The sequence below is a fragment of the Aequorivita sp. Q41 genome, assembly GCF_039831855.1.
Lineage (GTDB): Bacteria > Bacteroidota > Bacteroidia > Flavobacteriales > Flavobacteriaceae > Aequorivita.
The window spans coordinates 345,487-403,157 of sequence record NZ_JBDPMS010000002.1; the positions used below are offsets into that span (position 1 = coordinate 345,487).

At 35.1% G+C, this 57,671-nt stretch carries 48 protein-coding genes and 4 tRNA genes (2 of these 52 only partly in view); 24 read left to right on the plus strand and 28 right to left on the minus strand.

The window, feature by feature from the left end:
- Both hutH and ABJ955_RS11040 read left to right on the plus strand, forming a co-directional pair.
- Positions 1–207, plus strand: the 3' portion of a protein-coding gene (gene hutH / locus ABJ955_RS11035; protein WP_347374681.1) for a histidine ammonia-lyase. The gene continues 1,305 nt to the left of window position 1, outside the view; 207 of the gene's 1,512 nt are visible here — the last part of the coding sequence; its start codon lies off the left edge, out of view; it ends in the stop codon at positions 205–207.
- A gap of 43 nt (positions 208–250) precedes the next feature.
- The gene (locus tag ABJ955_RS11040) at positions 251–1,114 is read left to right on the plus strand and encodes a T9SS type A sorting domain-containing protein (RefSeq protein ID WP_347374682.1); all 864 of its coding nucleotides are present in this window, start codon (positions 251–253) and stop codon (positions 1,112–1,114) included.
- Here ABJ955_RS11040 and ABJ955_RS11045 read toward each other — a convergent pair.
- Together ABJ955_RS11045 and ABJ955_RS11050 are read right to left on the minus strand one after the other, a co-directional pair.
- Positions 1,104–1,493, minus strand: coding sequence for a hypothetical protein (locus ABJ955_RS11045; RefSeq protein WP_347374683.1), 390 nt, complete (start codon positions 1,491–1,493; stop codon positions 1,104–1,106). The genes ABJ955_RS11040 and ABJ955_RS11045 overlap by 11 nt on opposite strands.
- A 128-nt stretch (positions 1,494–1,621) precedes the next feature.
- The gene (locus ABJ955_RS11050) at positions 1,622–4,174 is read right to left on the minus strand and encodes an ATP-dependent Clp protease ATP-binding subunit (RefSeq protein ID WP_347374684.1); all 2,553 of its coding nucleotides are present in this window, start codon (positions 4,172–4,174) and stop codon (positions 1,622–1,624) included.
- A 254-nt stretch (positions 4,175–4,428) separates the two neighbouring features.
- Between ABJ955_RS11050 and gyrA the strand changes: the two genes are divergently transcribed.
- Together gyrA and ABJ955_RS11060 are read left to right on the plus strand one after the other, a co-directional pair.
- The gene (gyrA, locus tag ABJ955_RS11055) at positions 4,429–6,954 is read left to right on the plus strand and encodes a DNA gyrase subunit A (RefSeq protein WP_347374685.1); all 2,526 of its coding nucleotides are present in this window, start codon (positions 4,429–4,431) and stop codon (positions 6,952–6,954) included.
- A 10-nt stretch (positions 6,955–6,964) separates the two neighbouring features.
- Positions 6,965–8,227 carry a tetratricopeptide repeat protein gene (locus ABJ955_RS11060; protein WP_347374686.1) on the plus strand — a complete coding sequence of 421 codons (1,263 nt, stop codon included), beginning with the start codon at positions 6,965–6,967 and terminating at the stop codon, positions 8,225–8,227.
- 50 nt (positions 8,228–8,277) lie between these two features.
- On the opposite strand, the gene ABJ955_RS11065 is transcribed toward ABJ955_RS11060, so the two are convergent.
- Entirely contained in the window at positions 8,278–9,027 is a 750-nt protein-coding gene (locus ABJ955_RS11065) for a C40 family peptidase (protein ID WP_347374687.1), read from the minus strand.
- Between the two features lie 30 nt (positions 9,028–9,057).
- Positions 9,058–10,236 (minus strand): acetyl-CoA C-acyltransferase, encoded by a 1,179-nt coding sequence (locus ABJ955_RS11070; protein ID WP_347374688.1) that lies wholly within the window; start codon positions 10,234–10,236, stop codon positions 9,058–9,060.
- Positions 10,237–10,365: 129 nt separating this feature from the next.
- On the opposite strand from ABJ955_RS11070, the gene ABJ955_RS11075 reads away from it, so the two are divergent.
- Positions 10,366–12,411, plus strand: coding sequence for an HDIG domain-containing metalloprotein (locus ABJ955_RS11075; RefSeq protein ID WP_347374689.1), 2,046 nt, complete (start codon positions 10,366–10,368; stop codon positions 12,409–12,411).
- Positions 12,412–12,455: 44 nt separating this feature from the next.
- Here ABJ955_RS11075 and ABJ955_RS11080 read toward each other — a convergent pair.
- The 11 genes from ABJ955_RS11080 to tsaD all read right to left on the minus strand — a co-directional run bounded on the left by ABJ955_RS11080 (position 12,456) and on the right by tsaD (position 19,434).
- Positions 12,456–12,520: transfer RNA gene (locus ABJ955_RS11080), tRNA-Lys, on the minus strand.
- Positions 12,506–12,760 carry a GIY-YIG nuclease family protein gene (locus tag ABJ955_RS11085; RefSeq protein WP_347374690.1) on the minus strand — a complete coding sequence of 85 codons (255 nt, stop codon included), beginning with the start codon at positions 12,758–12,760 and terminating at the stop codon, positions 12,506–12,508. Before ABJ955_RS11085 ends, ABJ955_RS11080 begins: the two co-directional genes overlap by 15 nt.
- Positions 12,761–12,791: 31 nt before the next feature.
- Positions 12,792–12,865, minus strand: a tRNA-Arg gene (locus ABJ955_RS11090).
- 123 nt (positions 12,866–12,988) lie between these two features.
- Positions 12,989–13,063 (minus strand) — tRNA-Pro (locus ABJ955_RS11095).
- A 54-nt stretch (positions 13,064–13,117) separates the two neighbouring features.
- Positions 13,118–13,201: transfer RNA gene (locus tag ABJ955_RS11100), tRNA-Ser, on the minus strand.
- A gap of 147 nt (positions 13,202–13,348) precedes the next feature.
- A complete protein-coding gene (locus ABJ955_RS11105) occupies positions 13,349–14,518 on the minus strand; it encodes a class I SAM-dependent methyltransferase (protein ID WP_347374691.1) in 1,170 nt (389 codons plus the stop codon).
- Between the two features lie 3 nt (positions 14,519–14,521).
- Positions 14,522–15,616: an AI-2E family transporter gene (locus ABJ955_RS11110; protein WP_347374692.1), complete on the minus strand. Its 1,095-nt coding sequence runs from the start codon at positions 15,614–15,616 to the stop codon at positions 14,522–14,524.
- A gap of 422 nt (positions 15,617–16,038) precedes the next feature.
- A complete protein-coding gene (locus tag ABJ955_RS11115; protein WP_347374693.1) occupies positions 16,039–16,683 on the minus strand; it encodes a DUF4159 domain-containing protein in 645 nt (214 codons plus the stop codon).
- Between the two features lie 50 nt (positions 16,684–16,733).
- Positions 16,734–17,444 (minus strand): 16S rRNA (uracil(1498)-N(3))-methyltransferase, encoded by a 711-nt coding sequence (locus ABJ955_RS11120; protein ID WP_347374694.1) that lies wholly within the window; start codon positions 17,442–17,444, stop codon positions 16,734–16,736.
- 33 nt (positions 17,445–17,477) lie between these two features.
- Positions 17,478–18,356 carry a bile acid:sodium symporter family protein gene (locus ABJ955_RS11125; protein WP_347374695.1) on the minus strand — a complete coding sequence of 293 codons (879 nt, stop codon included), beginning with the start codon at positions 18,354–18,356 and terminating at the stop codon, positions 17,478–17,480.
- Between the two features lie 55 nt (positions 18,357–18,411).
- The gene (tsaD, locus tag ABJ955_RS11130) at positions 18,412–19,434 is read right to left on the minus strand and encodes a tRNA (adenosine(37)-N6)-threonylcarbamoyltransferase complex transferase subunit TsaD (protein ID WP_347374696.1); all 1,023 of its coding nucleotides are present in this window, start codon (positions 19,432–19,434) and stop codon (positions 18,412–18,414) included.
- Positions 19,435–19,540: 106 nt separating this feature from the next.
- Here tsaD and ABJ955_RS11135 point away from each other — a divergent pair, with 106 nt between their 5' ends.
- Positions 19,541–23,923 carry a translocation/assembly module TamB domain-containing protein gene (locus tag ABJ955_RS11135; protein WP_347374697.1) on the plus strand — a complete coding sequence of 1,461 codons (4,383 nt, stop codon included), beginning with the start codon at positions 19,541–19,543 and terminating at the stop codon, positions 23,921–23,923.
- A gap of 22 nt (positions 23,924–23,945) precedes the next feature.
- Here ABJ955_RS11135 and ABJ955_RS11140 read toward each other — a convergent pair whose 3' ends face one another.
- Both ABJ955_RS11140 and ABJ955_RS11145 read right to left on the minus strand, forming a co-directional pair.
- Complete coding sequence (locus ABJ955_RS11140; RefSeq protein WP_347374698.1) at positions 23,946–24,326, minus strand: Rid family detoxifying hydrolase; 381 nt, start codon at positions 24,324–24,326, stop codon at positions 23,946–23,948.
- Positions 24,327–24,374: 48 nt separating this feature from the next.
- Positions 24,375–27,137, minus strand: coding sequence for a putative LPS assembly protein LptD (locus ABJ955_RS11145; RefSeq protein WP_347374699.1), 2,763 nt, complete (start codon positions 27,135–27,137; stop codon positions 24,375–24,377).
- Between the two features lie 79 nt (positions 27,138–27,216).
- Between ABJ955_RS11145 and ABJ955_RS11150 the strand changes: the two genes are divergently transcribed.
- From ABJ955_RS11150 to bshA, 8 genes are read left to right on the plus strand one after another with little or no spacing between them, the layout of a single operon-like run.
- A complete protein-coding gene (locus tag ABJ955_RS11150; protein WP_347374700.1) occupies positions 27,217–28,338 on the plus strand; it encodes an N-acetylmuramoyl-L-alanine amidase in 1,122 nt (373 codons plus the stop codon).
- A gap of 54 nt (positions 28,339–28,392) precedes the next feature.
- Positions 28,393–29,343 (plus strand): MlaD family protein, encoded by a 951-nt coding sequence (locus tag ABJ955_RS11155; RefSeq protein ID WP_347374701.1) that lies wholly within the window; start codon positions 28,393–28,395, stop codon positions 29,341–29,343.
- A gap of 3 nt (positions 29,344–29,346) precedes the next feature.
- Positions 29,347–30,678 (plus strand): (Fe-S)-binding protein, encoded by a 1,332-nt coding sequence (locus ABJ955_RS11160; RefSeq protein ID WP_347374702.1) that lies wholly within the window; start codon positions 29,347–29,349, stop codon positions 30,676–30,678.
- A gap of 53 nt (positions 30,679–30,731) precedes the next feature.
- Positions 30,732–31,166 (plus strand): phosphoheptose isomerase, encoded by a 435-nt coding sequence (locus ABJ955_RS11165; RefSeq protein ID WP_347374703.1) that lies wholly within the window; start codon positions 30,732–30,734, stop codon positions 31,164–31,166.
- 58 nt (positions 31,167–31,224) lie between these two features.
- Positions 31,225–32,016, plus strand: coding sequence for a (Fe-S)-binding protein (locus tag ABJ955_RS11170; RefSeq protein WP_347374704.1), 792 nt, complete (start codon positions 31,225–31,227; stop codon positions 32,014–32,016).
- 3 nt (positions 32,017–32,019) lie between these two features.
- Positions 32,020–32,505, plus strand: coding sequence for an ABC transporter ATPase (locus ABJ955_RS11175; protein WP_347374705.1), 486 nt, complete (start codon positions 32,020–32,022; stop codon positions 32,503–32,505).
- Between the two features lie 16 nt (positions 32,506–32,521).
- Positions 32,522–35,440: a glycoside hydrolase family 3 N-terminal domain-containing protein gene (locus tag ABJ955_RS11180; protein ID WP_347374706.1), complete on the plus strand. Its 2,919-nt coding sequence runs from the start codon at positions 32,522–32,524 to the stop codon at positions 35,438–35,440.
- A 47-nt stretch (positions 35,441–35,487) separates the two neighbouring features.
- Positions 35,488–36,624: an N-acetyl-alpha-D-glucosaminyl L-malate synthase BshA gene (gene bshA / locus ABJ955_RS11185; protein ID WP_347374707.1), complete on the plus strand. Its 1,137-nt coding sequence runs from the start codon at positions 35,488–35,490 to the stop codon at positions 36,622–36,624.
- Between the two features lie 16 nt (positions 36,625–36,640).
- Here the strand turns inward: bshA and ABJ955_RS11190 are convergent, their stop codons facing one another.
- Entirely contained in the window at positions 36,641–37,138 is a 498-nt protein-coding gene (locus ABJ955_RS11190) for a hypothetical protein (protein ID WP_347374708.1), read from the minus strand.
- Between the two features lie 134 nt (positions 37,139–37,272).
- On the opposite strand from ABJ955_RS11190, the gene ABJ955_RS11195 reads away from it, so the two are divergent.
- Entirely contained in the window at positions 37,273–40,215 is a 2,943-nt protein-coding gene (locus tag ABJ955_RS11195; RefSeq protein ID WP_347374709.1) for an FAD-linked oxidase C-terminal domain-containing protein, read from the plus strand.
- On the opposite strand, the gene ABJ955_RS11200 is transcribed toward ABJ955_RS11195, so the two are convergent.
- Complete coding sequence (locus ABJ955_RS11200; RefSeq protein ID WP_347374710.1) at positions 40,212–41,048, minus strand: UDP-2,3-diacylglucosamine diphosphatase; 837 nt, start codon at positions 41,046–41,048, stop codon at positions 40,212–40,214. The two genes, ABJ955_RS11195 and ABJ955_RS11200, sit on opposite strands and share 4 nt — an antisense overlap.
- 173 nt (positions 41,049–41,221) lie before the next feature.
- Here ABJ955_RS11200 and aroC point away from each other — a divergent pair, with 173 nt between their 5' ends.
- The 3 genes from aroC (at position 41,222) to ABJ955_RS11215 (ending at position 44,708) form a co-directional block, all read left to right on the plus strand.
- Positions 41,222–42,298 (plus strand): chorismate synthase, encoded by a 1,077-nt coding sequence (gene aroC, locus ABJ955_RS11205; protein ID WP_347374711.1) that lies wholly within the window; start codon positions 41,222–41,224, stop codon positions 42,296–42,298.
- Positions 42,299–42,302: 4 nt separating this feature from the next.
- Positions 42,303–43,748 carry a dicarboxylate/amino acid:cation symporter gene (locus ABJ955_RS11210; protein WP_347374712.1) on the plus strand — a complete coding sequence of 482 codons (1,446 nt, stop codon included), beginning with the start codon at positions 42,303–42,305 and terminating at the stop codon, positions 43,746–43,748.
- A gap of 171 nt (positions 43,749–43,919) precedes the next feature.
- Positions 43,920–44,708, plus strand: a complete 789-nt coding sequence (locus ABJ955_RS11215) for a hypothetical protein (RefSeq protein WP_347374713.1) — start codon at positions 43,920–43,922, stop codon at positions 44,706–44,708.
- 24 nt (positions 44,709–44,732) lie between these two features.
- Here ABJ955_RS11215 and ABJ955_RS11220 read toward each other — a convergent pair whose 3' ends face one another.
- Together ABJ955_RS11220 and ABJ955_RS11225 are read right to left on the minus strand one after the other, a co-directional pair.
- Entirely contained in the window at positions 44,733–45,140 is a 408-nt protein-coding gene (locus tag ABJ955_RS11220) for a thiol-disulfide oxidoreductase DCC family protein (RefSeq protein WP_347374714.1), read from the minus strand.
- Entirely contained in the window at positions 45,140–47,314 is a 2,175-nt protein-coding gene (locus ABJ955_RS11225; RefSeq protein WP_347374715.1) for a DNA mismatch repair protein MutS, read from the minus strand. Before ABJ955_RS11225 ends, ABJ955_RS11220 begins: the two co-directional genes overlap by 1 nt.
- 39 nt (positions 47,315–47,353) lie before the next feature.
- Here ABJ955_RS11225 and ABJ955_RS11230 point away from each other — a divergent pair, with 39 nt between their 5' ends.
- Positions 47,354–48,031, plus strand: a complete 678-nt coding sequence (locus tag ABJ955_RS11230) for a uracil-DNA glycosylase (RefSeq protein ID WP_347374716.1) — start codon at positions 47,354–47,356, stop codon at positions 48,029–48,031.
- A gap of 245 nt (positions 48,032–48,276) precedes the next feature.
- On the opposite strand, the gene ABJ955_RS11235 is transcribed toward ABJ955_RS11230, so the two are convergent.
- The 4 genes from ABJ955_RS11235 to ABJ955_RS11250 are packed head-to-tail and all read right to left on the minus strand — an operon-like array spanning position 48,277 to position 51,321.
- Positions 48,277–49,125: a substrate-binding domain-containing protein gene (locus tag ABJ955_RS11235; protein ID WP_347374717.1), complete on the minus strand. Its 849-nt coding sequence runs from the start codon at positions 49,123–49,125 to the stop codon at positions 48,277–48,279.
- Complete coding sequence (locus ABJ955_RS11240; RefSeq protein ID WP_347374718.1) at positions 49,122–49,994, minus strand: nucleoside phosphorylase; 873 nt, start codon at positions 49,992–49,994, stop codon at positions 49,122–49,124. The genes ABJ955_RS11235 and ABJ955_RS11240 overlap by 4 nt, the downstream gene beginning before the upstream one ends.
- A 6-nt stretch (positions 49,995–50,000) precedes the next feature.
- Complete coding sequence (locus ABJ955_RS11245) at positions 50,001–50,330, minus strand: translation initiation factor (RefSeq protein ID WP_347374719.1); 330 nt, start codon at positions 50,328–50,330, stop codon at positions 50,001–50,003.
- A gap of 40 nt (positions 50,331–50,370) precedes the next feature.
- Positions 50,371–51,321 (minus strand): 2-oxoglutarate and iron-dependent oxygenase domain-containing protein, encoded by a 951-nt coding sequence (locus ABJ955_RS11250; protein ID WP_347374720.1) that lies wholly within the window; start codon positions 51,319–51,321, stop codon positions 50,371–50,373.
- A 124-nt stretch (positions 51,322–51,445) separates the two neighbouring features.
- On the opposite strand from ABJ955_RS11250, the gene ABJ955_RS11255 reads away from it, so the two are divergent.
- From ABJ955_RS11255 to ABJ955_RS11270, 4 genes are all read left to right on the plus strand, one after another.
- Positions 51,446–53,452 (plus strand): dehydrogenase E1 component subunit alpha/beta, encoded by a 2,007-nt coding sequence (locus ABJ955_RS11255; RefSeq protein WP_347374721.1) that lies wholly within the window; start codon positions 51,446–51,448, stop codon positions 53,450–53,452.
- A 100-nt stretch (positions 53,453–53,552) separates the two neighbouring features.
- The gene (locus ABJ955_RS11260; protein WP_347374722.1) at positions 53,553–53,714 is read left to right on the plus strand and encodes a DUF1328 domain-containing protein; all 162 of its coding nucleotides are present in this window, start codon (positions 53,553–53,555) and stop codon (positions 53,712–53,714) included.
- Positions 53,715–53,751: 37 nt separating this feature from the next.
- On the plus strand, positions 53,752–54,231 hold the full coding sequence (locus ABJ955_RS11265; protein WP_347374723.1) for a lipocalin: 480 nt from the start codon (positions 53,752–53,754) through the stop codon (positions 54,229–54,231).
- A gap of 5 nt (positions 54,232–54,236) precedes the next feature.
- Positions 54,237–54,944, plus strand: coding sequence for an OmpA family protein (locus tag ABJ955_RS11270; RefSeq protein ID WP_347374724.1), 708 nt, complete (start codon positions 54,237–54,239; stop codon positions 54,942–54,944).
- Positions 54,945–55,078: 134 nt separating this feature from the next.
- On the opposite strand, the gene ABJ955_RS11275 is transcribed toward ABJ955_RS11270, so the two are convergent.
- The 3 genes from ABJ955_RS11275 to ABJ955_RS11285 form a co-directional block, all read right to left on the minus strand.
- On the minus strand, positions 55,079–55,501 hold the full coding sequence (locus ABJ955_RS11275; RefSeq protein WP_347374725.1) for a hypothetical protein: 423 nt from the start codon (positions 55,499–55,501) through the stop codon (positions 55,079–55,081).
- A gap of 2 nt (positions 55,502–55,503) precedes the next feature.
- Positions 55,504–55,806, minus strand: a complete 303-nt coding sequence (gene raiA, locus ABJ955_RS11280) for a ribosome-associated translation inhibitor RaiA (RefSeq protein ID WP_347374726.1) — start codon at positions 55,804–55,806, stop codon at positions 55,504–55,506.
- 81 nt (positions 55,807–55,887) lie between these two features.
- A complete protein-coding gene (locus tag ABJ955_RS11285) occupies positions 55,888–56,847 on the minus strand; it encodes a TerC family protein (protein WP_347374727.1) in 960 nt (319 codons plus the stop codon).
- A 206-nt stretch (positions 56,848–57,053) separates the two neighbouring features.
- Here ABJ955_RS11285 and ABJ955_RS11290 point away from each other — a divergent pair, with 206 nt between their 5' ends.
- A protein-coding gene (locus tag ABJ955_RS11290; RefSeq protein WP_347374728.1) for an NAD(P)-binding domain-containing protein crosses the window boundary here: on the plus strand, positions 57,054–57,671 show its 5' portion. It continues 12 nt past the right edge of the window; only the first 618 of its 630 coding nucleotides appear in the window; the start codon lies at positions 57,054–57,056; its stop codon lies beyond the right edge, outside the window.

Sequence of the window (57,671 nt, forward strand, 5' to 3'; positions counted from 1 at the left end):
ATTTTAGCGATCGAATTGATGAATGCTTCGCAGGCACTTAGTTTTAGGCAACCTAAAAAATCTTCACCCTTTGTGGAGTCTTTTTTAAAACCCTACCGTTCTATAGTTACTTTTATTGAAAACGACAGATTATTAGCAGACGATATACATGCAAGTGTTGCTTTTTTGCAATCTTTAGATGTGGATAGTGAGATTCTTTTTGGATAGATTATTAAACTAAAATAAAGTTATGAGAAGTAAATTGTTTTCAATGATATTAATATTTGTTGGGTTCTCAATCTATTCTCAGGATTATAAACCTTTGCTGGATAATTTGAATGAATGGCATTATACAAGTTGTTATTCAGGTTGTTTAACGGATGTGTATTATACCGATGGCGACACCATTGTAGCTGGAAAAAACTATAAAATCTTAGATGGTTTTCATTTTATTTCGCGTAGCTTTTTGCTGCGTGAAGATGTTGCAAATAAAAAGGTCTATTTAAACTTTATATCCGCAGGTTCTAGTGAAGAATTTTTATTGTATGATTTTTCCTTAAATGAAGGAGATACCTTCAATATGCTAAACCCCGTTTCTCCTTTTCCAAGTGATGGCGGTCCTTTTATTTTAGATGCTATTTTTGAAGAAACCCTTGCAGACGGTAATGATTATAGGCATTTTTATTTTTCTCCAGCTCCAGGAAATACCGTAAGCACAGAAAATGCTGTTTGGGTTGAAGGTGCTGGTTCACTATCTTTAATTAATGCGCCTGGAGGACACCCTAATATCAATAAAGCGGGACATTTAAGTTGTTTTTTTAAGAATACAGAGCTGTTTTATACGAACTTAGATTCAATAAGTAATTGCATTCCAGTTCATTTAGAAGTTGAAAAATACAATCTAACTAATGTTACGCTAACCAAAGCCATAAACCAAGCTGTTTGTGTTTTAAACAACACTAAGAATATTAAAAATATAAGTGTTTATGATGTTTCTGGAAAAAAACTAAATAGTATAAATAATGTTGCTGAAAACTCCCTAAACGTTGATTTGTCAAGCTATAAAAACGGCTTGTATATTCTTTTGGTGACCGCCGTTAATTCAAGTAGAAAATCCTTTAAAGTTATAAAGTAGTTTTATTTTCATTTTGGGCTATTATCTCGTATACCCATGTTTTAGCATCATTTAAATTATTGAAATGTCTAAAAGGTTTTGCATAAAACCGCTTCTCTAATTCCACATTAGTAGATTTAATTCCATTGGAAGAAACAACAGCAAGAGCAACCAAGGTCTCAATTTTTGAAGTTTTTAAATAAACCAAAGGGTCAACAGCGTATGAGTTTTTACGAAATGATATGTATCCAAATAATTTATCTGAATAATATTTTTCTGAAATATTTTTTACAACCCTATAATATTCATTTTTTATACTTACGCCTTCATTCATTACGGCAACAACGAAATTGCTAAATATGCGAACTTCTCCAAATTCAGTATATAATGTGTCAATCATAACTGTGTGTATTTATAATGTAATTTACGATTATTTTATGTGTATACGCTGTGTTTATATTAGGATTAAATGCTAAATAAAAAAATCCTCAAGAATACTTGAGGATTTTTTACTCTCAATTCAAAATTTTACGATTCAGTTGTTTTTTTTTGTTTTCTTATTTTAATAGTGAGTTCATTGGTCTTTTCATCCAAATCCATTGTAATAACGTCGCCTTCTTGAAGACTACTATTTATTATTTCCTCAGCCAATGCATCTTCAATATACTTTTGAATAGCTCTGTTTAAGGGTCTTGCGCCGTATTGTTTGTCAAAACCTTTATCTGCAATATAATCTTTCGCTTTCTCAGAAAGTATAAGCTCGTAACCCAAATCTGAAATACGAAGGAATAACTTATCCAGTTCAATATCAATAATTTTGTGGATATCTTCTCTTTCAAGTGGGTTGAAGACCATTACATCGTCAATTCTATTTAAAAATTCTGGCGCAAAAGTTTTCTTTAATGCATTTTCAATCACACTTTTTGTGTGTGATTCTTCTTGATTTTTCTTGGCAGTAGTACCAAAACCAACACCTTGACCAAAGTCTTTAATTTGTCGGGCGCCAATATTGGAAGTCATAATGATAATTGTATTTCTAAAATCAATTTTTCTACCAAGACTATCCGTTAAATATCCATCATCTAGAACTTGAAGTAACATATTAAAAACATCTGGATGTGCTTTTTCTATTTCATCAAGAAGGACAACGGCATAAGGTTTTCTTCTAATTTTTTCCGTTAGCTGTCCGCCTTCCTCATAGCCTACATATCCTGGAGGTGCTCCTACTAAGCGTGAAATGGCAAATTTTTCCATATACTCACTCATATCAATCCGAACCAAAGCAGTATCCGAATCAAAAAGTTCACGAGCTAAAACTTTTGCAAGTTGTGTTTTTCCAACTCCAGTTTGCCCTAAGAAAATAAAGGAGCCAATCGGTTTGTTAGGATCTTTTAAGCCTGCACGGTTTCTTTGAATAGCTTTTACTACTTTGGCAACAGCTTCATCTTGCCCAATTACTTTTCCTTTAATTCGATCTGGCAGTGCTGCTAATTTTGTACTTTCAGTTTGAGCAATTCTATTTACCGGAACACCTGTCATCATAGAAACAACTTCAGCAACATTTTCTTCTGAAACGGTTTCCCTATGAAGTTTTGAATCTGCTTCCCACTTTTCTTGTTCGATAGCGAGTTCTTTTTCTAGATTTTTTTCATCATCTCGAAGTTTTGCAGCTTCTTCATATTTCTGTTTTTTAACTACAGTGTTTTTTAATTCGCGCACATCTTCCAGTTGTTTTTCAATCTCTAAAATTCTATCTGGCACATGAATATTTGTAATGTGAACACGCGACCCAGCTTCGTCTAAAGCATCGATAGCTTTGTCTGGAAGAAACCGTTCCGTCATATACCTGTTTGTTAATTGCACACAGGCTTTTATAGCTTCATCTGTATAAATTACATTATGGTGAGCTTCGTATTTATCTTTAATATTAGTCAAAATTTCTATGGTTTCTTCAACCGTGGTAGGTTCTACCAATACTTTTTGAAAACGTCTTTCAAGCGCGCCATCTTTTTCAATATACTGACGGTATTCATCTAAAGTTGTTGCTCCAATACATTGTATTTCACCTCTTGCTAACGCAGGTTTAAACATATTTGATGCATCTAATGAGCCTGTAGCACCTCCAGCGCCAACAATAGTGTGAATTTCATCTATAAATAGAATTATATCATCATTTTTTTCAAGCTCGTTCATTACCGCTTTCATGCGTTCTTCAAACTGTCCACGGTATTTAGTGCCAGCAACCAAACTTGCCAAATCTAAGGTGACAACTCTTTTGTCATATAGAATCCGTGAAACTTTTCGTTGAATTATACGCAAAGCGAGTCCTTCAGCAATAGCAGATTTACCAACACCCGGTTCGCCAATTAGTAATGGGTTGTTCTTCTTTCTTCTACTTAATATTTGTGAAACACGTTGTATTTCGCTTTCACGACCCACCACAGGATCTAGTTTTCCTTCTTCAGCTAGGGCAGTAAGATCTCTTCCAAAGTTGTCTAAAACAGGAGTTTTAGACTTCTTATTTGTTTTTGAAGTTGCACCAGAAAATAAGTTGTCTTTGCCAGCATCTTCGGCAGAAGTGTCATCATCATTTGGGAATGCTTCTGCATTTGGGGTGTCAATATAATCGTCGTCGTTTGTTATCATGAGTTTAAATTGGTCTTTAACCGCGTCATAATCTACCTTCATTTTGTTCAACAATTTTGTGGTAGGGTCATTTTCATTTCGAAGAATACATAAAAGCAAATGTGCGGTATTTATCGAATTACTTTGAAAAAGTTTGGCTTCCAAAAAAGTTGTCTTCAACGCTCTTTCCGCCTGGCGGGTAAGGTGAAGATTTTTTTTGTCGTTTGTATTTGTAATAATTCCCGGGTTTGCGGGACTTAAAATTTCTACTTTTCTTCTTAAATGATTTAAGTCTATTGTAAGTGCACTCAGTATGGTTACTGCTTTGCCGTTACCACCTCTTAAAAGTCCAAGCATTAGATGCTCGGTGCCAATAAAATCGTGGCCTAAGCGCAGTGCTTCTTCTTTGCTGTATGCAATTACATCTTTTACTCTCGGGGAAAAATTATCATCCATATCTTAATATCCTATCTTCTTAAACTACTAAATTAACCAAAAAGGGACAAAAACTGTTCCTCTTTATAATCATTTTAGTAAAAGGACAAAATATATATAGTAATTCAAAGTATAATCTATGATACTTATTAACGATTTAAACCCTAAAATTTGTTAATAAATTATTGAATAAGCGCTCGCAAAAACCCCTGTTAAACCTACAAAAATGTGTATCTTGCTCGTTAGTTTAACAACGATAAATAATCCAATTTTTTATGGCTGAAGGTGAGAAGTTAATCCCTATAAACATTGAAGATGAAATGAAATCTGCCTACATCGATTACTCGATGTCGGTCATAGTGTCACGTGCGCTGCCAGATGTTCGCGATGGAATGAAACCTGTACACAGAAGGGTATTGTTCGGAATGCACGAACTTGGAATTAGAGCTACAGGTGCGCATAAAAAATCCGCAAGAATTGTGGGTGAAGTACTCGGTAAATACCATCCACACGGAGATACCTCTGTTTATGATGCTATGGTGCGTATGGCTCAGGAATGGAGCTTGCGGTATTTGCTAGTAGACGGTCAAGGTAACTTTGGTTCTGTTGATGGAGATAGCCCAGCAGCAATGCGATATACGGAAGCAAGAATGCATAAAATATCTGAAGATATGCTTGCTGATATCGATAAAGAAACCGTTGACCATAAATTGAATTTTGACGATACTCTTAAGGAACCAACTGTGCTTCCTACACGGGTTCCAGGTCTTCTTATTAATGGTGCTTCAGGAATTGCTGTAGGTATGGCTACCAATATGCCACCGCATAATATTACTGAAGTAATTAATGGTACTATAGCCTACATTGAAGATAATGATATCGATATCGATGGGCTTATGCAGCACATTAAGGCACCAGATTTTCCTACTGGGGGAACAATCTATGGTTATGAAGGGGTTCGTGAAGCTTTTCATACAGGTCGCGGCCGTGTGGTAATGCGTGCAAAAGCAACTTTTGAAGAAGTTCAAGGACGTGAGTGTATCGTTGTTACTGAAATTCCATATCAAGTGAATAAAGCGGATATGATTAAGAAAACCGCTGATATGGTAAACGATAAGAAAATCGAAGGCATATCAAACATCCGTGATGAGAGTGATAGAAATGGAATGCGTATCGTTTATATTTTAAAGCGTGATGCAATTCCAAACATTGTTTTAAATACCTTATTTAAATATACAGCATTGCAATCCAGTTTTAGCGTAAATAATATTGCGTTGGTAAAGGGAAGGCCGCAAATGCTAAATTTAAAGGAGTTAATTCATTATTTTGTAGAGCATCGCCATGAAGTAGTAGTGCGTCGTACAGAATATTTACTTCGAAAAGCTGAAGAACGCGCGCATATTTTAGAAGGACTTATTATTGCTTCAGATAATATAGACGAAGTTATTCGCCTTATACGTTCCTCTTCAAATGCAGATCAAGCAAGAGAAAGATTGATGGAATCCTTCAAGCTTACTGAAATTCAAGCTAAGGCTATTGTTGAAATGCGTTTACGCCAATTAACAGGTCTAGAGCAAGATAAACTTAGAAGTGAGTATGAAGAATTGATGAAAACTATTGGTGATTATAAAGACATTCTTGCTAGTAAAGAGCGTAGAATGCAAATAATAACAGAAGAACTTGAAGAAATTCGCGCAAAATATGGTGATGAACGTCGTTCTACCATTGAATATGCAGGAGGAGATGTAAGCATCACAGATTTAATTGCTGACGAGCAAGTAGTTTTAACGATTTCACATGCCGGGTATATTAAGCGTACCTCACTTTCTGAATACAAAACACAAAATAGAGGCGGAGTAGGACAAAAAGCTTCTGCTACGCGAAATGAAGATTTCTTAGAACATCTTTTTGTTGGTACCAATCACCAATATATGTTGTTCTTCACCCAAAAAGGAAAATGTTTCTGGATGCGTGTTTTTGAAATTCCAGAAGGAACAAGAACTTCAAAAGGAAGAGCTATTCAGAATTTAATAAATATTGAGCCAGATGATAAAGTAAAAGCTTTTATCTGTACGCAAGATTTAAAAGATGAAGAGTATATAAATAGTCATTATGTTATTATGGCTACTAAAAAAGGTCAGGTTAAAAAAACAGCTTTAGAGCAATATTCAAGACCAAGAACAAATGGTATTAACGCGATAACAATCCGTGAGGATGATGAGCTCTTAGAAGCAAAACTTACTACCGGTAACAGTCAAGTAATGCTAGCTGTAAAATCTGGAAAAGCGATTCGTTTTGAAGAAGAAAAGACCAGACCTATGGGAAGAAATGCTTCCGGAGTTCGTGGAATTTCTCTTGGAGATAAAAACGATGAAGTTGTGGGGATGATTGCCGTAAACGAAAACGATTCAGAAATATTAGTTGTTTCAGAAAATGGATATGGCAAAAGATCTTCTATTGATGATTATCGAATTACCAACCGTGGTGGTAAAGGTGTAAAAACTATTAATATAACTGAAAAAACAGGTAAATTAGTGGCAATCAAAAATGTAACAGATGAAGATGATTTAATGATCATTAACAAATCTGGAATTGCAATTCGTATGGCTGTTGCAGATCTTCGTGTTATGGGGCGTGCCACACAAGGGGTCCGACTTATTAAAGTTCGTGAAGACGATGCCATTGCTGCTGTTGCAAAAGCAATGAAGGATGAGGAAGAATTAAATCTGGATCTAATTGATGAAAATAATCCTGGCACTGCTCTTGATACTAATGAAAATCACACCGAAAATAACGAATAAACTTTAACACATGAAAACACGAATTTTAATAACAGGACTGGCTTTTGTGTCTGCTATTTCATTTGGACAAAAAAAAGAACTAAAAAAAGCTGAAAAAGCTATAAAGTCAAATGAATACAGTGAAGCTTTAACCTACCTAACTGAAGCAGAACCATTAATTGGCGCTGCCAATGATGAAATAAAAGCGCAATTTTATGCTGCAAGAGGAGAAGCACTTTTAGGCTCTGGAAGTACTGATTTCGCTAAGTTAAAAGGTGCCGCGGAAGCATTTGGACAAGCACTTAGCTTAAATCCAGCTATCGAAGCACAAATAGCTGCTCCATTGCAAAATGTTAGAGCGGGCTTGGTTAATAGCGCAAGAACAGATTATACTTCTCAGAAGTATTTAGTGGCTTCAGATAAGCTATACACCTGTTATATGATTGATAAAAATGAATTAGAATATCTTTATTTTGCAGGACTTTATGCTCATGAAGGAAAAGATTATGACAAAGCACTTTCGTACTACCAAATATTACTTGATGCTGGTTACACAGGAGAGTCTAAAGAATTTGTTGCTACTAATAAAGCGAATGGAGAAGTAGAAGCTTTCGAGAACGAAAAACTTAGAGATTTTGCTGTAAAATCAGGTGAGTATATCAAACCTGAGGTTAAAGTTTTGGATTCTAGAAAAACAGACATTCTTGGAAACATGGCGCGAATCTACCTAGAGAAAGATGAAACTCCAAAAGCTATTGAAATACTAGAAGCTGCTCGTGCTGAAAGCCCGGATGATGTAGATTTAATGCGTTTAGAAGCTGATATTAGTAATAGGATTGGTGATTACGATAAGTACGATAAAATTATGAATAAAATTATCGCTACAGATCCATCAAACCCAGCAATATATACAAACTTAGGGGTGGCAAATGCAGAATTAGGAAAGAAAGAAAAGGCGATTGGTTATTATGAAAAAGCTTTAGAAATAGACCCTAATTACGAAGCTGCTCTAATTAACATATCAGTTGTTAAGCTTTCTTACGAAGATGCGATAAGAGAGACAATGAATAACTTAGGAACATCTAGAGCGGATAATGCAAAGTTTGACACCCTTAAAAAAGAATTAAATGAAGTGTATCGTAATGCTTTACCATATTTAGAAAAAGCATATCGAATTAGCCCTTCAAATGTAGGTGTGGTTCAAACCTTAAGTAATATTTACAGCCAACTTGGTGAGGATGCTAAGTTTAAAGAGATGAAAGCAAAGCTTGATGCTTTAAAAGCACAAGAGTAATCTACTCTTAAATAGTATATAAAAAAACCTCCGAAATTTCGGAGGTTTTTTTATACAATACGTTTAATTACGCGGAGTTTATGAGTGTGGTTTCGCATTTCGTAATTAAAAATACCACTATGATCCAATCTGTCGATACGAACTTTTCCGTGGGCGTGAATTATATAATTATCCTTCATAATAATACCCACATGGGTAATTTTTCCTTCGTCATTATCAAAAAAGGCTAAATCTCCAGGTTCGCTTTCTTCAATAAAACTTAAAGGTTCTCCTTGGCTAGCTTGTTGGCTTGCATCGCGAAGCAATTTATAACCATTTAGTTTATATACCATTTGGGTAAAACCGCTACAATCTATCCCGAAAGGTGTTTTCCCTCCCCACAAATACGGTGAATTTAAGTAGAGTAGGGCGGTTTCTATTAAATGTTCTTTCGGAAGTTTTTCAGAAACTGATTTTCCTTCAAAAACTTGTTTTAAATATTCTGAGGCAGAGACATTGCTTCCTAGGCAAATTGAAAATAATTGATTGTCTGGCGCAGAAACAAAATCAACCAAATCTGAAGAAAGGCAAAGTTTGTTTTTTTCAAAATCTGAATAATCTTCTTCCGCAATATTAAGGTATTGTTTGTTGTCTATCCAGCCTTCATAGCTATCGAAAGCCAAGCGAATACGGCTCCATTTTTTACGAGTTTCCAGTATTTTAAAATGCTCCCCATAAAGAACCTGCGTAACCAGTTCGCTTACATCAGTAGCTTCAGCTCGAAGTGGAACAATACTTAAATTGCAGATGCCGTAATCCATTCAGAAATTATTGAAGTTATTACGGCGTTTTTAGATTCTTTCAATTACCATTGCTGACGCACCACCACCGCCATTACAGATTGCTGCAGCACCGATTTTTGCATTATTTTGTTTTAAAACATGTAAGAGTGTAATTAAAATACGAACTCCGCTACATCCTAATGGATGACCCAATGAAACTGCGCCTCCATTTACGTTTGTGTTACTGTCGTTTAAGCCTAAAATTTTCATATTGGCAAGTCCAACCACTGAAAAAGCTTCGTTAAACTCAAAATAATCTACATCGCTAAGAGTTATACCTGCTTTAGCAATAGCTTTTGGAATTGCTTTTGAAGGTGCAGTTGTAAACCATTTTGGTTCTTGTGCAGCATCTGCATAACTTTTAATGAAAGCTAATGGAGTAAGCCCTAATTCCTTTGCTTTTGCTTCACTCATTAAAACCATAGCACCAGCACCATCATTAATTGTGGAAGCATTTGCTGCGGTAACGGTTCCATCTTTCGTAAAAGCTGGACGTAAGGATGCGATTTTATCCATCTTTACGTTTTTGTATTCTTCATCTTCTGAAACGATAATTGGTTCGCCACGGCGTTGAGGTACTTCAACAGGAATTACTTCATCCTTAAATTTTCCTTCTGCCCAAGCTTTTGCGGAACGTTTGTATGATTGCATAGCGAAAGCATCTTGGTCTTCACGTGAAAAATTATATTCGGTTGCGCAAAGATCTGCACAAGTTCCCATTGCCTTTTGATCGTATGCGTCCACTAATCCATCTTTTTGCATACCATCAAGTAAAGTGGCTGGGCCAAATTTTGTGCCACTACGCATATGTACATAATGAGGAATATTACTCATGCTTTCCATACCTCCAGCAACCACAATATCAGTATCACCAAGGGCGATTGATTGTGCTGCTTGCATTACGGCTTTCATTCCTGAAGCGCATACTTTATTGATAGTTGTAGCAGGAACGGTATCAGATAGCCCCGCACCCAAAGCAGCTTGCCTTGCAGGCGCTTGCCCAACTCCAGCTTGAACCACATTCCCCATATAAACTTCTTCAACTAATGTAGGGTCTAGGTTTATTTTTTCTAAGGCCCCTTTTATTGCTGCAGCCCCCAGCTGGGTTGCGGTGAGTGAAGAAAGACTTCCCATAAAACTTCCAATAGGGGTTCTAACTGCGGATACGATAACTACTTTAGTGCTCATGCTATTATTTTTTAATTTAAAATAAGGACTGCGAAATTACGGATTTCTAACTTAAATATCAATCTTTGTAAGTATTGGTTTTGGGATAACTCATTCCTTATTTATACCTTTACTTTAAGATATAAGTATATGAAAAACCTGTTTTCTTTTTTTGCTAAAAACCAGTCCCTTATTTATAAGGTTTTTCTTTTTGTAACCGCCACATTTTTAGTTATTTACTTTCTCCCAAAAGGCGGTCAGTTTAAATATAATTTTCAAAAAGGGAAACCCTGGCAATACGAAAACTTATATGCCCCCTTTAGCTTTACAATAAAAAAAGATGAAGATACGCTAAAGAAAGAGCGTGAGAAAATTCGGGCTAATTCAATTCCTTACTTTGAGTATGATAGTGATTTAGAATCAGATGTTTTAGAAAGTTTTAAAAATAACCTTCATGCAAAATATGTAGATAGCCTTTTTAAAACTGAAAAAAACACCGTTGAAAGATTAGGAAATATCTTTATTTCAAATATATATAAGAATGGGGTTACTAATGAAATTCATGCGTATAATGACGACAGACTTATTTATCTAAAAAAAGGCAATGAAATAGAGGAGCGAGTTTATTCGCAAATATTTAAAGAGGATCAATTAAATAAAAGAGTTAGAGAATTAGTTGAAAAAAACGAAGTTGAAGATATTCAAGCACTTATTTATAGTGTTTTAAGTGAAGTTATTGAGCCAAACGTTAAATTGAATGCAAAATTAACCGAATCAGCTATAGAGTCTGAAATTAAAGCCCTAAATCCAAACCGTGGGATTATTGAAAAAGGAGGAAGAATTATAGCGAAAGGGGAGGTGGTGGAAGGTGATAAGTTTCAGATATTAAACTCATTAAAAGCAGAATTTGATAGTCAGATATGGAGTAAAAACAATTACTTATGGCTAATTGTTGGGTATTCTATGCTTGTTTCATTAGTGTTTTTAATGCTTTTCCTTTTTCTAAAAAACTACCGCCCCTATATTTATAACAATAATACAAAGGTTACATTTATATTTTTCAACATCTTTTTGATGGTTTTCTTAACAACGCTAGTTTTGAAAGTACATGCAGACTATGTATATGTTGTTCCAATATGTATTTTACCTTTAATACTTAAAGCTTTTTTTGACCCTAGAGTTGGACTTTTTGTACATGTTTTAACGATTTTATTACTAGGTTTTATCGTCCCAAATAGTTTTGAGTATATGTTTTTGCAATTTATTGCTGGAATTGTAACAATTTTGACTGTTTCAGAATTATATAAAAGAGCGAATTTATTTATTTCAGTAGGACAAATTACACTGATTTATATTTTGGGATACTTTGCTTTTTTTGTTATCCAAGAAGGGAATATACAAACCATGGAATGGCAGAATTTCCAATATTTTATTCTCTGTGGTTTGGCAACTCTTTTCGCGCATCCCTTGATTTATTTTTATGAAAAAATTTTCGGGTTAGTTTCAGATGTATCATTGTTAGAGCTTAGCGATACGAATTCAAAATTACTTAAAGAACTTTCAAATAAAGCCCCAGGCACATTTCACCATTCCTTAAACGTTGCAAATTTAGCGGAAGCTGCTGCAAATGAAATTGGCGCAAACAGCATGCTTGTTAGAGTTGGAGCACTCTATCATGATATTGGAAAGATGTTGAATCCTACTATGTTTACAGAGAATCAGGTTAATTCAGTTAATTCACATAATGAATTAGATCCAAAGGAAAGTGCGCAAATAATTATAGACCATGTTATAAAAGGGATCGAAATAGCAAGAAAAAACAACCTTCCAGACCGTGTGATAGATTTTATTAGAACACACCATGGGACAAGTTTGGTATATTATTTTTATAAGAAAGAAAAAGAATTGCATGGCGAAGCTGTTGGGGATGATTTTTCATATCCAGGACCTATTCCTTTCTCAAAAGAAACCGCAATATTAATGATGGCTGACAGTGTAGAAGCTGCAAGTAAGAGTTTAAAAGAACCTTCATCGTCAATAATTGATGAGTTTGTTGAAAAAATAATCAACAATCAAATGGCGCAAGGTCAATTTTTGAATGCAAACATTACTTTTAAAGAAATTGAAACTATAAAAAAAGTGCTTAAGAAAAAGCTAAATAATATTTATCACCTTCGCGTTGAGTACCCAGAGTAAAAGCTAAGAAACAAAAAATCCCCTAAAAAGGGGATTGGATGTGATCGCAGAAGGATTCGAACCTTCGACCGTCCCGATTAAAAATCGGGATGCGCTATCCAGCTGAGCTGATAAGGTCTTGAATGAATTTGATTGATTTTTTCTTTTTGATAGCCAATTCTCTTGCATAAGCTTCTCTTTTGGTTGGATAAGATTCAGTGTATTTTACAACCCAATCTTTCGCTTTAGAGGTGTATCCTGAATGATTAGAAAGGTGTTTTCGTAGGCGTTCTGAAATAGGCTCACTTGTATGACCAATATAATATCGGTTCAATTCTTCAGAATACACTATGTATACAAAATAGTTCATACAAAAAATCCCCTAAAAAGGGGATTGGATGTGATCGCAGAAGGATTCGAACCTTCGACCGCCTGCTTAGAAGGCAGGTGCTCTATCCAGCTGAGCTATGCGACCATTTATTTTAGTTTCAAACTCTGCTACGTCCGTCCCGATTAGAAATCGGAATGCGCTATCCAGCTGAGTTTAAGGATAATTAAAAATAAAAAAGCCGAACAATATTACTTGTCCGGCTTTTTGTCGGGGTGGCAGGATTCGAACCTGCGACCTCCTGCTCCCAAAGCAGGCGCGATGACCGGGCTACGCTACACCCCGTAAACAGCAATTATATTGTTTACTGTAATTTTGGAGTTTTAAAACTCTATAATGCGGAGAGACAGGGACTCGAACCCTGGCGACGGTTACCCGTCGACAGATTAGCAATCTGCTCCGTTACCACTCCGGCACCTCTCCAGTTTTTTTATGAACTTAACATCCTAAAATGCGGTTGCAAATGTAAGTCTTCAGATGGAATATCGCAAACAAAAATCACGCTTTTTTTAATAAAAATTTTAAACCTGTTTAAATCAAGCAAATGGTTTTCAAAAATAATTGAAAAAATTACAATTTCGAACAGATTAACATCACTTTTTTGTCTTCTGAATTTGTAATAAAGAATAAATAAACTGCTCCACCATCAGTAATTTTCCATTTTTTACGAAGCACATCTACAGACTCGGAAAAATTTCGAGTAGTAATATTTGCTTTTTTAAAGGTGATTGCTGCTCGAATTTCAGATTTTGTATATGGAACTACTTTTTTAATGATAAAGCTTCTCCCGGGAAAGTTAATTAGTGTATCATTGGTATATAGATGGGTATGTTTTTGTAATTTTTTAATTTTTAACCTTTCTGAAAGTAAATTGAAAGCACCACTTTTTAATATCGCCGCATTGGGTTCATAAAGATATTTTTGCGGTAAACTGTATGTTGTTTCTAAAGTTTCATTCCAGGTAAAATTAAATGTCTCAATTTCGGGTTTTGTAAAATTTATGGTTTTAATGTATGGCGCGGATACTACATCTTTTTTTAATACCCAAAGCAATTCTTTTACTTCATTATTAACCGCCACAATATGAATTTCAGAAACATTTTTTAATTCGTTTAATCCAACCGATATATCGAGCATTGGTGAAGTTTTTATCAATAGCTTCTTACAATTAGTTAATAATGCATGAATGTTTTCTGGAACATTCGGCTCACAATCTTTTAAAAAAAACACTTTTCCTTTGCTTTCATGCCGGCGGGAAGGGTCTATGTAGATAACATCATATTTCGTGTTTAAAACAGCTTTCATTCCATCACTAGCAAAGCATTCAATAGTTTGTTTGCCGAATACCTTAAAATTATTTTTCACTACCTCTGAAAGCGCTGTGTTGATTTCAAAATGATGAATAGCAGCAATTTTTTCTGAAAAATAAAAGCTATCTACGCCAAAACCACCAGTTACATCTGCTAAGGTATTTCCTGAAACAAGAGAAGCTTTGTATTTCGCGGTAATTTCAGAAGAAGTTTGTTCAAGATTTAGCTTGGGAGGAAAAAAAATATTTAAAGTTTTAAACCATCTCGGAAGTTTTTTTTCAATCTTTTTTCTACTTTCTATTTGCTGAATTAATTCTTGAACTGAAATAGTTTTAAAAGGGCTGCCTGCGAAAGCGAGCTTTGAAACTTCGTGCTTGTAATTTCGAATAAAATCTTGGACTTCGTTATTTAAAAGTTTTTTGTTGTACAAGGATTACATATTTCGGGTGAGACGTTTTACAACTTTGTATTCAGAAAGAAATTCTTTTGCAATTACTTTTAAAGCGGTGTAAGTAGGGACAGCAAGGACCATTCCTGGAATGTTAAAAACAAACCCGCCAATCAAAATAACCATAAAAATTTCTAAAGGGTGGGAGCGAACACTATGCCCAAAAATAACAGGCTGTGATATAAAATTATCAAAAATTTGCGCTAGCGAATAGCCTGCAGTAGCAATTAAAAGTAATGGAAGTAGCCCAGATGAAAAATCTGCCCCTAAATTATTTGAAACCACAACAAGCAACACCAATACCCAACCAATAACTGGGCCTAAGTACGGAACTATATTTAGAAATGCACAAATTAAGGCAACTGCCACGGCGTCATTTATATCTAAATATAGTAATAAGACAGAATAAAATAATGAGAGAATAAAAATCTGTATTAAAAGCCCGATGAAATAGCGCGACAGCAATTCTTTAATTTTAATTAAGATTCTTTTAAATTTTTCTTCATCACCAGTTTTGGCAAAAGCGAGTACCGACCGCGCAATAAGACTTTCATCTTTTAAAAGAAAAAAGGAAATAAATAATACGGAGAAAACTCCAATAATCGTGCTTGCAAGGTTTCCGAAGAAAATATCTATAAAGCTTGGTATTATTTCAACGTTTAGGTTTTGAATATAGGTAGTTCTTTTTATGGCTTCAACCAATTGAAAATGTTCTACACCAAGGTAATCGCTAGCTTGGATATTTAGTTCATTCAAATCTTGTTTAACTTGCTCAAAATCTATTTGTGAAATGTGCTTTCCTTGTTCAATAATTATTGGAATAAAAATGCTAAGTAATAAACTGAAAGTTCCAATTATCATTAGAAGTGTTATCACAGAAGCAAAAGTATTCCTAAATTTCAGTCTTCTTTTTAAAAAAAGCACAACAGGTCTTCCGATTAGTGATAAAACAACCGCAAGGCCAATGTAGAGAATTAGCGCTTGAATTTCGAAAAGAAACCATATAAAAACAAAAACAGCCGCCAAGACAGCGAGTGCTTTTAATATGCCAATAGTTATAGCTTTTGCAGTGGTTTTCACTTAGTAAATATACTATTTTCCATTGTAGGAAAAACCAAAGTTTTGTTAAGGAATGAAACTGTTAGGCGTCAAAATTGCGCTATTTTTTTCTTGGAATCATTATTTTATTGAAGTCACTAGCTTTTTTATAAGCGTCAAAGTAAAGCCAAATAGGGATAGTGATTGTTAGTGTAGCTATAAAACCAAAGACAAAAATAGTTCCTGTAAGTAATACTGCTAAAATAAAAGATAATACACCTACACTTTTTGAGGGCTCCGCAAAGATTCGATTGATGTGTTTTTTTTTCTAAAATCCCACAACTTGTACATCGATTATTAATCTCGTCGCCAACTTCTTTTTGAAGTTCAAACCTGTTCTTGGCGGTTGTTTTTATGAAATTTTTCTTTTTGCAAGATTTACAATAGTAACTAAGTTTCATTGGTTAATTTTCAAACACATACTTAATAATATTGGCGCCCATTTGGAGTGCTTTTAGTCTAACATCTTGTGGGTCGTTATGAACTTCTGGGTTTTCCCAGCCATCGCCAAGGTCGGTTTCAAAAGTGTAAAGGAGTACCAATCTATCTTCCGCATAAATACCAAAAGCCTGTGGGCGTGCGCCATCGTGTTCGTGAATTTTTGGTATTCCTTGCGGGAATTTATAAAAATATCCAAATATAGGATGATTTGCGGGAAGCTCTTTTAGTTCTGCATTTGGAAAAATTTTTACGATTTCTTTTCGGATATATTGGTCAATCCCATAATTATCATCAATATGAAGAAAACCACCGCTAATAAGGTAATTTCGCAGGTTTAGAGCTTCTTCAGCAGAAAAGTAAACATTTCCATGCCCCGTCATATGTATAAATGGATAATCAAAAATATCAACACTTCCAGGGGTAACAGTTTTTGTCTTTTCCTTTAGTGCGGTACCTATAGTTTCATTGCAAAATTTTGCAAGGTTGGGAAGGGAGGTAGGGTTGGAATACCAATCGCCACCACCGCCATATTGCAGTAAAGCTATTTCTTGAGCAGCAATATTTCCGATGAAAAATGAAAAGAAAACTAAATAAAGTGTGATTCGCATAACTTCAAAAGTACAATTTCAAAAAAGAATTATTAATACGGTTTGTTTTTTTATTCATTGATAAAAGCTACGCTATGGCAGGCAACAACGGCAGCGGTTTCAGTGCGTAAACGACTTTCTCCTAAAGTAACTGGAATAAAGCCTGCTTTTTTTGCTATTTCGATTTCATTTGAAGAAAAATCACCTTCAGGACCAATAAGAATAGTTGTTTTCTGGTTTTTATTTAATACAGATTTTAGTGATTTTTTATCGGTTTCCTCACAATGCGCAATGTATTTTAAAGCTTCAGATGTTTTTTCGGTATTTATAAAATCTTTAAACGAAATAGCTTCCTTTAAAATTGGTAGGTATGCCTTTAAGGATTGTTTCATTGCACTTTGAAGTATTTTTTCGTACCGTTCTGGTTTTATTATTTTTCGTTCGCTATGGTCGCAAATTATTGGACTTATTTGAGTTATTCCTATTTCAGTAGCTTTTTCTAAAAACCATTCATACCGATCGTTCAATTTTGTGGGGGCAACGGCCAAATGAAGTTGGTAGGATAGTGGTGACTGTTTTTCTTCAGAAAGAATTTTCACCAAACATGCTTTTGGGTTTGCATTGGTGATTTCTGCATCAAAAAAAGAACCTTTTCCATTTGTAATTTTAAAAGTATCACCTTCATTCATCCTTAAAACCTTAACAATATGACGGCTTTCTTCCTTATCGAAAATTATTTCGTTAGCAATTTCTGAAATATTTGGATTGTAGAAAAGTTGCATTTATTTTTTTATTAATTGAGCTTTAGATATTACTTAATTAGACGCTAATTCTGGTCTTTTTCCAAGCTGCCACATTAAAATGCCACCAGTTATAAACATCCATATAGCATATGCTGCAGTGGGAATTCCCATTTCCACATTGTTTAATATGGTTGTTGCAATTACAATTGCTAAAGTTCCGTTTTGTATGCCGCTTTCAATAGTAATGGAAATTGCGCTTTTAAAATCCAATTTAAATACGCTAGCCGTTAAGTATCCCAAGCCCATAGTTAGTAAATTTAGTAACAAAGTAACCAATCCAACTTCTTTCATAGCTTTCCCGATGATGTTAAAATTTGCGGCAACCACGGCTAGGAAAACTAAAATAAAAATAACTGTAGAAGCAATTCGCATTGGTTTTTCCATTCGTTTTGCAAAGTTTGTTTTGAATTTACGAATGCTCATTCCGATAGCAATAGGAATGATTGTAATTACCATTATTTGAAGAATTGTATCTAAAATGGGTAATTGGATGGTGACATTGGTAGCTGCACCAAAAAATTGTAATGTGTATGATAAAATAAACGGTATTGTAAGTACACTAACAATACTAGCAATTGCAGTTAGGGTGACGGACAACGCGATATTTCCCCTGCAAACTTGTGTGATCAAGTTACTCGTTGGGCCTCCAGGACAGGAGGCTAAAATCATTAACCCTACGGCCATTATTGGTTCTAAATTAAAGATTATTGCTAATGAAAAACCAATGATTGGCAAAAATAAAAGTTGATTGGTTAGTCCAATTAAAATGGTTTTTGGGTTTTTTAGAATTCTAGTAAAATCGGAAGTTAATAAAGTCATTCCCATGCCAAGCATAATAATAGCAAGCGATATGGGTAAAAATACTTTGCCTATTAATTCAGCTGTTGTCATAGGGTGATTGATTAGTTAGTTGAAATATATAAATTTTATTTTCAATCGTAATTTTTTAAAACTTCATCCGCGCTGAAGCAATCACATTATTTTCAGCAAAAGTATTGGTTTTGTATTTTAATTCGCCCACAATGGCAATCATGGCAGCATTGTCTGTGCAAAATTCAAATTTTGGGATATGAGTCTTCCAGCCATACTTTTTTTCAGCTTCTTGAAGGGCTTTTCTAATACCACTATTTGCTGAAACCCCACCGCCAATAGCAATTTCCTTGATTCCCGTTTTTTTTACGGCATTTTTTAATTTATCCATCAAATAATCGACGATTGTATATTGAAGGCTGGCACAAATATCTTCTATATTTTCTAAGATAAAAGTGGGGTTTTTTTCAACTTCTTTTTGCACGAAATAAAGCACAGAAGTTTTAAGACCACTAAAACTAAAGTCAAGGGGATTCACTTTTGGTTTCGGAAAATTAAAGGCTTTTGGGTTTCCTTGTTGCGCGTATTTATCTACCAAAGGGCCGCCAGGATAGGGAAGTCCAAGTATTTTAGCGCTTTTATCGAATGCTTCACCCACGGCATCATCAATGGTTTGACCAATAATTTCCATTTCAAAATAAGCAGTCACTTTTACTATTTGCGTATGCCCCCCGCTAATTGTCATAGCCAAAAAAGGAAAGCTTGGTGCTGTTTGTCCTTCTGCCTTAATAAAATGTGCTAATATATGTGCTTGCATATGGTTAACATCTATCAATGGAATGTTCAATCCCATAGCCAAAGATTTTGAAAATGAGGTGCCTACAAGTAGCGAACCCATTAAGCCAGGACCGCGGGTAAAAGCAATGGCAGATAACTGATTTTTGTCGATATTTGCTTTGCGTAATGCCTGATGAACTACAGGAACAATATTTTGTTGATGTGCTCGTGAAGCAAGTTCAGGTACTACGCCGCCGTATTGTTCATGAATAGCCTGTGTGGCAACAACATTACTAAGTATAGTGCCGTTGTTGATTACTGCGGCTGCAGTATCGTCGCAGGAAGATTCAATGCCAAGAATGTAACAATTTTTTTGTGTCAAAGCAAAAAGGGTATATTTATTGACTGTAAAATTAAAACTTTAAAAGCGTATCAAAAAACTTCGGAAAATAATAGTTCGCACCTTTGTAATCATTGTATTGCTTCTTGTGCTCATTATCATTATTTTTTCTATTCCTGCGGTGCAAACTTGGGCCGCAAAGAAAGTTACAACCAATCTTAACGAAACGTACGGTACAGATATTCAAATAAACCGCTTAGGGCTTAACTGGAAAGGGGAAGTGGATGTTCGAGAGGTGTTTATTGCCGATCATCATCAAGATACTTTAATTTATAGTAAAGAGCTACAAACAAACATTGTTAGTTTTAAAGATTTAATACAAGGAGATTTGGGTTTTGGTAGTATTGCCCTTAATTATGCCAAATTGTATGTTAAAACATACCATGGTGAAAATACAGATAACTTATCCATATTCGCTGAAAAGTTTAATACAGGAAAACCAAGTACTTCTCCTTTTACTATGTATAGCGATAAGGTGAGTTTGGCCAATAGCCGGGTGAAAATTGTTGATGAAAACCTTGAGAGTCCTGAGGTTTTTGTCCTTGATACTGTAAATATTACTGCTTCAAATTTAAAAATCCTCGGGGCAGATGTTACAACGGATATTGAAAGCCTTTCTTTAATTGCTGCTCGAGGCATTGAAATTAAAGATTTACAGGCTGATTTTTCATATACTTCTACAAATATTTCATTTAAAAATTTAAATCTTGAAACCTTAGAATCCCAAATTATTGGCGCTATAGATTTAGATTACGCAAAGAATGGAATGGCAGATTTTGTCAACGATGTTTTAATTACGGCCGATTTTAAAGACTCCAAAGTTTCAACAAACGATTTGAATGTTTTTTACAATGAATTTGGCCCTAATCAAACAATTGTTTTTGAATCGGAATTGAAGGGAACTTTAAACAGCTTTAAAGCAACTAAATTAAAGCTGGCCACTGACGATACCAATATTGAAGGTGATTTTACTTTTCAGAATATCCTAGCTGCTGAAAAAGCATATGCTATATCAGCATCAAACCATACTATTAGCACTAATTATTATGATTTACGTCGGTTTATGCCACGCGTTTTAGGCGAAGTTATTCCTGAAGAATTAAAGGAATTAAGCAATTTTAAGCTCAGTGGTACCACTTCCATAATTGGAAGTGAACTCAATACAAAGAGTGTTTTAAAAAGTGGAATAGGGCAGGCGAATATAGACCTTAATATGGGTAATATTACCGATATCGACAATGCGTATTACAAAGGTAGTGTTGTGCTTAAGGATTTTAATCTTGGGAAAATTTCAAAAACAACTTCCCTTGGCAACATGACTGCCGACCTTGATTTTGATGGCCGTGGGTTAAATAAAAACACCGTAAATGCAGAAGTTTCAGGCACGGTTTCTTCTTTTAATTTTAAAGGATATAATTATCAAAACATAGAGGTTTCAGGACTTTTAAAAAACCCTCTTTTTAATGGAGAGCTTTCCATAGATGATCCTAATTTAAAGCTAACTTTTAAAGGCTTAATAAATGCTTCATCAGATACCAATCAATTAGATTTTGAAGCAGATGTGGAATATGCTGAGCTTAATAAGTTAAACTTAATAACACGGGATAGTATATCGGTTTTTACTGGAAAAGTGGTTGTCGCTATGGAGGGAAAAACCATTGATGATGTAGCGGGAACGATTAATTTCAACCAAACTTTCTATCAAAATGAACGTGATTACTATTATTTTGATGATTTTACAGTTACTTCATCTTTTAATGGGCCAGTACGAACCATAGATATAAATTCGCCAGATATTATAAACGGGGCTATTTCGGGGGAGTTTCTAATTGCAGATATCCCAAATCTTTTTCAGAATGGAATAGCTAGTATTTATGCTAACTATATACCGCAGGAGGTAACTACAAACCAGTATATAGATTATGAATTTGTAGTTTATAATAAGATTGTTGATGTTTTCGTGCCACAATTAAAACTTGGTGATAATACGCGTATTAAGGGCTCAGTTTATTCAGATGAATCTAAGTTTGAGCTAGATTTTCGTTCTCCTGAAATATTGCTTTTCGACACTTATATAGGCAAACTAAACGTTCAGGTGGATAATGATAACCCACTATACAACACCTATATAGCTGCTGACTCTGTTTATACAGGTTTTTATAATTTAAAAGACCTTAGCGTTATAAACAAAACATTAAACGATACGATGTATGTACGTTCAGAATTTAAGGGAGGTACAAAAAAAGAAGACCTATTTAACCTTTCTCTTTACCATACAATTAACCCTGCGGGGAAATCTGTTATCGGGGTAAAAAAGTCTGATATCACCTATAAAGGAAACGTTTGGTACTTAAATGAAACCAACAACCGTTTAAATAAAGTTGTTTTTGATGATAATTTTAATGAAGTTAGAATCGACTCATTGGTATTAAGTCATAATGAGGAATTAATACAAATGGCTGGAGTAATCCGTGATTCCACATATAAAGATTTAAAAGTTCGTTTTAAAGATGTAAATGTTGGAAATATAACTCCCGAAATTGATAGTCTTCGCCTTAAAGGAAATGTGAACGGTAAGTTTGATTTTATGCAAAAAAATGGTGCGTATTATCCAAATAGTGCCGTGACTATTGATAAAGTGATGATTAATGAAATTCCGTTTGGAGATTTAATTTTAAACATTGACGGTAACGAAGATTTAACCAAATATAGAATTAACACCACTCTCACTAATAACGAAGTAAAATCTATTAATGCCGTTGGTGAAATCGATGTTTCTCCTCAAAATCCACAAATATTATTAAATGTAGCACTTAATCAATTTAATATGCAGGCATTTAGCCCATTTGGAGCCGATGTTATTACAGATATTCGCGGGTTAATTTCTGGTAGTGCTAAAGTTTCAGGAAGCTATAAATCGCCTGATATACTTGGGCGTTTCACCTTGGAAAACAGTGGGTTAAAAATACCGTATTTGAATACAGATTTTGATATTGAAAATAACGCACAAATTATAGTAACAAAGAATAAATTTCAACTAGGATATACAGAAATTATAGATACAAAGTATAAAACAGAAGGATTGCTTTCGGGGAATGCAACGCATACTAATTTTGGCGATTGGGCGCTAAACTTAATGATAGATGCCCCTGAAAGATTATTAGTTTTAGACACACCACCAGAGGAAGATGCACTGTATTACGGTACAGCTTTTATTAGCGGTAGCGCCAAAATTAATGGACCTATTGATGAATTAGAGATAAATGTAGATGCAACAACTGAAAAAGGAACGAGTTTTAAAATCCCAATTAGTGAAACGGAGTCCATCAGCGATGATTCATTCGTGCATTTTCTTTCCCCTAAAGAAAAAGAAGCGCGTATTAATGGCGAGCCTATTACTGAAGAAGCTGCAAAAGGCCTAACGCTTAATTTTGATCTAAACATAAATAAAAACGCAGAAGTTGAAGTTGTTGTTGATAAAGTAAACAACTCGACATTAAAAGGTCGCGGGGCAGGAATTCTTTTAATTGAAATTAATACCAATGGAAAATTTCAGATGTATGGTGACTTTCAAGTGTTTGAAGGTCAGTATGATTTTCGCTATGGGGGTATAATTCAACGAAATATTGAAGTTGTTCCTGGGGGAAACATAACCTGGGATGGTGCTCCAGAAAAGGCGAATCTTAATTTGAGTGCAATGTATAAAACTAAAGCAAATCCTTCGGTTTTATTAGACAATCCTTCAGCAAATGCTAAAATAGATGTGGATGTTTCTGTGGGCTTAAAAGGGGAGCTTGCGCAACCAGAATTGTCGTTTAATATTGATTTTCCTTCTGCAAGTTCTACATTAAAAAGTGAATTACAATACAAGCTTCAAAACCAAGAACAGATGCAGAATCAAGCACTTTTCCTATTGGCTTCAAACTCTTTTGTAAATGATAATTATGCCGGTTCTAATGCGTTTGCAGGCACACTGGCAGATAGAGTTTCTGGTTTGGTAAATGATCTTTTCTCAGATCAAGATGGAAAGTATACCTTAGGACTCGATTATTCTGTGGGCGATAGAACACCAAATCAAGAAACAGCAGACCGTTTAGGGATTACGCTATCAACACAGATTAACGAACGGATTCTTATTAATGGAAAGGTTGGTGTGCCGGTGGGTGGTGCTAATGAAACTGCTGTTGCAGGAGACATTGAAGTACAATGGCTAATTAATGAAGATGGTAGTTTGCGTATGAAATTCTTCAACCGGCAAGCAGATATACAATTTATAGGGGAGGATCAAATTTTTGAGCAAGGTGCAGGTATTTCGTATTCTGTAGATTTTAATACTTTTCGCGAACTCTATCAAAAGCTTTTTAATAAGAAATTGACCTTGGAGTCTGAACAACCAATCATACCACCTGACAATGATTTCCCAGTTGATTTTAAACCACATGGGACTAAAAGTGAGGAAGATGGTGAGTAGTGGAATTTGAAAGTTAAGCTTCTTAGAGTGAGGCTATAACGGAGATTTCAACATTTACAAATTTAGGTAGGTTTGCTACTTCAACGGTTTCACGAGCTGGGGCAGTGGTTTCATCAAAATAGGTGCTGTATACTTCATTAATAGCTGCAAAATTGTGCATATCACTAATAAAAATTGTGCTTTTCAATACATTTTCAAAAGTCATTCCTGCTTCAGTTAGAATTGCTTTTAAATTTTCCATTACTAATTTTGTTTCAGATTTGATGTCATCAAGAACTAATTCGCCAGTTTTTGGGTCAATTGCTATTTGTCCAGAAGTATAAAGAATAGTACCATTAAGTATCGCTTGGTTGTATGGGCCAATTGGTGCGGGAGCATTTGGAGTAGTAATTATTTTTTTCATATTCTTCAAAAATTGATTTCCTTTTTTAAATTTGTGTCATTCAGTAAGTTACAACCTCTTGTCGCTTTCTCTACGTTTATCGTATTTAATATCACTAAGTACTGACGATTTTATTCCAACGAAGAAATACCAGGCTGTATTAATGCTTCCTATTGGTGTCCAATTAAAGCTCATTTGCCAGCTTTCTAAATCTCGCTGAAATCGAAATTGTGTTAGTGTAACACCTTTATTTTTAAAATCATACCCAGAAGACACCCCTACAGTCCACCGTGGTGCAAGCTCAAGGTTGGTGCTCATCATAAACGATTGACTGGAAATTTCATTTTGGCGTTGGTTGTTCCCATACGTAATGGTGTAGGCAAAACGCACATCCCAGGGAATGGTGTAATTATACCATTCCACATCCGTTTTATCTGTGTCATTTTCATCGTTCTCTTTATAGATTCGGCCATCATAAATATCTGAAGATTCTCCAAACAAATCATCGGGTCTACCGCCATTTCGGAAGGTTTCATTAGCTACGCTAGTATCTTTTCCTGAGCTTTCAAGATCTTTGCTTGAAAAAGAGTAGTTGATGCTCACGTTTGCATTTGTTAACCTAAACAGACTTCCGCCATTGTCTATATTAAATACATCTATCTTTTTATTGGTATTATCCAGTGCATATGGATCTAAGGTTCCACTGAAGTTTAAATCAAGTTTATTTACAATAGGTATACTTCCTGTAAAGCGTAAAGGGCTCCAGTTTAACGAATCGCCTGCTAAGTTATAGGCTGTTGAAAAGTTTAAATTATTAAGTAGAATTACCTTTTTAGGTTCTTTAGCAAGCGTATCACGATCGCGTACTTTGGCTTCAAAAGTATTGCTTAGGGAAAAACCTATATTACTGGAATACACTTTTCCTGGTGCTCCGTACAGCGTGTTTTCAAAACGAGAATACGAAACAGTTTCCCCCGCAGCTTCTTCAGCTGTTAGCGGAATTTGGAACTCATCGTAATACCTATCAAAAGCTGGGTTGATGTTGTAACTTATGGAGGGACGGACAACATGGCGGAGGGCTTGTATTTTTTTCTCTTTTCCAAAGTTAAAAAGTCCGTAAAGTGTAGTTCCTAAGCTGGTTGAGAAATTATAGGTACGGTAGCTTTCAAAGCCAGAAACAGTATCCTGAACCACAGCTCCAATTCCATCTAAAGCAGTTTCATCATAGCGTTTTCGTGTACTTTTAAGCACCCATGTTTCCTTAAAATTTGTTCCGGCGGAAGCGCTTAAATATTTTAAAATTTTAAAGTTAGTAGTAATGGGTATATTGTGTTGCGCGCCAATCTGTGCGTCATTAAACATTTCCGACTTAAAGAAAAGTGAATCGGTGGTTTCAATTCTATTTTCTGCAGCTACATCATACTGAAAGTTAATATTCTGAAAAATTCCTTTTTTAATTCCGTTTTTTGGGGCGAATGGATAAATTCTTGAAACACTTACATTCATATTTGGCAAGGACATTGAAATAGCATTTGTTTGCGTATTCTGTCTGTGTGTAGCAGCAAGAGTAAGGTTTATTTGCGGATCCCCTTCAAAGGTTTTGGCATATGAAATTGATGAACTTAAGGTGTTTACCAGCGCACTGGCATTGTTGGTTTGGTTAATAGATTCATTAAAATACTGACTACTTCCTAAGTTTACCGAAGCAGAAAAGCGTGAATTTGGGTTGCTTTTTGGATCTTGCGTATGCGTCCATCGAATGTTATAAACACTACTTTCACTAAAGTTAGGAAAACCTCTCTCTTCTTCTACAAGGCTCTCAAACCGTGCGCTTATATTTCCTCTAAATTTATATTTTAAAACATAGGCAGATTCCCCACGAAGGGCATAACTCCCATTGGTGTAATAATCGCCTAAAAGTGTTAAATCTATATAATCGTTAATAGCGAAATAATAGCCACCATTTTGAAAGAAAAACCCCCGATTGTTATTTTGTCCAAAAGATGGGATAATAAACCCAGAAGTGCGTTCTTCAGTTAGCGGAAAGTATGCAAATGGCAACCCAATTGGAGTAGGCACATCGGCAATGTACATATTTGTAAGTCCTGTAACGATTTTCTTTTTAGGAACAAACTTGGCTTTTCGTGTGTAAAAATAGTATTCAGGATCGTCTATGTTTTTTGAAGTAGTAAACTTTACATTTCGAAGGTAAACTACAGAATCGTTAACTTTCTTCGTTACTTCAGCAATTACATTAAATCCATTTTGTTCAGTCCGGCTATTAAAGACCAAGGCTTTTTCTGAATCAAAATTATACCGAATGGAATCTGGCTCTACTTTATTGGCCCCTTGCACAAAAATAGGACGTTGGCTATAGGTTCCTGCACTGTCTATACCTTTAGCGTAGACTTCATTTTTATTGTAATCTAAAATTATTAAACCTGCGTCTATACGCATATCTTCATAAATTATATATGCATTATTGTACATATATACTTTGTTTTCTTTTCTATTGAGAAGCACATAATCTTCCCCGTAATAATCCACAATATTTGTTAGTGTTTCCTTGGGTGGTTTTATTGAATCAGCTTTTATAGTGTCTTGGGTTTTTTCATTAATTTCTGCAACAATAGGTTTTAGGTTTACTGAAAGCGTATCATCTTTTGTGGTTTTTAAAATAGGAGTTTCATTCTTTGGAGGAATGTCCTGTGCGTGCAAAACACTACCGCTAATAAGCAGAAATGTTAAGAAGATTGTTAAGTAATGCCTATGTGTCTGCAATGCTACGATGCTATTATTTTGTAGATTTGGCTCAATATTTGAAACGGTCAAAAATAAACATATTTTTTCGGGTACGTTTTTTTAAATCATTTTTTTAAAACATCAAATTTTATTAATCATTAACAGATATATGAAAACGAATAATTTTTCTTCTTTCGTATTAATAATTAGTCTTTTACTAGCTACACATAATTCCTTAGCTGCTGAAAAACCAACAAAACCTTTTGTTGTTGTCTTAGATGCAGGACATGGAGGCCATGATCATGGTAACAAAGGTAATGGCTATAAAGAATCTGAAATAGCTCTTAACATAGTTTTAAAGATAGGTGCGGAACTTGAGAAACTTCCAAACATAAAAGTTATATATACACGTAAAACGGATGTTTTTATAGAACTACGTGAACGTGCCGCAATAGCAAATAGGGCAGATGCCGATCTTTTTGTTTCAGTACACTGTAATGCACACCATTCTGATGCGTATGGTGCGGAAACCTTTGTACTTGGACTTCATAAAAGTCAAGCAAACTTTGAAGTTGCTAAAAAAGAAAACGAAGTAATTTATCTGGAAGAAAACTATCAGGAAAAGTATGGTGGGTTCGACCCTAATGCTCCAGAATCGTTAATCGGTATGGTGCTGATGCAAGAAGAGTATTTAGACCAAAGTATTTTATTAGCAAGTTTGGTACAAAATAATGTTATAAATAATTTAAAACGAAAAGACCGAAGTGTAAAACAAGCTGGTTTTTGGGTGCTTCATAATACATACATGCCGAGTGTTTTAATTGAAACAGGTTTTTTGACTAATAAAAGTGAGGGAGCGTATTTAAATTCTGCCAAAGGGCAAACAGAAATGGCACGTGAAATTGAAAATGCAATAGAAAGCTATATTAAAAGTATTTCTGTAAGCATTGAAAAGCTTAAAGATCCAGAGATAGCGCATATTCAGGTTGAGAAAGTAATAGAAACTACCAAAGAAAATATTTTTGATGGCGTAATATTTAAGGTGCAATTGGCCGCTAGCAGTAGGAAGTTGGACCCTAAGCCGAGTAATTTTAAAGGTTTAAAAGAAGTTACACGAGACAAAGAAGATGGACTTTTTAAATATTATTACGGTGAAACATCCGATTATAATAAAATTCAAGTAATGAAAACTTTTGTACAGCAAAAAGGCTATCCATCTGCATATATTGTTGCTTTTAAAAAGGGAAAAAAAGTTAATCTTCCTGAAGTGTTAAAATCGAAAGGCATTTAATGTGCTTTCTTTATATTTATCATTTAAATTTGTTTAAAATCTAAAATCAAACACTTGAAACTATCAAAGGAAGTAAAAACTGGGATTCTTGCTATTGGAGCCATATTATTATTAATATTTGGCTACAGTTTTTTGAAAGGCACGAATTTATTAGACAAAAATCGTGAGTTTTTTGTGAAATATGATAACGTTGAAGGATTGGCGCAAGCTGCTCCTGTAACTATTAACGGACTTAGAGTAGGGAAGGTTCAGGAAATTTCATTTGCTAATTCCAAAGGGGGATTAATTGTGAAGTTTTCAGTAGAAAAAGATTTCGATTTTTCAAAAAATAGTGTGGTAAGAATATATAGTACAGGACTTATTGGCGGAAAGTCATTAGGAATTTTTCCAGAATACGATATCAATAACATTGCTAAAAATGGCGATACCCTTCGTGGTGATGTTGAAGATGGAATGCTTACTGCCGTTACAAAAGCATTAGGCCCATTAGAAAAAAAAGTAAACAACACGTTGGCCACTGTAGATACCCTTCTACTAAATGTAAACGCGATTGTTGACGAAAAAACGCGCCAGAATTTAAAAGAAGCGATAGAGAACCTCAATAAAACCCTGAATTCCTTTTCAGGAGTTTCTGAAAACCTAAACCATATTCTTGCAACAAATACAGGAAAATTAGATAATACATTTACAAATTTAGATAAGACCGCAGGAAACCTTTCCAAGCTTACAGATTCCTTGGCACAGCTTGAAACCGGAAAATTGGTTACAAACCTTCAAAACGTTGTCGATAAAATGGACAATATAGTTTCAGGTATTGATAATGGCGATGGTTCAATTGGAAAGCTTTTAAAAGATGATAAACTATATGAAAATTTAGAAGGAGCTTCTAGACAATTAGAACAACTTCTTCAAGATGTTAAGTTAAACCCGAAACGATACGTCCATATTTCAGTTTTTGGTAAAAAAAATAAAGAATACGAAACTCCAGACAACCCAGAAAAATAAACCATGCAGTACATCCCGAATATACTTTTTACAATAGCACTTGCAGCGGGTATTGGTTATTTTACCAGCAACATCCGAAAAATAATTCGCAACATTAAGTTGGGGCAGGAAGTAGATGCTTCCGATAACACAGCCCAACGATGGAAAAATGTAGCGCTTATAGCCCTAGGACAATCAAAAATGGTTGTAAGACCCGTTCCTGGCTTATTACATATTATAGTATATCTAGGGTTTATAATAATAAACATTGAAGTAATCGAAATTATTATCGATGGAGTTTTTGGTACGCACCGCGTACTTTCTGGAATACTTCCGCTTGGAGTATATAATTTTTTAATCGCTTCCTTTGAAATATTAGCATTGCTTGTTTTACTAGGAGTAATCGTCTTCTGGACACGAAGAAATATTCAAAAATTAAAACGATTTTGGGCAAACGAAATGAAAGGTTGGCCAAAAAACGATGGAAATATTATTTTATATTTTGAAATGGTCTTAATGATTTTATTCCTTACAATGAATGCTGCTGACCAATCGTTACAAACCATGGGGGCTGCACATTATGTAGAAGCGGGATCATTTCCTATAAGTCAATATATAGTACCATTTTTTAGTAGTTTTTCAGAAGGAACATTAATACTCATTGAACGTAGCGCGTGGTGGCTTCATATATTAGGAATACTGGCTTTTCTTAATTATTTATATTTTTCAAAACACCTTCATATTATGTTGGCTTTTCCAAATGTTTATTACGGAAAAGTAGTTCCAAAAGGGCAATTCAAAAACCTTGATTCTGTTACAAATGAAGTGAAAATGATGATGGATCCAAGTATAGATCCGTTTGCTACTCCAGCCGAAGGCGCTACAGCAGCCCCAGCAAAATTTGGAGCAAGCGATGTAATGGATTTAAATAGAGTTCAATTACTAAATGCGTATACCTGTACCGAATGTGGTCGTTGTACTAGTGAATGCCCCGCAAACCTAACCGGCAAGAAGCTATCGCCTAGAAAAATAATGATGGATACCCGCGACCGTTTGGAAGAAATTGGGAATAACATCACTAAAAATGGGGAATTTAAACCTGATGGAAAACAACTATTAGACGATTATATTACGCGGGAAGAACTTTGGGCATGTACAAGCTGTAATGCCTGTGTGGAAGCTTGCCCCGTAAGTATTGACCCTTTGAGTATTATTATGGATATGCGCCAGTATTTGGTGATGGAACAGTCTGCGGCACCAACCGAATTGAATGTTTCAATGACAAATATTGAAAACAATGGCGCGCCATGGCCCTACAACCAAATGGATCGTTTAAATTGGAAAGATGAGAATTAAAGAGTAATTCTTTGCATTGAAATTTTGTTTAATAATAGCAGTAATAAAGGACCATGAAAAAAGAACAAGTTGATAGAATGCTGCACAATAAAGTAGAAAAAGGCGAACATGTTAGCCCAATTCTTCCCGAAGGAATAAAAAACTACTTAATTGATATTGATGGTACCATTACAGATGATGTTCCCAACGAGGAACCAGAAAGAATGGTGAGCTGTGAACCGTTTCCTGATGCTCTTAAAACATTGAATAAATGGTATGATGAAGGTCATATTATTTGTTTTTTTACATCACGAACAGAAGCACATCGTGAAGTAACTGAAGCCTGGCTTACTAAGCATGGGTTTAAGTATCACAGTATGTTAATGGGAAAACCGCGTGGAGGAAATTATCATTGGATTGATAACCATTTGGTTAAAGCAACCCGTTATAAAGGTAAATTTACCGATTTAATAGAAAAACAAGTAAAAATAAAAGTATTTGAAGATTAAGAATAGAATTTCAAAGCGCTGAAATTAACACCTTCAATTAAAATTTGAACTATAAAATATGAGTGAAGCAATAAAAGTCCCAACAATGGCCGAATATATGGCACAAGGCAAAAAGCCTGAAGTGCTTTTTTGGGTAGGTTGCGCAGGGAGTTTTGACGACCGTGCAAAAAAAATAACCAAAGCCTTTGTAAAATTACTCAACAAGGCAAATATAGATTTCGCTGTTTTAGGAACTGAAGAAAGTTGTACTGGAGATCCCGCAAAAAGAGCAGGAAATGAGTTTTTGTTTCAAATGCAAGCAATGACGAATATCGAAGTACTAAATGGGTACGAAATAAAAAAAATTGTTACCGCCTGCCCACATTGCTTTAATACTATAAAAAATGAATATCCTGGCCTTGGTGGTACTTATGAAGTTGTACACCATACACAATTCCTAAAATCTTTAGTAGAAGAAGGAAGGCTAAAAATAGAAGGAGGAAAATTCAAAGGAAAAAGAATCACTTTTCACGATCCATGTTATTTAGGACGGGCAAATGGTGAATACGAAGCACCGCGTGAACTACTTAGAAAACTGGAGGTAGAGCTCATAGAAATGAAACGTTGTAAAACCCGTGGCCTTTGTTGTGGCGCTGGGGGAGCACAAATGTTTAAAGAACCAGAAACGGGAGATAAAGATATAAATGTGGAAAGAACGGAAGAGGCTTTGGAAATTGCTCCAAAAATTATTGCTGCCGGATGTCCTTTTTGCAATACAATGCTAACCGATGGCGTTAAAGCTAAACATGCCGAAGACAATGTTCAAGTTTTGGATGTTGCAGAAATGATTGCAAATGCAGAAGATTTATAAATAATGCTGACAGATTTTAAAAATTTACCCGATGATTCTAGAGTATGGATCTATCAAGCCAATAGAAAACTTAGTGACGATGAAGTTGCTAAAATTAACGAATTAACAAACGAGTTTTTAACAAAATGGACTGCCCACGGTGCTGAACTTGAAGCAGGGGTGGAGTTAAAATACAACCGTTTTATTGTTATTGGCCTCAATCAAGCAAATGCTTCGGCTTCAGGCTGTAGTATTGATGCTTCAGTACATTTTATACAATCGCTTCAAGACAAATTTGACGTAGATTTATTGGATAAAATGAACGTTACATTCTACTCAGGAGACTATATTGCCTATAAACCCTTGGCTGATTTTAGAAAAATGGCAAAAGATAAATCGGTTTCAAAAAATACAATCGTCTTTAATAATTTAGTAAACACAAAAGCAGAATATCTTGAAAACTGGGAAGTACCCGCCACAGAAAGCTGGCATAATCGATTTTTATCCTAATCCCATTTCTGCTGTTATGAAGAATCTTTTGCTTATTTGCATTTTCGCATCTATATATTTTCCAAGCTTAGCGCAGGAAAACAATCCATTAATTGTTAAAAGTGATTTTCAAAATCAAAAAAAATGGGTAGATAGTATCTACGACAGTATGACTTTAGAAGAAAAAATGGGCCAGCTCTTTATGGCTGATATTTTTTCGAGTGATCCAAAATCTAAAACAGATAAAATAAAGGATCTTATTACAAATTATCATTTAGGAGGAGTTATTTTTTCTAAAGGAGGGCCACTGCGCCAAGCCAAGCTGAATAATGAATTTCAATCGTTAGCAAAAATACCCATGCTAATTGGTATGGACGCAGAATGGGGGCTATCTATGCGTCTAGACTCTACCTATGCTTTTCCTTGGAATATGACTTTGGGCGCTATAACCGACACAAAAATTGTTGAAAAAGTAGGCCGACGAATTGGCGAACAATCGAAGCGTTTGGGAGTTCATATTAATTTTGCACCAGTTGTTGATATAAATACAAACCCAAAAAATCCAATTATAGGAAACCGTTCTTTTGGGGAAGATAAAGACAATGTAACCGAGAAAGCACTGGCATTTATGAAAGGTATGCAAAGTGCTGGAGTTATGGGGAGTGCAAAACATTTTCCAGGTCATGGCGACACCGATATGGATAGTCATAAAGCCTTGCCAACCATAGATTTTTCGAAGAGGAGATTGGATACTTTAGAGCTATATCCTTATAAAAAATTGATTAGTGAAGGCCTAAACAGTGTAATGGTTGCTCATTTAAATGTGCCAGCATTAGAGCCACAAATGAATTTTCCATCATCACTTTCCACAAAAGTTGTTACCGATCTTCTTAAAAAGGAAATGGGCTTTAACGGGCTTATATTTACCGATGCCCTTAATATGAAAGGCGCTTCAGATTATAAAAAACCTGGTGAAATTGAATTGGCAGCTTTCTTAGCTGGAAACGATGTTTTGTTGATTTCTGAGGATGTTCCAAAAGCGATTGAATTTTTATTGGCTTCCTATAAGGAGGAAGTAATAACCGAAAAAAGATTGGCGTATTCGGTTAAAAAAATTCTGTACGCAAAATATAAAGTTGGTTTGCACAAGTATAAACCTGTAAAAACAGCGTATTTGGTTGAAGATTTAAATTCGGTTACGGACGATGCACTTTATGAAGAAGCCATGGACAATGCGCTTACCGTTATTAAAAATGACCTGGCCATACTTCCTATAAAAGATCTTCAGAAGAAGAAAATTGCATATGTAAATTTTGGGGATGATTCTGGAAAAGACTTTTTAGATGAATTGAAAAAATACGGCGATGTAACTTGGGTTAAAGCCAATAGTTTGGATGATTATGTTCAGAAACTAAAAGAATACAATTATGTAATTATCGGTTTTCATAAGTCTAATGACAATCCTTGGAAAAAATTTGAATTCACTGAAAACGAACTTGTTTGGATTTACGAAATTGCGCGAACCAATACAGTAATTCTCGATGTTTTTGCAAGACCCTACGCAATGTTAGACCTTAAAACCACTGCAAATTTTGAAGGTATACTAATGTCTTATCAAAACAGTGCAATTACACAAAAACTTTCTGCCCAGCTTATATTTGGTGCTCGTGAAGCAAAAGGCAAGTTACCCGTTTCCTTAGGGGAGGATTTTCCTTTAAATACAAGTTTAAAAACAAAATCGTTACGAAGACTTCAATATGGAACACCAGAAAGTGTTGGTGTTAATAGCTATAAGCTTAAAAAAATTGACTCGCTTGCCAACCTTGGTTTAAAAGAAGGAATGTATCCTGGGGCGCAAATTTTAGTAGCTAGAAAAGGAAAAATTATCTATCAAAAAGATTTTGGATATCACGAATACAACAAGAACCTTGAAGTTAAAGACACCAATGTATACGACCTTGCATCTTTAACCAAAATTTTGGCAACCTTGCCTATTGTAATGCAATTGGTAGATAAAAAGGAATTGAGCCTAGACACCAAACTTTCTGAAATGCTACCAGAGTATAAAAACTCAAACAAAGCAAACGTAACTTTAAAACAAATGTTATCGCATTATGCTGGCTTTAAGGCGTGGATACCTTTTTATAGGCATACTTTAAATGAAGAGAAAACAGCTGTTTCCCCAAAATACTATTCCAGAAACCCTAGCAAGAGTTATACTGTTGAAGTTGCCGAAAACCTATATATGCGTAGGGATTATATAGATACCATCTATAAAAACATCCGTGAGAGTGATTTAAATTCAAGACTAGAGTATAAATACAGTGACTTGCCTTATTATATTTTAAAGAAATATTTGGAAGAAAAATTTGGGAAACCCTTGGAAATAATTCTACAAGAAAACGTCTATGAGTCGTTGGGAGCAAATTATACGATGTACCATCCATTGGATGTTTTTTCAAAAGATAATATTCCACCTACCGAACAAGACGCTATTTTTAGAAATCAGAAAGTGCAAGGCTATGTAAACGACCAAGGTGCTGCTATGCTTGGAGGCGTTAGTGGTCATGCAGGCTTATTTAGTAATGCAAATGATGTTGCCAAAATAATGCAAATGTACCTTTGGAAAGGATTTTACGGTGGAAAAAGATATTTCAATCCAGAAGTTCTAGATCTTTTTAATACCTGTTATTATTGCAATAAAAATGTAAGAAGAGGTGTTGGTTTCGACAAACCACAACTCGGATCGTCTGGCCCTACTTGTGGTTGTGTTTCTATGACAAGTTTTGGGCATAGCGGCTTTACCGGAACATTTGCTTGGGCTGATCCAGAGCAGGAAATTGTGTATGTATTTCTTTCGAATAGAACTTTTCCAGATCCAGAAAATAGAAAGTTGATTAAAAGTGATTTACGAAGTAAAATACAAGAAGCCATATACGAGGCAATTGATTATTAAATTTTTAAAGTAATAGTTTGTAAAGCTTTGAACTTGAAAAAAATACAATGAAGATAGCTATAGTATGTTACCCAACCTTCGGAGGAAGTGGAGTAGTAGCCACAGAATTGGGCTTGGCACTTGCCGAAAAAGGTCATGAAATACATTTTATTACTTACAAACAACCAGTTCGTTTAGAGCTGCTTTCTAAAAACATCCATTTTCACGAAGTTTCTGTACCTGTTTACCCACTATTTCATTATCAACCCTATGAACTTGCGCTTTCCAGTAAGTTGGTAGATATGGTGAAACTACATAAAATAGAAGTACTTCATGTGCATTATGCAATTCCACATGCGTATGCAGGTTATATGGCTAAAAAAATATTAGCAGAAGAGAACATTCATATCCCAATGGTTACAACACTTCACGGTACAGATATTACCTTGGTTGGTAATCATCCATTTTATAAGCCTGCAGTAACCTTTAGCATTAATAATAGCGATGTAGTTACCTCGGTTTCAAAAAGTTTAAAAGATGATACCTTGCATCTTTTCGATATAAAAAAGGAGATTCATGTAGTTCCAAACTTTATTGATATCCCTGATAAAAAACCTTTTACAGATTGCCAGCGTGATATGATGGCGAGCAAAGAAGAGCGTATTATTACACACGTTAGTAATCTTAGAGAAGTAAAACGAGTAAAAGATGTAGTTGAAGTTTTTGATCGCATTCAAAAGAAAATTCCAGCTAAACTAATTATCGTGGGGGAAGGTCCTGAACGTGAAGCTTGCGAACGTTTGTGTAGCAAAAAAGGAATTGAAGAAAAGGTACTCTTTCTTGGAAATAGTAATGAAATTGATAAAATTTTATGCTTTACCGATTTATTTATTCTTCCTTCAGAAAAAGAAAGTTTTGGTCTCGCGGCTTTAGAAGCTATGGCTTGTGGGGTTCCAGTAATTTCAAGTAATGCTGGTGGATTACCCGAAGTAAATATTAATGGCGTAAGCGGATTTTTAAGTGATGTAGGGAATGTTGATGAAATGGCTGAAAATGCCTTGATTATATTAGCTTCTGATGAAAGTTTGAATAAATTTAAAAATCAAGCAATCGAAGCAGCAATGGTGTACGATACCAAAAAAATTGTGCCTTTATATGAAAAGCTTTATAAAGCAGCTATTCAACAAAAAGGCACAACTAATTAAAAATAATTGCTACTGTTTAAAATTGATAACGAGCACTCAATCCAATATCAAAACCTGCATCATCAAGATACCCTAAATTAAATTGAGGTCTAAAATCAAAAGAGATTAATAAGGGGAAATCAAAATTATACTCTATACCAATATCACCTGTAATAAAGGCATATGCATCTGTTGTTTTATCTTTATCAAAAGGGTCTTTGTCATTATAATCATCATAACTAACTAAACCAACCCCTGCTCCAGGCCCTGCATACCAGTTAAAACCACCGTCAATATTCCAAACCCATTGGTAAATACCTGTTAATTTAATAGCGTCATAATGCCGGTCACTATTCCAACCAAGGCCTAATTCTAAACGATTGTTATCGCCTAAACCACGTTGGTAATTTACTTCAGTTCCGAAGCCATCATTGTCTCCAAACCTAAGTCCAATAGCGTTTTCTGATATTTCTTGTGAGGTAGCTTGCCATCCAAAAGCCACAACGGCAAGAACGACTAAAATTGATTTTTTCATAATTTTTACTTTAAGTTGTTAATGATGTAAATATAGTCTTAAAACTAATTAACGATAGTTAATGCGATGCCAATCTAAGTGCTTGTTTTTACAAAATTTTGTTAAGAAAGTTTATTATTTTTACACTCATAGCTATGAAAAAGCAATTAAACGATTTTAAAAAAATATTTAATGGGGAATTTTTTACAGATTCACTCCATACCGCTATATATGCGACTGATGCATCAGTTTATAGAAAAATACCACTCGCTGTAGCTTTTCCAAAAAATAAACGTGGCATTCAGCAGCTTATCTCCTTTGCTGAAATAAATGAAACATCACTTATCCCAAGAACTGCGGGAACTTCTTTAGCTGGCCAATGTGTTGGTGATGGAATTATAGTAGATGTATCAAAGCATTTCACCAAGATTTTGTCTGTTGATGCCGTAAAAAAAACGGTTACTGTTCAGCCGGGTGTTATTCGGGATGAATTAAATGCGTATTTAAAACAATTCGGGCTTTTTTTTGGTCCCAATACTTCAACCAGCAACCGCTGTATGATTGGGGGGATGGTAGGAAACAACAGTAGTGGCACAACTTCAATACAATATGGCGTAACCCGCGACAAAGTTTTAAGTTTAAAAACACTTCTTTCAAATGGAGAAGAAGTTGTGTTTAAGCCGCTTTCTAAGGAAGAATTTTTAAAAAAAACAGAGTTGGATTCATTAGAAGGTAAAATTTATAAAACACTTTTTTCTGAATTGAACTCAGAAGAAATTCAAGAAGAAATAAAAGCGCATTTTCCAAAACCAGAAATACATAGACGGAATACCGGTTATGCCGTGGATGCGTTATTAAATTCGTCTGCTTTCGATAATTCTAAAAAAGATTTAAACCTTTGTAATTTACTGTGTGGAAGTGAAGGAACACTTGCCTTTACTACAGAAATAACACTACAACTAGATCTATTGCCCCCAAAATTTACTGCAATGGTGGCAACACATTATACAACATTAGAAACTTGTTTAAAGGACGTAGTGGTTGCAATGCAGCATAAATTGCATACCTGCGAAATGATGGATAATGTGATTTTAGATTGCACCAAAAAAAATAAAACCTATGTGCCGTATCGTTTTTTTGTAGAAGGAGACCCAAAAGCAATTTTATTATTAGAACTAAAAAGTAATACTACGGAAGATTTAAACCAGCAGCTAACAGCTTTACTAGAATCGTTAAAAATTTCGAACTATAGCTACCATCATGCTGTTTTAAGAGGAGAAGAAATTGAAATGGCACTCGAACTACGAAAAGCTGGCTTAGGGTTGTTAGGAAATATGGTTGGCGATAGAAAAGCTGTAGCTTGTATTGAAGATACCGCGGTTGCACTTGAAGATTTACCAAATTATATAGAAGAGTTTTCTGAATTGATGAGAAAATACGATCAGCAAGCAGTTTATTATGCGCATGCTGGTGCAGGAGAACTTCACTTACGGCCTATTCTCAATCTGAAGGATCATAAAGATGTTGCCTATTTTAGGAAAATTACTACTGATGTTGCGCTACTTTGCAAAAAATATAAAGGTTCCTTTTCTGGTGAACACGGGGATGGTATAGTTCGGGCGGAATTTATTCCTGTGATGATAGGACAGAAAAATTATAAGCTTTTAAAGCAAATAAAAACTGCATTTGACCCTCAAAATATATTTAACCCCGGGAAGATTGTGAACGCCTATAAAATGGACGAATCGCTCCGGTATAAAGTTGATAGGGAAGAACCCTATATTTCAACTTTAATGGATTTTAGTGATTCTGAAGGAATTCTTCGTCTTGCCGAAAAATGTAATGGTAGCGGAGATTGCCGTAAATCTGCGGCAGCAACTGGCGTAATGTGCCCTAGTTATCAAGCCACCAAAGATGAAAAAGACAGCACGCGTGCCCGTGCAAATGCGTTGCGAGAGGTTTTAACAAATAACAATTCGGTAAATAAGTTTAATTCAAAAGCGCTAAAAGAAGTCTTTGACCTTTGTATAAGTTGCAAAGCCTGCGCGAGTGAATGTCCAAGTAATGTAGATATTAGCATCGCAAAAGCTGAATTTTTATATCAATATAATCAGGTAAATGGGGTTTCTTTATCTAATAAAATTTTTGGTAAAAGCACGAAGTTGAATAGAATTGCTTCACGATTTCCAAAAACGTCGAATTGGTTTTTTTCAAACTCTTTTACATCGAAAATTATTAAAAACAATAGTGGTGTACATAAAAATAGAACACTCCCTTCTATTTCACTAAAGAGTTTCAGTAAGATACTTCAATCAATTGAAAATGAATTGTTTAAAAAAAACAATAACAACAAAGAAACAACTAGCTCTGTATTGCTTTTTATTGATGAGTTTAGTAATTATTTAGATGCTGAGATTGCATTAGACTCTTTTATTCTCTTAACAAGTTTAGGCTATAAAGTGGAAATAATAGCTGGTTTGGATAGTGGTCGCGCACTTATTTCAAAAGGATTTTTGGTAGAAGCTAAAAATGAAGCGACCAAAAATATTGCTTTTCTAAGGGATAAAGTAACACAATCCGTTCCATTGCTTGGTATTGAACCTTCAGCAATACTTAGTTTTCGCGACGAATACCTTCGATTAGCAGATGATGTTGTTTCAGCTAAAAGTATTTCAGAAAACACTTTTCTGATAGAAGAATTTTTAGCTTTAGAAATTGAAAAAGGATGTATTTCAGAAGCACAATTTACTTCTGAAGAAAAAAGCATTAAAATCCATTCTCACTGCCATCAAAAATCACTTAGTAACCAAAAAGTTACTTTCGATATTTTAAATCTTCCCAAAAACTATAAACCAACTATCATTACTTCGGGTTGTTGTGGAATGGCAGGAAGTTTTGGTTATGAAAAAGAACACTATGAAATTAGTATGAAAATAGGAGAGTTGAAACTGTTTCCAGCTGTTAGAAACTCATCAGATAAAACTATTATTTCTGCAAATGGAACAAGTTGCAGGCATCAAATTTATGATGGTACCGGTAAAAAAGCCTTGCACCCTGTTACAATTTTAAAAAATGCACTAAAAAATAATTTAAATTAAAGAGTTGCTTTAAAAGCTTTCATAGCTACCATCATAGTTGCAAAATCAGACTCTTCAGTATCTGTTTCTGGTTCTTCGGGCACTAAAAGATGCTTGCGGTCCTGATAATTGTATAGCGTCCATCTTTCATTTGAATATTCCAGCGCAGTGAGATTTTCAATCCAGTCGCCACTATTTAGATAGGTACAACTGCCTTTTGGTGTTTTAACATCCTTTATACAAGGTTGATGTATATGCCCGCAAACTACAAAATCAAAATCATTAGCAATTGCAAGGTCGGTGGCAGTTTCCTCAAAATTAGTAATAAATTTTATTGCCCCTTTAACGCCATTTTTTATTTTTTTTGAAAGCGAGTACTTTTCTTTTCCAGCTTTAACAAGGAAATAATTAATAAATCTATTTAGAAGAATAAGCATATCATAGCCCCAACCCCCCAATTTTGCTATCCATTTGGCATGCTGTACGGAAGCATCAAAAACATCTCCATGAAAAAACCAGGCTTTTTTACCATCAAGATTTAGCAATAACTTATCAATAATTTGAATGTTCCCCATTTTAGTATTACTAAAACGGCGTAATTGCTCATCGTGATTGCCAGTTATATAATATACTTTTGTTCCTTTTGTAGCAAGTGAAAGTATTTTCTTGATTATAAGTAAATGTGCCTTAGGGAAATAACGCTTTCTAAATTGCCAAATATCAATAATATCTCCGTTTAGAATTATTTTCTTTGGCTTTATAGAGTTTAAATAATTGAGAAGCTCTTTGGCATGGCAACCATAAGTTCCTAAATGCACGTCTGAAATAACAACAAGCTCAACTTTTCTTTTCAAGAAATATATTTTATGCAACAAATTTCTAAAAATAAGTAACTAAGTATTTTACGTAAATGTTACGTTTGCTTTTTTTTACGGTTATTTAGCCCCTGGAATGTTTCCAGAGTATTATGAATACACTTTATTTTCATTATTCATTCGTATCGTTTACATTTGTTGAAAACCACTATATGGCAGGCAATTCATTCGGAAAAATCTTTAAAACCACCACCTTTGGGGAATCACATGGTTTAGCCATTGGTGGGATTATAGATGGTTGTCCAGCAGGAATTGCGTTGGATTTTGATGCAATAAATGCTGAAATGCAACGAAGAAAACCGGGACAATCAGCTATCGTAACCCAACGTAAAGAAGAAGATGAAGTAAAATTTTTTTCCGGGATATTTGAAGGAAAAACTACTGGAACTTCAATTGGATTTTTAATTGAAAATACAAATCAAAAAAGTCAAGATTACGGACATATAAAGGATATTTATCGTCCTTCGCATGCAGATTTTACATACGACACAAAATATGGAATCCGTGATTATCGTGGTGGAGGTCGCTCTTCAGCCCGCGAAACAGCTTGTAGAGTAGTAGCTGGAGCAATTGCAAAACAAGTACTCGCTACTATAAAAATAACCGCCTACGTTTCTTCAGTAGGGACCTTAACATTGCAAAAACCATATTCAGAAGTAAATTTCTTAGAAATAGAAAAAAACCCAGTGCGATGTCCTGATCCCGAAATGGCCTCCCAAATGGAAGCTTATATAAAATCTATTAGAAAAGAAGGCGATACCGTTGGTGGAACTGTTTCATGTGTAATTCAAAATATGCCAATTGGTTTGGGAGAACCTGTTTTTGATAAACTTCACGCAGAACTGGGGAAAGCCATGCTTTCCATAAATGCTGTAAAAGGCTTTGAGTATGGAAGTGGTTTTGCAGGAACTACAATGAAAGGAAGTGAGCATAACGATGCTTTTAATGAAGATGGAAGTACAAAAACTAATTTTAGTGGTGGTATTCAAGGTGGCATAAGTAATGGCCAAGATATCTATTTTAAAGTTGCCTTTAAACCAGTAGCCACAATTATGCAAAAACAAGATACAATTGATAGCAAAGGAAATAAAGCGGTAGCTGAAGGTAAAGGACGTCACGATCCTTGCGTAGTGCCCCGTGCTGTTCCTATAGTTGAAGCTATGGCCGCATTGGTTTTAGCCGATTTTTATATGCTTAATAAGATTTCAAAAATTTCAACAATTCAATAATAAAATGAAGAAACTCGCATTACACTGGAAAATTATCATCGGACTAGTTTTAGGTATAATTTGGGCCTTACTCTCTAGCCAATTAGGATGGAGCGAGTTTACCATCAATTGGATAGCACCCTTTGGGAAAATTTTCATCAATCTTTTAAAATTGATTGCTGTGCCATTGGTTTTAGTTTCAATAATAAGTGGTGTAGCAAATATTGGTGATCCATCCAGCTTAGGAAGAATGGGAGGAAAGACCTTATTGGCCTATTTGTTTACCACGCTTTTTGCTGTAGCAATGGGGTTGATTCTCGTAAATATTATTCAGCCAGGAAAACTTATTGACGAACAAAGTAGAATAGATAACCGTATTAGCTATGAGGTTTGGGCTGCATCTGAAGGCCACGAAATTAAAGATGGAATAAATTACCTTCAAAATCCTGAATTTTTTGAACGTGCACAGAAAATTACCGATTTAACTAAAGGAGAATTAACGAATGCCGCTGTTTCAGATAAAGTACAAACAGCGCAGCAAACTAAAGAGGCTACACCACTCCAACCATTAGTGGATATTGTACCAGAAAATTTCTTCTTTTCCTTAACTGATAATGGCCTAATGCTTCAAATAATTTTCTTTGGAATATTTTTCGGAGTCTGCCTGTTACTGATTCCCAATGAAAAATCACATCCTGTTACATCCTTTATGGATAGTATGATGGAAGTATTTCTAAAAATGGTCGATTTGGTTATGCAAGCGGCACCCTTCTTTGTATTTGCTTTACTGGCAGGAGTTGTCAGTAAAATGGCGGGTGATGATATTGGTAAAGTATATGAAATTTTTAAAGGCCTAAGTTGGTATTCACTTACAGTGTTTTTAGGACTTATGTTGATGATTTTTGTTATCTATCCACTTTTTATGAAGATTTTTGTAAAGAAAATTCCATATAAAGGATTTTTTAAAGCTATGGCTCCTGCGCAAACGCTAGCTTTTTCTACTTCTAGCAGTGCCGCAACACTACCTGTAACCATGGAGTGTGTGGAAGAAAACTTAGGGGTGGACAAAAAAATTACCAGCTTCGTTTTACCTATTGGCGCTACGGTAAATATGGATGGAACCTGCTTGTATCAAGCTGTTGCGGTGGTATTTCTAGCACAGTTACACATGATAGACTTAACAATAGGGCAGCAACTAACCATTGTTTTAACTGCCACTTTAGCTTCAATTGGTTCTGCGGCAGTGCCCAGTGCGGGTTTGGTTATGCTAATCATTGTTTTAGAATCAGTGGGATTAAATCCTGCTTGGATTGCAATTATTTTCCCAGTAGATAGAATTTTAGATATGTTTAGAACTGTTGTTAATGTTACAGGAGACGCTACTGTATGTACAATTATTGCCGATGGTGAAGACTTGCTAAAATATAACCCGCAAGAAAACCCCTCCGAAACTTTCGATTTAGATTCGTAGGTGAAATTATAAAATAGCTTCGATTTATTAACGAAAGGTTTTTATAAAAAAAACATATAATTGTCTCTATAAGTAATTTATAATCATTAAATTAGACTATTCTCCCTGATTGGTTTTCCCAATCTATAATTAATGAGTTTTCCTGTTTAGCTATGATAAAACATCATAGTTATGAAAACGTATATCTTAATCATTTTTAGCGGCTTTACAATGGGAATTGTTTATAGCCAAGTGGGAATTGGAACAATAAACCCTAGTAATTCTTCCATGCTTGAAATAAGTAGCACTTCTGATGGAGGGCTTACTTATAAAGGATTTATGCCTCCACGAGTGTCCAATACAGCAGAAAGGGATTTAATTAATCCAACGGCAATCGATGTTGGACTACTGATTTTTGTAAAAAATATAGGTTGTATTCAAATTTGGAACGGTTCCTCATGGGAAAATAGCTATTGCTTAGATACCATACCAATTGAACCATGGATTAATGAATTTCATTACGATAATATTGGGGGTGATATTGGCGAGTTTATCGAAATTGCTGGTCCATCAGGATTAGATTTGAGTAACTATAGGATATTGCTTTACAATGGGGCTACTGGGGCGTCCTATTACGGAATTACTTTATCAGGAATACTGCCTAATGAATCCAATAATTATGGGGCGTTAAGTTTTAGTCCACCTTCTATTCAGAATGAGATGGAAGGAATAGCATTAATTAAAATTTCAAACAATAAAGTATTACAATTTATTAGTTATGAAGGAAGCTTTATGGCCACAAACAATACCGCAAACGGTATTATGTCTATAGATATAGGGTTTTATGAGTCTGAAAATACCACCCCAATCGGGTTTTCTTTACAACTTACAGGGTCAGGAAATACTTATAGTAATTTTATTTGGAATCCGCCAGCAAGTGAATCACCAGGTTTTTTAAATACAGGACAGCAAATTAATTAATAGAATTAGTAGGTGTAGGTTATGTTATAGAAATTTCGATTTTAATTCTGGTGAAGGAAGCATACAACTTTCTTTTTTTCCGTACCATTTATAACGATTTTTAGCAATATATTCATAAGCAGCATTTCTAATAAACTTAGGAATAATCATAAATCCAAAAAGTAGGGGGTAGGCGCCAGATAGATTTTTTGCAATAGTAAGTACGGCTGAAGATTTTTGATATATTTTATCACCATCTATCAATATAATAGAAGCTACTTTAGTACTGTCTAAATTAAATTTTGACAGTAGTGCTTGTCCAATCTCACTTTGCAGGGCGGCAAATTTGAAGTGATTTTTTGGGTCGTGTTTAATAACAAAATTGACGGAGCTATTGCAAAGGTTGCAAACCCCATCAAAAAGAATGATTTTATATGCTATTTCTGTCTGCATTATACTTTTTCCAATTCTTCTAAACTCACATTTGTGGTAAATATTCCATAATTAACAATTGCTTTGGTTTTTTCAATTGTATCAATTGTACCAATAGCGCGACCATCAATCATCCGCACTCTGTCACCAATTTTTAAAGTAACTTTCGGTTTTGGTGGTGGAAGTTTCTTCGCTTTTTCCTTTTCTACTTTCTTGCGTTCTCGAATAACCGCTACCTTTTCTTCCACCTCTTGCAGCACCTTTTGCTCTTTTACTTTTACAGCCTTTTTTTGCTTTGGCGCAAGCTTTTTTCGCTTGCTATTTTCTACCATAACAAGTTTCATTAGTTGATCAATCAGTTGCTTTTTTTGTTTGTTGTTGAAATATTTTTCTGAGAGAACAGCTACTTTTTTACCAAGACTGATAAGTTTTTGGTTGGCATCAAATAATTCCTGATAACTTTCTAATTTTTCTTGGACCCGAATATTTATTTCTTCTAATTGCTTCCCTTCAACACGAGCTTTTTGTTCTTCACTCTTTAACGCTTCAGAAGTTTTTCGAAGATTAGAACGCTCTTTCTGTAAATTGGCAATGGTTTTATCAAAACGTACTTTACCACGTTCAATTTTCTTTTTTGCCTTGTTGATTAAACTATATGGGATTCCATTTTTCTGGGCAACTTCAAACGTATAACTGCTTCCAGCTTCACCCAGATGAAGGTGATACAGCGGTTCTAACGATTTATTATCAAACTGCATATTGGCATTTATGGCATTTGGTAATTCGTTGGCTAATAGCTTTAAATTGGTATAATGCGTTGTTATTATTCCAAATGCTTCCCGCTCATAAAAAACTTCTAAAAAGGTTTCTGCCAAGGCACCACCAAGTTCAGGGTCGCTTCCAGTTCCAAATTCATCAATTAAAAAAAGCGTATTCTTATTACACTTTTTTAAAAATTGATTCATTTTTTTTAAACGATAGCTATAGGTGCTTAAATGATTTTCGATAGACTGATTATCGCCAATATCCGTTAAAATTCGTTTGAAAAAGAAGACTTCGCTTTGTGGCTCCACAGGTATAAGCATTCCACTTTGCAGCATTACTTGTAAAAGGCCCACAGTTTTTAGTGTGATACTTTTTCCACCAGCATTGGGGCCAGAGATTACAATAATCCGCTTATCGGGAACCAATTCAATGGTTTGTGGGAAGGTTTTTTCCTTACGTTTATTATTCGAAACTAATAATAACGGATGAAAAGCTTTTTGAAGTGAAATCTTTTTTGCTGACGTAAGTATAGGTAAAACGGCGTTAATTTTTAAAGCGTATTTTGCTTTTGCATAAAGCACGTCCATAGCAGTTAAATACGCTTGGTAAGCTACCAAAAGGGGTTTATAAGGACGAATAAACTCCGTTAAAGCTTTTAGTATTTTTTTTATTTCTTCATCTTCTTCATACAGCAAATTACTGAGTTCGTTAGCGTATTCAAGGGTTTCTTGCGGTTCAATAAAAACAATACTTCCTGTTTTTGAACTTCCTAAAACGGCTCCTTTTATTTTTTTACGATGCATCGCTTTTACGGCAAGTACGCGACGATTTTCAACTATAGATTCGCGAATTTCATCCAAATAATCGTTTTGCACATAGTGCGAAAGTGCTTTGGTAAACGATGAATTTATTTTGCCTTTTACCACATTTAATCTTCTGCGTATTACTCCTAATTCAGAAGAAGCTTCGTCTTTAATCTCCCCGTATTTATCAATGCGTTTGTTTATCTCTTCGGAAATCAATGAAGTATAATTTACTTCTTCCGAAAAACGATTTAACTGAATGTAGAATTCTTCAAATTTCTTAAAGAACTTTAATAGTATGCGCGTGGTTTCAGAAATAGATAGAATTCTTCTAAACCCTGAAATTTCTAATGTGCTATTTTCAATATCTAGCAGAAGTAACTCTCTAAAGATAGGATCAAAACCATGATTTGGGATGCGATTTTCTCCATCAAACGAGGCAGTAAATTCTTTTACACGTTCTAATTCGGGTTTTATTTCAGTAAAATCCTGAAACGGATTTATTAAAAGCACTTTTTCTTTTCCAGGCTCAGTAATACAATTGTCAGCAACTTGCCGCAATACTGAAGGGAATTCAAGGTCTTCTAAAGTTTTACTATCTATACGGGCTTTCCGTTTTATTTCCATTAATTTTACTTTTTCAGCAATCATACAAAAGTAAGAATAATGCAACTAACAATCCCATCAAGTTGGAAGCAGGTTTTAAAGGAAGAAATTGAAAAACCTGCATTTAAAAATTTAATGAAATTTGTTGAAAATGAGTATAATTCACCCACTAGTAAATGTTTTCCTCCCAGCGAACAGTTATTTTCGGCCTTCGCGCACACCCCTTTTAACGAAGTGAAAGTTGTACTAATTGGCCAAGACCCATATCATGGAGCAGGGCAGGCCAATGGGCTTTGTTTTTCAGTAAATGACGGAATTAAAAAACCACCATCCCTAAACAATATTTTTAAGAAAATAAGCTTGGATTTAGGAACAGAGATTCCTGAGTCTGGAAATTTAGAGCGTTGGGCAAACCAAGGGGTGCTTTTGCTTAATGCAATTCTAAGCGTTCGAGAAAAAAAACCTGGCAGTCATAAAAATAAAGGCTGGGAAAAGTTTACGGATGCTGTTATTGAAAAACTTGCTTCGGAAAAAGAAAATTTGGTGTTTATTCTCTGGGGAAATTACGCAAAGCAAAAAGGAAAAAATATTGACGACAAAAAGCATTTAGTGATAAAAAGCATTCACCCATCACCATTAAGCGTCAATAAAAATAGAGAGGAGTGGTTTAGTAATAATAATTTTAATGAAATAAATAACTTTTTAAGGGAAAAAGGTAAGCTGCCAATAGAATGGTAGTTTGTACAATAACAACTAGTAGGGTTGTTTTAAGAAAATAGAATAGAAGGTGAGGAGGAACCCATCTATTCTTCTTCTGGTGTTTCTGGTTCGGCAGCATCGTTACAGCTAAACTGTAACAAAAGAAAGTTAGTGACCAACAACGCTCCCAAAACGATTAAAAATGTAGTCATAATATTTGATTTTATACAAATAAGATGCAGCATGCTTTCTTGGGTTGCGTTAAATTTATTTTTTTTTGTAATTTATTTTAAGATGCTGGTATGCTGTATCTTATTTTCAATTAAATCTAATTCTAATAACTTTTGTTGTATGTTTTCGAGTTCTTTCAACGTTAATTGGGTGTCACTCCATTCCGTTAAAGAAAGCCATTCTTGAACATCTTCAATTTTCTGACCGTATCTTTTTGCTATAATTTGGTCAATAGCTTCTAATTGCTTAAAACCATTAGTAGTGCTGTTTATTATTTCTAGAATAGTTTGTATAGCCTCAGCTTCATTGTCTAAAACATCGTTTCTAACTGCAATTACAAAACTTGGCCAAGGAGTAGGGGACTCGCCAACCAATCTAAAAACACCAGTATCAACATAGGGTTTGGTCATAAATTTTTCCCACATAAAATAATCCCCGTTTCCATTGGGCAAACCTTCCAAGGCACCGTCTAGATCTTGAATTACTTTAAATTTTAAGTCGCTTTGTAGGTTCCATTCTAAGTTTTCAGCATTTACATAAGCCATTAAATGTGAGCCCGAACCATACCTACTAATAGCTGCAGCCGTTCCTTTTAAGTCCGAAACGGTATTGTAATCTGAATTTGCCGCAACATGAATACCCCATATTAAAGGTGATTTCACAAAAACTTGCACAATTTTGCAATCATTTCCATTAATTATATCACGAACCACACCCTCCGTAAGGATAACAGCCATGTCAATTTCTTTTTCTCTTAATGCTTGACACATTTGTCCTGTACCTCCTGGATAATCTTTCCAACGAAGGTTGATGTTTTTTTTCTGAAAATCCTTATCGCGAAGCGCGATGTACCAAGGTAAGTTGAAGTGTTCTGGCACCCCGCCAATCAGGAAGTTTTTCATTTAGAAATAATTTTCAATGTCGTTTTTATTAAAGAATCAATAGTCTTTTCTGAATTAAGGCTAAAGCTTCTCTTTGCTCTATTTGCTAAAATAGCATTTAACGATATCGCACGATGCCCCAATAATTTTGCCAAGCCATATATTCCAGATGTTTCCATTTCAAAATTGGTAATTTTAGCACCCTTAAAGTTAAACTTTTGTATTTTATTATTCATCCCTTCATCTTCAGTAGAAAGGCGAAGTACACGCCCTTGTGGCCCATAAAAACCTACGTTTGTGGCGGTAACTCCCTTAATAAATTCTTCCGAATTAAACTTTTTCAGTAATTCATCATCCGCCGAAACAACGTAGGGCTCCGATTTTTTAGCATTCCAGGCGGTATGTTCGATAAACGCTTTTGAAAAATCAGTATCAAGAAAAGAAGTTTCTTTATAAAAATGAAGTAAAGTATCAAATCCAATTGCTTTTGCTGATACCGAAAAACTATCAATCGCTATTTCTGGTTGAATTGCGCCAGAAGTACCAATACGAATTATTTCTAAAGCGCTTAGCTTATTTTTAATGGTACGTGTTTCAAAATCAATGTTTTTTAAGGCGTCTAATTCATTTAAAACAATATCAATATTATCAGTTCCAATACCGGTAGAAATAACACTTATACGTTTCCCGTTAAAGCTTCCTGTATGTGTTTTAAACTCTCTTTTGTGCGTTTTAAACTCAATGGTGTCAAAATATTTTGAAACAGCCGTTACCCGATCTGGATCACCTACAGTAATTACAGTATCTGCAAGTTGGTGTGGTAGTAAATTGAGGTGATAGATACTTCCATCTGGGTTAAGGATAAGCTCCGATTCTTTAATTTTTACCATATTTATCTATCCTCCAACGCGTTTTACCTTAAACCCTTTTTCTTTTAGAAACGTCATAATTTTATCACGATAATCCCCCTGTATAATTATTTGTTCATTCTTAAAACTACCGCCAACACTTAATAATTGCTTTATTTCTTTGGCAAGAATCTTAAAGTCTGAGTCAGCACCTGTATATCCTTCAATAATTGTGATTGGTTTTCCTTTTCGCTTTTCATATTTGCAAATCAAAGGATCATCTTGCATCCAAAGAGATGATTCCTCCTGTGTTTCGGGAACATCTTTGGGCTCATGGTCTGGAAAAAGGTTTTTTAATTGGTCTTCTAAAGATTTCAAAGTTTAAATTTTCAGGTTTAGGTAAACTGTTTGTGGCAATTTACTTTTTAATTAATCCAATTTCCACCAATCGTTGGTGTAAAAACTCTCCAGCGGTAATGTCATCATACGCTTTAGGATGCTCCGAATCAATACATTCTGGCAAACAGTTTAAGTTCATATCGCTACGTGGATGCATAAAAAATGGAATAGAGTAGCGTGCCGTACCCCATTCTTCTTTTGGTGGGTTTATAACGCGATGTATGGTGGAGCGCAACTTATTGTTGGTATGACGTTCTAGCATATCACCAACATTAATAACTAGTTCGTCTTCGTTTGGAATTGCATCTATCCATTCGCCATCTTTACGCAACACTTGCAATCCACCCGCAGAAGCACCCATTAAAAGTGTAATAAGATTAATATCTCCGTGAGCACCAGCGCGTACGGCACCTTTTGGCTCTTCTTGAATTGGCGGGTAATGTATAGGTCGCAAAATACTGTTACCATTTGTTGCCCAATGGTCAAAGTAAAACTCATCCAAGCCAATATATAAAGCCAATGCTCGTAGCACATAAATACCTGTTTTTTCAAGCATTCTATATGCTTCCATACCGGTGCGGTTAAAATCAGGTAGCTCCGTTACGGATACGTTTTCTGGATAGTCTTCTGCAAGGTTTGCATCTGCACTTGGCTCTTGTCCAAAATGCCAAAACTCTTTTAAATCTCCTTCTTTCTTACCTTTTGCATGCTCTTTTCCAAAGGATATATAACCTCTTTGCCCTCCAAGTCCTTCAATTTCGTAGGATTCCTTTACTTCAACTGGAAGACTAAAAAAACTTTTAACTTCTTTATATAGATCGGCTACCAAGGCATCGCTTAAAAAATGATTTTTTAGTGAAACAAAACCTATGTCTTCGTATGCGCTTCCTATTTCATTTACAAACTTTTGTTTCCTCTTCGGGTCGTCTGAAAGGAAATCGGCTAAATCTACACTGGGTATATTATTCATAGCATTTAATATTTTAAAGTACAAAGATACCAATTTACCAAAGTTTTTCCGAAGATAAAATTTGCATTAATAATCCTTGTTGCAATGGGTTTTTTTCTACTTTTGATATTGTTAATTATTTAAGATGAAATCTGAAACAAAACCACCTATTTTCTTCGATTACAATAGAAAAGATATCGATACCAACACATTAATAAACCTATACCGCGGTATGTTGAAACCGCGAATGATAGAAGAGAAAATGCTCATCCTACTACGCCAAGGAAAAGTTTCTAAATGGTTTAGCGGAATAGGGCAGGAAGCAATATCTATAGGTGTCGCAGCAGTTTTAGATAAAGACGAATACATTTTGCCAATGCATAGAAACCTTGGTGTTTTCACGATGCGTGAAATTCCATTACATCGGTTGTTTTCGCAATGGCAAGGGAAAGCAAACGGCTTCACCAAAGGAAGGGATCGTAGTTTTCACTTTGGCACGCAAGAATTTAATATTGTGGGGATGATTTCGCATCTTGGACCACAATTTGGTGTTGCGGATGGTATAGCCCTTGCAAATAAATTAAAACAAAACAATAAGGTTTGTGCAGTTTTTACTGGAGAAGGCGGCTCCAGTGAAGGTGATATCCACGAAGCCTTAAACGTAGCTTCTGTTTGGCAGCTACCTGTTCTTTTCTGTATAGAAAACAACGGTTATGGACTCTCGACCCCTACAAATGAACAATATAACTGTGAAAATCTCGCCGACCGAGGGAAAGGGTATGGCATGGAATCACACATTATTGAAGGGAATAATGTGCTGGAAGTTTACACCAAGCTAAAAAGTTTGGTTGATAGCATGCGAAGCAATCCAAGACCTATTTTGTTGGAGTTTAAAACCTTTAGAATGCGTGGCCATGAAGAAGCTAGTGGTACAAAATATGTTCCTGTAGATTTAATTGATGAATGGGGAATGCGTGATCCGCTTTTAAATTTTGAAAATTTTTTAATAGCTGAAGAGGTTATTTCCGAAGCCGATATTCAGAAGTTTAAAGACGAATTTAAACAAGAAATTGATGAAAACCTTGACATAGCTTTTGCTGAACCTGAAATAGAATCGTCTGAAACCAATGAGTTAAATGATGTTTATAAATCATTTAACTATCAAGAAGTTAGTGTAAATTCAAAAAAAGAAAACATTCGATTGATTGATGCTATTTCTCAAGGATTAAAGCAAGCAATGGAGCGCCATGATAATCTTGTAATTATGGGACAAGATGTAGCTGAATATGGAGGTGTTTTTAAAATTACGGAAGGGTTTGTAGCGCAGTTTGGAAAAGAACGCGTTCGCAATACTCCTATATGTGAATCAGCAATCGTTTCTGCCGCAATGGGACTTTCTATAAGCGGTTTTAAAGCCGTTGTTGAAATGCAATTTGCTGATTTTGTTACTTCTGGCTTTAATCCTATTATTAATTACCTAGCTAAAAGCCATTACCGATGGAGTGAAAATGCAGATGTAGTTGTCCGTATGCCATGTGGAGCAGGTGTAGGTGCGGGGCCTTTTCATAGCCAGACCAACGAAGCTTGGTTTACGCATACACCAGGACTTAAAGTGGTGTATCCAGCTTTTCCGTATGACGCTAAAGGACTTTTGGCTACAAGTATCGAAGACCCAAATCCAGTTATGTTTTTTGAACATAAAGCGCTCTATAGAAGTATTCGCCAAGAAGTCCCAACTGATTACTACACATTACCATTAGGAAAAGCCTCTTTAATAAAAGAAGGAAAAGACGTTACTATTATAACCTATGGCGCTGGCGTACATTGGGCCTTAGAAACCCTTGAAGCGAATACTGAAGTTAATGCAGATTTAATAGATTTACGTACCTTGGTGCCTTTAGACACTGAAGCAATATACCAATCCGTTAAGAAAACAGGAAAAGTTATTATTCTTCAAGAAGACTCCTTATTTGGAGGTATTGCTTCCGATATTTCAGCTTTAATTATGGAGAATTGTTTTGAATATTTAGATGCTCCGGTACAACGGGTTGCTAGCATGGAAACCCCAATCCCATTTGCAGCAAACTTAGAAAAAACCTACCTGCCTAAAGAAAAATTTAAAATATTCTTATTAAAATTGCTATCTTACTAATATTTTAACTTTTATTGTTAAACTTTAGATAAAGATTCTTCGAGCATAAATATTGTTACTTAATTTAGTGGAATACTAATCATTAAAAACAATATATATTATGGTACGTTGGATTATAACCTTTTTAATAATTGCATTAATAGCAGCATTATTCGGATTTGGAGGCATCGCAGAAGGTGCAGCAGATATCGCAAAAATCATTTTTTACATTTTTATTGTGCTTTTGGTACTGTCTTTGCTTTCAAGACTGCTTAGAAGATAAAATAACTTAACCTCTAATTAATCAAACTAATTTATTTATGAAAAAAATCCTCATTTTGGCTCTAATTGCGGCCACAGCATTTTCTTGCGGAACCCCAAAAACTGTGATAGAATCTCGTAAAGTTATCAAAGGATATTGGTCTTTAGACGCTATTACGTATGGTGCCCCGGGAAAATACAATGTCACCCTTTTTAACGATGCTTCGGCAGAATGTTTCGAAGGTAGTAACTGGAGATTTATCCCTAATAACAATACAGGGAATTATACAATTGAAAACGCTAGTTGTCCAACAGGTCAGCGTGACTTTGTATTTGTAATTCAAGAAATTGATCCTGCTACAGGACTCTATGATTTTCTCCTGAAACCTACAAACGCTAAAGGCAAGTCTGAAACCAATGTTGGTATCAGGTTACAATTGGCACAACTTAGTGAATCTTCTATGCGCTGGGAACAAACAGTAAATTTGGAAGGCAAACCTTTTAAAATAAATATGAACTTTTCTAAAATTCAAGACTAACTATTATGAAAAATTTCTTTAAACAAATCGCATTAGTAACACTTGCACTAACGCTACTTATTAGCCTAGGAAGCTGTGAAGCTACTAAAAATGCAAATAATAAACAGAAAGGAGCCGTAATTGGTGCCACTGGTGGAGCCGTTTTAGGCGCGATATTAGGTAATAATATTGGTAAAGGTGGAAACGGTGAGCTCGGAGCCGTAATTGGGGGTGTTGTAGGTGGTGGCGCAGGTGTGCTTATTGGTTCAAAAATGGATAAGCAAGCTCAAAAAATAGAGCAGGAAATTCCTGGTGCTCAAGTAGAACGTGTAGACGACGGTATCGTTGTTACATTCGATGAGAATAGTGGTGTGTATTTTGACACAGGTAAATACAACGTTAACACAGCTTCGCAAGCTTTGTTAGACAAGCTTGCAGGTGTTCTTAAGGAATACCCTGATACCGATGTTCTTGTTATTGGCCATACCGATAGTGTTGGTGCTGATGAAATGAATATGACGCTTTCAAAAAATAGAGCTACAGCCGTAACCAACTATTTTGTACAAAGTAAAGGATTAAGTTCTGGAAGATTTACTACAAACTGGTATGGTGAAACAGCACCAATCGCAGATAATACTACTGCTGAAGGGCGTGCTAAAAATAGACGTGTAAATCTTGCTATCGTTCCTAACCAAAAAATGAAGCAAGACGCACAAAAACAAGCTGGTGAATAATTAGTAATTTAAATAAACTAAAACCCGCACATAAGTGTGGGTTTTTTTATGCTTATTTTTTTATATAGATTTCCTCAAATAAAAAAAGATGCGCAAGGGCGCATCTTTCTATATAAAATTAGTGTTTAAAAGTCTTACTCTGTATCCAGGGGAGGTCTATCATCAATAGCAGCACTATCAGTTTCAAAAAACTCCATTATTTCAGGAGGATTGCTTATCTGTTTGGTTCGTTCCCCTTTAATTGCAATAGGACGAGAGATTACAAAATCATTCTTTTGTATAATCTTAATCCAATCATCAGGACCAAATGCGGCAGTATCTTCAGTATTTAAATCCAGTTCCCTCGTATCTACTAAGTCACCAATATTTGTATTTAAAGCCTCTGCGATTTCAGCCCATTGAGTATCTGAAACCTTAGTTTTCACTAGATCTATAGCCAAATACTTTCCGTCAAGGCCAGTTAAATAGCTAAGTGTGTGCTTTCCAACACGTGTATTACTACTATATATCAGGGTTAATTGTCTTTTATCTCGCGCTATTATTCCCATAGTATCCATGATTAATGTGCGTTCAATTTTTCTTTACGCTTCTGTAACTGCGTGCGTAATTCAGAAATAACTTTTGCGATAGCTGCCTCAAACGAGCCCGTAGCTGTTTCAGCAAAAATTGTTGTTCCTGGCATTCGCAAGCGCACACTACATATTTTTCCATTTTCTGGGTTGGAAGAATTTTCCTTTTTAAAATATACATCTGCACCAACAATGGCGTCGTATTTATTTTCAAGTTTATTAAGTTTTTCCGCGACTAAGCCCTCTAATCTAGCACTTGCAGCTACTTCGTGATATTCGAAATTTATATTCATATATATAGGTTTTTAATTATCTAATCTTAAAGATACGATAGCCAAAAAATCATTCCAAACTTTTAGTAGGATTTTGTGAAATTAATCTTCTTCGGCGATAGCAGGGTTTTCATCCGAGATAATCAATGAGGCTATAATCCCTCCAGCAAGTGAAACACCAATTACACCAAGCGACAACCACTCAGGGATTTCTACATTGTGAGAAAGAATCATTTTAACCCCAACAAAAGCAAGGATAACTACCAGACTATAATTAATATACCTAAACTTAGTAAGCATCCGTGAGATTAAAAAATACATGGAACGAAGCCCTAGAATGGCCAAGATATTTGAGCTAAATACAATAAAGGGATCTGCAGTAATAGCCAGAATTGCAGGAATACTATCTAAAGCAAAGAGAATGTCTGTAAATTCAATAATAATAAGAGCTACAAATAGGGGCGTGGCTGCCTTGACTCCCATTCTTCTAATAAAAAACTTATCGCCATCCATACGGTAGCTAACTGGGAAAAGCCGCTTTAAAAAACGAAACAATTTAGACTTTTTAGGGTCGAACTCTTCTTCCTTATGCACCAACATTCTAAAGGCTGTAATTAATAGAAATGCTCCAAAAACATAAATTATCCAATCAAATTTATTGATAAGTGCTACCCCAAAAAAGATCATCAATGCCCTAAATACAATCGCCCCCAAAATTCCCCAGAAGAGAACTTCATGCTGGTATTTCTTAGGAATAGAAAATGAAGAAAATATTACAGCAATCACAAACACATTGTCTATGCTCAATGAAAGCTCTATTAAATACCCTGTAATGTATTTAAGAACCGCGAGCTCTGGCGTGAGATTGGTTGGGTTTTCAATTAAACCATCCTTAAACAGCCAATAAATTACTCCAGAAAACCCTAAAGCTACCGTAACCCATATGCTTGTCCATATTGCAGCTTCCTTTGTTTTAATTACATGCGCCTCGCGATTAAAGACACCTAAATCTAATGCTAAGAATAAAATGATAAATGCTATAAAAATTACCCAAACAATCATCTAATTAAATTTTAAACAAAAATATAAGCAATTTTAGATTAAATGCTATAGGGAAATGTTAATACTATTAGAGGGCGTTAAATCTTTTTTAAAAACTTTTTAATGCGGATTAAACCTCCTAATTTTAAAAGAAAAAATAGTAACTGTACCAACCAGAATGGTTTTAATACAGTGCAGTTTAAAATTAATAATTAAACCAAAAAGTTATGAAAATAGGAGTAATAGGAAGTGGAAAAATAGGGGGTGCCTTAGGTACACATTGGGCCAAAGCAGGTCATGAAGTATTATTTACCTCCAGACATCCAGAGCAACTAACCCAATTAGCAAAAGAAGCAGGAGGGAAGGCTAAAGCCGTAAGCTTAGATGAAGCATGGGAAGCAAATGCAGATGTATACCTTTTGGCTGTCCCATTTAAAGCGATCGATAAATTAGCTGAACTATATGCAGGCGAATACGGTAATAAAGTTATCATTGATGCTACAAACCCATATCCAGAGAGAGATGGCGAAATGGCGCAAGAGGTACGCGATAGCAACCGTAATGCTTCCGAATACACCGCTATGAAATTCGGAACCGCAAAAACAGCAAAAGCCTTTAATACAATTTATTCAGACCATCTTCGCGACAGAGCGTTTCAAACAACGGATAAGCTAGCAATACCCTTTGCTGCCCAAGATGAGGATAGTAAAAATATAACCCAACAGCTTATTGAAGATATTGGTTTTGATGCAGTATATATAGGTGGTTTGGAAAAAACCAACCTCATGGATCCAGAACAAAAAATCTATGGGAAATCTACTAATAGAAAACATTTGGAAGAATTA

Coding starts and splice junctions, on each gene's coding strand:
- ABJ955_RS11070 (WP_347374688.1), bottom strand. CDS start 10,236: ATGAGCACTAAAGTAGTTATCGTATCCGCAGTTAGAACCCCTATTGGA.
- ABJ955_RS11225 (WP_347374715.1), bottom strand. CDS start 47,314: ATGGAAATAAAACGGAAAGCCCGTATAGATAGTAAAACTTTAGAAGAC.
- ABJ955_RS11065 (WP_347374687.1), bottom strand. CDS start 9,027: ATGGATTACGGCATCTGCAATTTAAGTATTGTTCCACTTCGAGCTGAA.
- ABJ955_RS11170 (WP_347374704.1), top strand. CDS start 31,225: ATGAGTGAAGCAATAAAAGTCCCAACAATGGCCGAATATATGGCACAA.
- ABJ955_RS11275 (WP_347374725.1), bottom strand. CDS start 55,501: ATGGATACTATGGGAATAATAGCGCGAGATAAAAGACAATTAACCCTG.
- aroC (WP_347374711.1), top strand. CDS start 41,222: ATGGCAGGCAATTCATTCGGAAAAATCTTTAAAACCACCACCTTTGGG.
- ABJ955_RS11150 (WP_347374700.1), top strand. CDS start 27,217: ATGAAAACGAATAATTTTTCTTCTTTCGTATTAATAATTAGTCTTTTA.
- ABJ955_RS11120 (WP_347374694.1), bottom strand. CDS start 17,444: ATGCAACTTTTCTACAATCCAAATATTTCAGAAATTGCTAACGAAATA.
- raiA (WP_347374726.1), bottom strand. CDS start 55,806: ATGAATATAAATTTCGAATATCACGAAGTAGCTGCAAGTGCTAGATTA.
- ABJ955_RS11270 (WP_347374724.1), top strand. CDS start 54,237: ATGAAAAATTTCTTTAAACAAATCGCATTAGTAACACTTGCACTAACG.
- ABJ955_RS11040 (WP_347374682.1), top strand. CDS start 251: ATGATATTAATATTTGTTGGGTTCTCAATCTATTCTCAGGATTATAAA.
- ABJ955_RS11160 (WP_347374702.1), top strand. CDS start 29,347: ATGCAGTACATCCCGAATATACTTTTTACAATAGCACTTGCAGCGGGT.
- ABJ955_RS11165 (WP_347374703.1), top strand. CDS start 30,732: ATGAAAAAAGAACAAGTTGATAGAATGCTGCACAATAAAGTAGAAAAA.
- ABJ955_RS11050 (WP_347374684.1), bottom strand. CDS start 4,174: ATGGATGATAATTTTTCCCCGAGAGTAAAAGATGTAATTGCATACAGC.
- ABJ955_RS11220 (WP_347374714.1), bottom strand. CDS start 45,140: ATGCAGACAGAAATAGCATATAAAATCATTCTTTTTGATGGGGTTTGC.
- ABJ955_RS11085 (WP_347374690.1), bottom strand. CDS start 12,760: ATGAACTATTTTGTATACATAGTGTATTCTGAAGAATTGAACCGATAT.
- ABJ955_RS11210 (WP_347374712.1), top strand. CDS start 42,303: ATGAAGAAACTCGCATTACACTGGAAAATTATCATCGGACTAGTTTTA.
- ABJ955_RS11180 (WP_347374706.1), top strand. CDS start 32,522: ATGAAGAATCTTTTGCTTATTTGCATTTTCGCATCTATATATTTTCCA.
- ABJ955_RS11240 (WP_347374718.1), bottom strand. CDS start 49,994: ATGGTAAAAATTAAAGAATCGGAGCTTATCCTTAACCCAGATGGAAGT.
- ABJ955_RS11265 (WP_347374723.1), top strand. CDS start 53,752: ATGAAAAAAATCCTCATTTTGGCTCTAATTGCGGCCACAGCATTTTCT.
- ABJ955_RS11260 (WP_347374722.1), top strand. CDS start 53,553: ATGGTACGTTGGATTATAACCTTTTTAATAATTGCATTAATAGCAGCA.
- bshA (WP_347374707.1), top strand. CDS start 35,488: ATGAAGATAGCTATAGTATGTTACCCAACCTTCGGAGGAAGTGGAGTA.
- ABJ955_RS11195 (WP_347374709.1), top strand. CDS start 37,273: ATGAAAAAGCAATTAAACGATTTTAAAAAAATATTTAATGGGGAATTT.
- ABJ955_RS11255 (WP_347374721.1), top strand. CDS start 51,446: ATGAAATCTGAAACAAAACCACCTATTTTCTTCGATTACAATAGAAAA.
- ABJ955_RS11230 (WP_347374716.1), top strand. CDS start 47,354: ATGCAACTAACAATCCCATCAAGTTGGAAGCAGGTTTTAAAGGAAGAA.
- ABJ955_RS11215 (WP_347374713.1), top strand. CDS start 43,920: ATGAAAACGTATATCTTAATCATTTTTAGCGGCTTTACAATGGGAATT.
- ABJ955_RS11140 (WP_347374698.1), bottom strand. CDS start 24,326: ATGAAAAAAATAATTACTACTCCAAATGCTCCCGCACCAATTGGCCCA.
- ABJ955_RS11175 (WP_347374705.1), top strand. CDS start 32,020: ATGCTGACAGATTTTAAAAATTTACCCGATGATTCTAGAGTATGGATC.
- ABJ955_RS11250 (WP_347374720.1), bottom strand. CDS start 51,321: ATGAATAATATACCCAGTGTAGATTTAGCCGATTTCCTTTCAGACGAC.
- ABJ955_RS11045 (WP_347374683.1), bottom strand. CDS start 1,493: ATGATTGACACATTATATACTGAATTTGGAGAAGTTCGCATATTTAGC.
- ABJ955_RS11115 (WP_347374693.1), bottom strand. CDS start 16,683: ATGCGAATCACACTTTATTTAGTTTTCTTTTCATTTTTCATCGGAAAT.
- ABJ955_RS11060 (WP_347374686.1), top strand. CDS start 6,965: ATGAAAACACGAATTTTAATAACAGGACTGGCTTTTGTGTCTGCTATT.
- ABJ955_RS11235 (WP_347374717.1), bottom strand. CDS start 49,125: ATGAAAAACTTCCTGATTGGCGGGGTGCCAGAACACTTCAACTTACCT.
- ABJ955_RS11285 (WP_347374727.1), bottom strand. CDS start 56,847: ATGATTGTTTGGGTAATTTTTATAGCATTTATCATTTTATTCTTAGCA.
- ABJ955_RS11125 (WP_347374695.1), bottom strand. CDS start 18,356: ATGACAACAGCTGAATTAATAGGCAAAGTATTTTTACCCATATCGCTT.
- ABJ955_RS11075 (WP_347374689.1), top strand. CDS start 10,366: ATGAAAAACCTGTTTTCTTTTTTTGCTAAAAACCAGTCCCTTATTTAT.
- gyrA (WP_347374685.1), top strand. CDS start 4,429: ATGGCTGAAGGTGAGAAGTTAATCCCTATAAACATTGAAGATGAAATG.
- ABJ955_RS11190 (WP_347374708.1), bottom strand. CDS start 37,138: ATGAAAAAATCAATTTTAGTCGTTCTTGCCGTTGTGGCTTTTGGATGG.